The 57671-nt window shown below is 70.7% G+C and carries 46 protein-coding genes (2 of these 46 cut by a window edge); 22 read left to right on the top strand and 24 right to left on the bottom strand.

Features of this window, described 5'->3' with window-relative positions; all coding sequences use genetic code 11:
* On the top strand, positions 1–414 hold the 3' portion of the coding sequence (locus ACFYRY_RS28460) for an ABC transporter permease (RefSeq protein WP_389151538.1). The gene continues 390 nt to the left of window position 1, outside the view; the window shows 414 of its 804 coding nt (coding positions 391–804); the start codon falls outside the window, past its left edge; it ends in the stop codon at positions 412–414.
* Positions 415–419: 5 nt separating this feature from the next.
* Complete coding sequence (locus ACFYRY_RS28455) at positions 420–1220, top strand: ABC transporter permease (protein ID WP_389151665.1); 801 nt, start codon at positions 420–422, stop codon at positions 1218–1220.
* 11 nt (positions 1221–1231) lie between these two features.
* Here ACFYRY_RS28455 and ACFYRY_RS28450 read toward each other — a convergent pair whose 3' ends face one another.
* Together ACFYRY_RS28450 and rox are read right to left on the bottom strand one after the other, a co-directional pair.
* Positions 1232–2518 carry an MFS transporter gene (locus ACFYRY_RS28450; RefSeq protein WP_389151535.1) on the bottom strand — a complete coding sequence of 429 codons (1287 nt, stop codon included), beginning with the start codon at positions 2516–2518 and terminating at the stop codon, positions 1232–1234.
* Positions 2519–2644: 126 nt separating this feature from the next.
* Positions 2645–4078: a rifampin monooxygenase gene (rox, locus tag ACFYRY_RS28445; RefSeq protein WP_389151532.1), complete on the bottom strand. Its 1434-nt coding sequence runs from the start codon at positions 4076–4078 to the stop codon at positions 2645–2647.
* A gap of 183 nt (positions 4079–4261) precedes the next feature.
* On the opposite strand from rox, the gene ACFYRY_RS28440 reads away from it, so the two are divergent.
* Positions 4262–5581, top strand: coding sequence for a jacalin-like lectin (locus ACFYRY_RS28440; protein WP_389151529.1), 1320 nt, complete (start codon positions 4262–4264; stop codon positions 5579–5581).
* Positions 5582–5726: 145 nt separating this feature from the next.
* Here ACFYRY_RS28440 and ACFYRY_RS28435 read toward each other — a convergent pair whose 3' ends face one another.
* Positions 5727–6641 carry a serine/threonine dehydratase gene (locus tag ACFYRY_RS28435; protein ID WP_389151526.1) on the bottom strand — a complete coding sequence of 305 codons (915 nt, stop codon included), beginning with the start codon at positions 6639–6641 and terminating at the stop codon, positions 5727–5729.
* Positions 6642–6722: 81 nt separating this feature from the next.
* Here ACFYRY_RS28435 and ACFYRY_RS28430 point away from each other — a divergent pair, with 81 nt between their 5' ends.
* A complete protein-coding gene (locus tag ACFYRY_RS28430; protein ID WP_389151523.1) occupies positions 6723–7652 on the top strand; it encodes a LysR substrate-binding domain-containing protein in 930 nt (309 codons plus the stop codon).
* Positions 7653–7771: 119 nt separating this feature from the next.
* Complete coding sequence (locus ACFYRY_RS28425) at positions 7772–8356, top strand: TetR/AcrR family transcriptional regulator (RefSeq protein WP_389151520.1); 585 nt, start codon at positions 7772–7774, stop codon at positions 8354–8356.
* Positions 8357–8428: 72 nt separating this feature from the next.
* On the opposite strand, the gene ACFYRY_RS28420 is transcribed toward ACFYRY_RS28425, so the two are convergent.
* On the bottom strand, positions 8429–10441 hold the full coding sequence (locus ACFYRY_RS28420) for a PE-PGRS family protein (RefSeq protein WP_389151517.1): 2013 nt from the start codon (positions 10439–10441) through the stop codon (positions 8429–8431).
* Between the two features lie 4 nt (positions 10442–10445).
* On the bottom strand, positions 10446–12152 hold the full coding sequence (locus ACFYRY_RS28415; RefSeq protein ID WP_389151514.1) for a DUF2264 domain-containing protein: 1707 nt from the start codon (positions 12150–12152) through the stop codon (positions 10446–10448).
* A 152-nt stretch (positions 12153–12304) separates the two neighbouring features.
* Between ACFYRY_RS28415 and ACFYRY_RS28410 the strand changes: the two genes are divergently transcribed.
* A complete protein-coding gene (locus ACFYRY_RS28410; RefSeq protein WP_389151511.1) occupies positions 12305–13531 on the top strand; it encodes a cytochrome P450 in 1227 nt (408 codons plus the stop codon).
* A gap of 87 nt (positions 13532–13618) precedes the next feature.
* Here the strand turns inward: ACFYRY_RS28410 and ACFYRY_RS28405 are convergent, their stop codons facing one another.
* The 6 genes from ACFYRY_RS28405 to ACFYRY_RS28380 form a co-directional block, all read right to left on the bottom strand.
* Positions 13619–14881, bottom strand: a complete 1263-nt coding sequence (locus ACFYRY_RS28405; RefSeq protein ID WP_389151508.1) for a cytochrome P450 — start codon at positions 14879–14881, stop codon at positions 13619–13621.
* Complete coding sequence (locus tag ACFYRY_RS28400) at positions 14878–15495, bottom strand: ATP/GTP-binding protein (protein WP_389151505.1); 618 nt, start codon at positions 15493–15495, stop codon at positions 14878–14880. Before ACFYRY_RS28400 ends, ACFYRY_RS28405 begins: the two co-directional genes overlap by 4 nt.
* The gene (locus tag ACFYRY_RS28395; RefSeq protein WP_389151502.1) at positions 15476–15832 is read right to left on the bottom strand and encodes a DUF742 domain-containing protein; all 357 of its coding nucleotides are present in this window, start codon (positions 15830–15832) and stop codon (positions 15476–15478) included. The genes ACFYRY_RS28400 and ACFYRY_RS28395 overlap by 20 nt, the downstream gene beginning before the upstream one ends.
* Positions 15829–16248, bottom strand: coding sequence for a roadblock/LC7 domain-containing protein (locus tag ACFYRY_RS28390; protein ID WP_389151499.1), 420 nt, complete (start codon positions 16246–16248; stop codon positions 15829–15831). The genes ACFYRY_RS28395 and ACFYRY_RS28390 overlap by 4 nt, the downstream gene beginning before the upstream one ends.
* A gap of 126 nt (positions 16249–16374) precedes the next feature.
* Complete coding sequence (locus ACFYRY_RS28385; RefSeq protein WP_389151496.1) at positions 16375–18204, bottom strand: sensor histidine kinase; 1830 nt, start codon at positions 18202–18204, stop codon at positions 16375–16377.
* Positions 18205–18742: 538 nt separating this feature from the next.
* Entirely contained in the window at positions 18743–19786 is a 1044-nt protein-coding gene (locus tag ACFYRY_RS28380; RefSeq protein ID WP_389151493.1) for a rhamnogalacturonan acetylesterase, read from the bottom strand.
* 203 nt (positions 19787–19989) lie between these two features.
* On the opposite strand from ACFYRY_RS28380, the gene ACFYRY_RS28375 reads away from it, so the two are divergent.
* Positions 19990–21669, top strand: coding sequence for a rhamnogalacturonan lyase B N-terminal domain-containing protein (locus tag ACFYRY_RS28375; protein ID WP_389151490.1), 1680 nt, complete (start codon positions 19990–19992; stop codon positions 21667–21669).
* A 12-nt stretch (positions 21670–21681) separates the two neighbouring features.
* Here ACFYRY_RS28375 and ACFYRY_RS28370 read toward each other — a convergent pair whose 3' ends face one another.
* Positions 21682–23094 carry an RICIN domain-containing protein gene (locus ACFYRY_RS28370; protein WP_389151487.1) on the bottom strand — a complete coding sequence of 471 codons (1413 nt, stop codon included), beginning with the start codon at positions 23092–23094 and terminating at the stop codon, positions 21682–21684.
* A 1-nt stretch (position 23095) separates the two neighbouring features.
* Positions 23096–24238, bottom strand: coding sequence for a family 43 glycosylhydrolase (locus ACFYRY_RS28365; protein ID WP_389151484.1), 1143 nt, complete (start codon positions 24236–24238; stop codon positions 23096–23098).
* Positions 24239–24452: 214 nt separating this feature from the next.
* On the opposite strand from ACFYRY_RS28365, the gene ACFYRY_RS28360 reads away from it, so the two are divergent.
* The gene (locus ACFYRY_RS28360; protein WP_389151481.1) at positions 24453–26615 is read left to right on the top strand and encodes an autotransporter; all 2163 of its coding nucleotides are present in this window, start codon (positions 24453–24455) and stop codon (positions 26613–26615) included.
* A 41-nt stretch (positions 26616–26656) separates the two neighbouring features.
* Here the strand turns inward: ACFYRY_RS28360 and ACFYRY_RS28355 are convergent, their stop codons facing one another.
* The 3 genes from ACFYRY_RS28355 to ACFYRY_RS28345 form a co-directional block, all read right to left on the bottom strand.
* The gene (locus tag ACFYRY_RS28355; RefSeq protein ID WP_389151478.1) at positions 26657–27799 is read right to left on the bottom strand and encodes an aminoglycoside phosphotransferase; all 1143 of its coding nucleotides are present in this window, start codon (positions 27797–27799) and stop codon (positions 26657–26659) included.
* Positions 27800–27882: 83 nt separating this feature from the next.
* A complete protein-coding gene (locus ACFYRY_RS28350) occupies positions 27883–28992 on the bottom strand; it encodes a serine hydrolase domain-containing protein (RefSeq protein WP_389151475.1) in 1110 nt (369 codons plus the stop codon).
* Positions 28993–29266: 274 nt separating this feature from the next.
* Complete coding sequence (locus ACFYRY_RS28345) at positions 29267–30661, bottom strand: APC family permease (RefSeq protein ID WP_389151472.1); 1395 nt, start codon at positions 30659–30661, stop codon at positions 29267–29269.
* 128 nt (positions 30662–30789) lie between these two features.
* Here ACFYRY_RS28345 and mmuM point away from each other — a divergent pair, with 128 nt between their 5' ends.
* The gene (mmuM, locus tag ACFYRY_RS28340; RefSeq protein ID WP_389151469.1) at positions 30790–31716 is read left to right on the top strand and encodes a homocysteine S-methyltransferase; all 927 of its coding nucleotides are present in this window, start codon (positions 30790–30792) and stop codon (positions 31714–31716) included.
* Between the two features lie 145 nt (positions 31717–31861).
* Entirely contained in the window at positions 31862–32917 is a 1056-nt protein-coding gene (locus ACFYRY_RS28335) for a LacI family DNA-binding transcriptional regulator (protein ID WP_389151466.1), read from the top strand.
* A gap of 22 nt (positions 32918–32939) precedes the next feature.
* Here the strand turns inward: ACFYRY_RS28335 and ACFYRY_RS28330 are convergent, their stop codons facing one another.
* From ACFYRY_RS28330 to ACFYRY_RS28300, 7 genes are all read right to left on the bottom strand, one after another.
* Positions 32940–34700, bottom strand: coding sequence for a carboxylesterase/lipase family protein (locus tag ACFYRY_RS28330; protein ID WP_389151463.1), 1761 nt, complete (start codon positions 34698–34700; stop codon positions 32940–32942).
* Between the two features lie 159 nt (positions 34701–34859).
* Complete coding sequence (locus tag ACFYRY_RS28325; protein ID WP_389151460.1) at positions 34860–36104, bottom strand: alginate lyase family protein; 1245 nt, start codon at positions 36102–36104, stop codon at positions 34860–34862.
* 24 nt (positions 36105–36128) lie between these two features.
* Positions 36129–39464: an alginate lyase family protein gene (locus ACFYRY_RS28320; protein WP_389151457.1), complete on the bottom strand. Its 3336-nt coding sequence runs from the start codon at positions 39462–39464 to the stop codon at positions 36129–36131.
* Positions 39461–40990, bottom strand: a complete 1530-nt coding sequence (locus ACFYRY_RS28315; protein ID WP_389151454.1) for a glycosyl hydrolase family 28 protein — start codon at positions 40988–40990, stop codon at positions 39461–39463. The genes ACFYRY_RS28320 and ACFYRY_RS28315 overlap by 4 nt, the downstream gene beginning before the upstream one ends.
* Before the next feature lie 33 nt (positions 40991–41023).
* Complete coding sequence (locus ACFYRY_RS28310; protein WP_389151451.1) at positions 41024–41908, bottom strand: carbohydrate ABC transporter permease; 885 nt, start codon at positions 41906–41908, stop codon at positions 41024–41026.
* Entirely contained in the window at positions 41905–42903 is a 999-nt protein-coding gene (locus tag ACFYRY_RS28305) for a carbohydrate ABC transporter permease (protein ID WP_389151448.1), read from the bottom strand. Before ACFYRY_RS28305 ends, ACFYRY_RS28310 begins: the two co-directional genes overlap by 4 nt.
* A complete protein-coding gene (locus ACFYRY_RS28300) occupies positions 42900–44249 on the bottom strand; it encodes an extracellular solute-binding protein (protein WP_389151445.1) in 1350 nt (449 codons plus the stop codon). Before ACFYRY_RS28300 ends, ACFYRY_RS28305 begins: the two co-directional genes overlap by 4 nt.
* Positions 44250–44785: 536 nt before the next feature.
* Between ACFYRY_RS28300 and ACFYRY_RS28295 the strand changes: the two genes are divergently transcribed.
* The 10 genes from ACFYRY_RS28295 to ACFYRY_RS28250 all read left to right on the top strand — a co-directional run bounded on the left by ACFYRY_RS28295 (position 44786) and on the right by ACFYRY_RS28250 (position 56232).
* Positions 44786–45799, top strand: a complete 1014-nt coding sequence (locus tag ACFYRY_RS28295) for a hydroxyacid dehydrogenase (RefSeq protein WP_389151442.1) — start codon at positions 44786–44788, stop codon at positions 45797–45799.
* Between the two features lie 199 nt (positions 45800–45998).
* The gene (locus ACFYRY_RS28290) at positions 45999–47087 is read left to right on the top strand and encodes a LacI family DNA-binding transcriptional regulator (protein ID WP_389151439.1); all 1089 of its coding nucleotides are present in this window, start codon (positions 45999–46001) and stop codon (positions 47085–47087) included.
* 384 nt (positions 47088–47471) lie between these two features.
* The gene (locus ACFYRY_RS28285) at positions 47472–48806 is read left to right on the top strand and encodes an ABC transporter substrate-binding protein (protein ID WP_389151436.1); all 1335 of its coding nucleotides are present in this window, start codon (positions 47472–47474) and stop codon (positions 48804–48806) included.
* Between the two features lie 11 nt (positions 48807–48817).
* Positions 48818–49702, top strand: a complete 885-nt coding sequence (locus tag ACFYRY_RS28280; RefSeq protein ID WP_389151433.1) for a carbohydrate ABC transporter permease — start codon at positions 48818–48820, stop codon at positions 49700–49702.
* Between the two features lie 5 nt (positions 49703–49707).
* Positions 49708–50613: a carbohydrate ABC transporter permease gene (locus ACFYRY_RS28275; RefSeq protein ID WP_389151662.1), complete on the top strand. Its 906-nt coding sequence runs from the start codon at positions 49708–49710 to the stop codon at positions 50611–50613.
* Positions 50614–50635: 22 nt separating this feature from the next.
* Positions 50636–52345 (top strand): family 43 glycosylhydrolase, encoded by a 1710-nt coding sequence (locus ACFYRY_RS28270; protein ID WP_389151430.1) that lies wholly within the window; start codon positions 50636–50638, stop codon positions 52343–52345.
* Positions 52346–52522: 177 nt separating this feature from the next.
* Complete coding sequence (locus tag ACFYRY_RS28265; RefSeq protein WP_389151427.1) at positions 52523–53665, top strand: LacI family DNA-binding transcriptional regulator; 1143 nt, start codon at positions 52523–52525, stop codon at positions 53663–53665.
* A 134-nt stretch (positions 53666–53799) separates the two neighbouring features.
* Positions 53800–54639, top strand: a complete 840-nt coding sequence (locus ACFYRY_RS28260) for a helix-turn-helix transcriptional regulator (RefSeq protein ID WP_389151424.1) — start codon at positions 53800–53802, stop codon at positions 54637–54639.
* 123 nt (positions 54640–54762) lie between these two features.
* Positions 54763–55710: an NADP-dependent oxidoreductase gene (locus ACFYRY_RS28255; RefSeq protein ID WP_389151421.1), complete on the top strand. Its 948-nt coding sequence runs from the start codon at positions 54763–54765 to the stop codon at positions 55708–55710.
* Positions 55711–55731: 21 nt separating this feature from the next.
* Positions 55732–56232 carry a cupin domain-containing protein gene (locus tag ACFYRY_RS28250; RefSeq protein ID WP_389151418.1) on the top strand — a complete coding sequence of 167 codons (501 nt, stop codon included), beginning with the start codon at positions 55732–55734 and terminating at the stop codon, positions 56230–56232.
* A gap of 18 nt (positions 56233–56250) precedes the next feature.
* Here the strand turns inward: ACFYRY_RS28250 and ACFYRY_RS28245 are convergent, their stop codons facing one another.
* Complete coding sequence (locus tag ACFYRY_RS28245; protein WP_389151415.1) at positions 56251–57159, bottom strand: SMP-30/gluconolactonase/LRE family protein; 909 nt, start codon at positions 57157–57159, stop codon at positions 56251–56253.
* 151 nt (positions 57160–57310) lie between these two features.
* Here ACFYRY_RS28245 and ACFYRY_RS28240 point away from each other — a divergent pair, with 151 nt between their 5' ends.
* The gene (locus tag ACFYRY_RS28240; RefSeq protein WP_389151412.1) at positions 57311–57535 is read left to right on the top strand and encodes a hypothetical protein; all 225 of its coding nucleotides are present in this window, start codon (positions 57311–57313) and stop codon (positions 57533–57535) included.
* 42 nt (positions 57536–57577) lie between these two features.
* Positions 57578–57671, top strand: the start of a protein-coding gene (locus tag ACFYRY_RS28235) for a 4,5-dihydroxyphthalate decarboxylase (protein ID WP_389151409.1). It continues 905 nt past the right edge of the window; the window shows 94 of its 999 coding nt (coding positions 1–94); the start codon lies at positions 57578–57580; the stop codon falls past the right edge of the window.

The following is a 57671-nucleotide window of genomic DNA, read 5'->3' as shown; positions in this document are numbered from 1 at the left end:
CTGGCCGTGGGCGTCGTCGAGCCGCCCGGGTCGGTGGCGGTGGCGGGGGTGTTCGCGCTGAGCCTGCTGCTCGGTCAGTGGGTGCTGTACTACATCATGCTCGCCACGGACCAGTGGTGTTTCTGGGCGCTGCGCAACAACGCCGCGGTGCTGATCCTGATCTTCGCGCAGAACCTGCTGTCCGGGGTGTACGCGCCGTTGTGGTTCTTCCCCGACTGGTTCGTCACCCTGAGCTCGTTCATGCCGTTCCAGGCGACGCTGAGTGTGCCGCTGTCGCTGTACATCGGCCGTATCCCGCTGTCGGACGCGGCCGGCCAGCTGGCGATCCAGGCCGCCTGGGTCGTGCTGCTCGCACTGTTCACCCGGTTCCTGTGGCACCGCGCCGCCCGCCGTGTCATATCCCAGGGAGGCTGATGCCCATGCAGGCCGTCCGCATCGCGTGGCGTGTGACGCGTCTGAACTTCCGTGCGCAACTGGAGTACCGCTCCGAGTTCCTGCTGATGGTCGCGATCGGCGCGATCTGGCAGGTGTCCGTGATCGTCTTCGCGACGGTGCTGCTGTCCCGGTTCACCGGGATGGGCGGCTGGGACAGCTCGGAGGTGCTGCTGATACCTGCGACGCGCATGCTCGCGCACGGATTGTTCGTCCTGGTGCTGGGCCGGATGCACGGCGCCGGCCGGTTGATCCAGGAAGGCATGATCGACGCCTACCTCCTGCGTCCGATGCCGGTGCACCGTCAGGTCCAGCTCTCCTACTTCCCCACCAACGCGATCGGTGACCTGACCGTCGCGGCCGGTCTGATGGCGGGCGCGCTCAGCCGCAGCGAACTGGACTGGACGGCGGGCCGGACCTCGTACCTGATCGCCGCGATCCTCGGCGGCATGCTCCTGGAGGCGGCCCTGTTCACGGCGGTGGCCTGTGCCTCCCTGCGCTTCCCGGCCGCGGACTACTGGGGCCGCTGGCTGGAGGAACTGCTCGGCACCTTCGGCAGCTATCCGCTGAACGTGCTGCCGAAGGCGGTCGGCGGTTTCCTGACGTTCGGTCTTCCGCTGGCGTTCGTCGCGTACTTCCCGGCCGCCGTCCTCACCGGCCACGGCCACGACACCGGCGTCCCGTACTGGCTGGCGGCGGCCTCCCCGCTGCTGGGCGTGCTGGCGTATCTGGGGGCGCGGCTGCTGTGGCGGCGGAGCCTGGCGCACTACGCGGGTGTGAACGGGTGATGGCGGCGGCGTCAGTCCGGGGCCGACCGCCGGATCGGCGTGAACAGGGCGGCCACCGCGATCAGTACGCAGCAGCCGCCGGCGACCAGGCCGACCGGTGCCGTGCCCTGCCGGTCCGCCGCCCAGGTCAGGACGGCCGCGCCGATCGGGGCCGCGGCGTACTGGAGGGTCCAGAAGGCTGAGGTGACGCGGCCCAGGAGCGGTTCCGGGGTCACTTCCTGACGCAGGGACATGGAGCAGGTGCCCGCGACGCCGACGCAGGCGAGGAAGGCCGCGCTCAGGGCGGCGACGGCGGGTACGTCCCGGGCCCAGCCCAGGCCGGCGAAGGCGAGCCCGCTGGCCGCGACCGCGCCGGTCCAGGTCGGGCCGAAGCCGAGCCTGCGGCGGATCCGGGCGACCAGCAGGGCGCCGGTGATGGTGCCGAGGGCGCCGACGGCCATGACGGTGCCGACCGTGCCGTCGTCGTGACCGAGGTCGTGCTTGAGGTGGTAGATGACCAGGTCGTTCAGGCCGAGGGTGAGGAAGCTGAAGACGAACAGCAGGGCGGTGAGGGAGCGCAGCACCGGATGGCCGGCCAGGAACGCGATTCCGGCGCGCAGGTCCTGCCACAGGCTCGTCCGCCGCGCCGGGGTGCCGTCGTCCCCGGAGCGCGCTGCGAACCGTACGAGGAGCAGGCAGGCCGCCGAGACGCCGAAGCTGGCCGCGTCCACTGCCACGGCGGCGGCCGGGCCGGACCAGGCGGCCACCACTCCCGCGCCCACCGGCCCGAGGACGCCGGCCGCCGCGGCGGTCGCGTTCAGCCGGCCGTTGGCCTCCGTGAGCTGTCCGGTGCCGACCAGGCCGCGGACGACGGTGACATAGCCGACGGCGAACAGCATGCCGACGGCCTCGCACAGCGGCAGGACCACGTAGAGCAGCCAGACCCGCGGTCCGAACAGCCACACCAGCGGGATCACCCCGTACAGCACCATGCGCACCAGGTCGCAGGCGATGAGCAGGCGACGGCGGTCGACGCGGTCCACCAGGGTCCCGGCGAACACGGCCGCCAGCACGGACGCCGCTCCGCCGACCGCCGTGAGCAGGCCCATCCGGGCGAGTGAGCCGGTGGCCTGGAGCACCAGCAGGGGCAGGGCGATCAGGGCGAAGGAGTCGCCGAGGACGGACAGGGTCTGCGCGGCCCAGAAGATCCCGAAGTCCCGCTGCCGCCACAGGGGGCGCGGTGTGCCGGGCGGGTTCGGCCGGGTGCCGAGCGGTGTCCGACCGCCGGGTTCCTCGGCGCGCCGTGCCTCGTGTGTCATGCCCCTCCCCGTGTCCACGGCAACCTTATGGCGGACGAGGCGTCACCGGGCCGTCGACGGGCACCTCAACGCCGTTACGGAGCAGGTGAGTTCGTGGTCAGAGGCGGGCGTCGGTCGGTTGCGCGTTCAGTCGGCCGCGGCACCGAACCACCGGGGTAGCAGGCCGAGCAGATCCGCCTGGTCGTCGCCGACCCACGCCACGTGGCCGTCCGGCCGCAGCAGCACCGCGGGCACGTCCAGTTCCGCGCTCACCTCGACGACGTGGTCGACCCGGTCCTCCCAGCCCGCCACCGAGAGCCGGCCGGTCTGGTCGAGCAGGAGTCCGCGGCCGTCGTGCATCAGCTCGTACAGACGCCCCCGCTGCAATCCCACGTCCCGCAGGCGGCGACCGAGCATCTCAGGGCCCTCGCCGAAGTCGTAGCGGACGTCGACCGCGGTGATCATCCCGGTCACGTACCGGTTCACCTCCTCGAAGTCCATCAGCTTCGAGAACAGCTCGCGCAGCGCCTTCGCACCCGGATCGGTCCCCAGCAGCGTGATCTGGGCGCGGGTGTTGTCCAGTACGCGGGCGCCCACCGGGTGCCGTTCGGCGTGGTAGGTGTCCAACAGCCCGTCCGGCGCCCAGCCGTTCACCGCGGCGGCCAGTTTCCAGCCGAGGTTGAACGCGTCCTGCACGCCGAGGTTGAGCCCCTGCCCGCCGGTCGGCGGGTGGATGTGCGCCGCGTCGCCCGCCAGCAGCACCCGGCCGACCCGGTACCGCTCGGCCTGCCGGGTCGCGTCGCCGAACCGGGACAGCCAGCGCTGCGAGTGCACGCCGAAGTCGGTGCCCGCGACCGCCCGCAGCCGCTGCCTGAACTCCTCCAGGGTGGGCGCGGCCGCACGGTCCTCGGCCACACCGTCGGCGGGCACGCCGACCCGCCACACCCCGTCCACGGTGGGGCTGGCACCGAACCGCAGGTGCGTTCTGCGGACGTGCTCGACGACGGCGGCGATCGTCGCCGGGTCCTCGGTCACCTCCATCTCTCCCAGCAGCGTCTCCACCGTGGAGGGCTCACCGGGGAAACCGACACCGAGCAGTTTGCGCACCACGCTGCGGCCGCCGTCGCACCCGACGAGGTAGCGCGAGCGCAGCCGCGTGCCGTCCGCGAGCTCGACGCTCACCTCGGCGCCCTCGTCGTCCTGACTCAGTCCGACCACTTCGCAGCCACGCCGGATCTCGGTGCCGAGTTCGAGGGCGCGCTCACCCAGCAGCCGTTCGGTGACCGGCTGCGGGATGGCGACGCCGTACGGGTGCGCCGTGTCCAGGCTGTCCGGCCACGGCTTTCTGATGCCGCCGAAGAAACCGCCGGCCTGGAACGTCCCACTGACCGCGAGGAACCGGTCCAGCAGGCCCCGCTGGTCCATCATCTCGACGCTGCGCGCGTGCAGTCCCTGCCCGCGGGACTGCCGGGTCGGCTCGCTCAGCTTCTCCAGCACGATCACCCGCACACCGTGCAGCCGCAACTCGCAGGCCAGCATCAGACCGGTCGGTCCACCCCCGGCGATGATCACGTCGATCATCACGACCCCCAACTCGACGAAGGCGTCGGATTCTTGGCAGCCGGTGACGCGTATTCCGGCTTCGACCGCTGATTCTCTCTCACTGTTTCCCCAACTGCCCTTTCCCGTCACACTGTTGGCGGAGAACCTGAATACCGTTCATCTTCCGTCCCCGCTTCCTCCCATCGGAGAGACACCCCCACCATGAGACGACTCCTTGGCACCCTCGCGGCCGCCGCGCTGGCCGTGGCCGGCCTCGCCGCCACCGGCACGACGCCCGCGGCGGCCGCCACCAGCGGCACGTTCAACGTCCTGACGTACAACGTCGCGGGCCTCCCCGAGGGCCTGAGCTCCGGCCACCCGGAGAAGAACACCCCACTGATCTCCCCGCGCCTGGCGAAGTACGACATCGTGAACGTGCAGGAGGACTTCAACTACCACGCGGCCCTCTACGCCGGGGACAACCACCCCTACCGCACCGCGACGAGCGGCGGCGTGCCGTTCGGCGACGGCATCAACACCCTGTCGAACTACGCCTTCGAGGACTTCGAGCGGGTGAAGTGGAACAAGTGCACCGGCACCAACTGCCTGACCCCGAAGGGCTTTTCGCTGGCGCGGGTGCGGCTCGCCGAAGGTGTCTTCGTGGACCTCTACAACGTCCACACCAACGCGGACGACACGGACGACGCGCTGGCCGCCCGCCGGGCCAACGTGGAGCAGCTGTCCTCATTCATCCAGGCCAACTCCGCGGGCAACGCGGTGATCGTCATGGGCGACACGAACACCCGGTACACCCGCGCCGGTGACAACATCCGCACGCTGGCCGACGAGAACGGCCTGACCGACGCGTGGGTGCAGCTGGCGAAGGGCGGCACCCGGCCGACGCAGGGCGCGGACCCTCTGCTGTGCCCGACCACGGCACCGACCAACGGCTGCGAGGTGGTGGACAAGGTCCTCTACCGCGGCAGCAAGCTGTTCTCGCTCTCGGCCACGCGCTACGCCAACGAGTGGGCGTCGTTCCTCGACTCGGCCGGCGGCAACCTGTCGGACCACTTCCCGCACACGGTCGGCTTCTCCTACACCCTCAACTCGTCCCTGACGGCGAGCGACTTCGTCGGCGGACCGCACGGCACGGCGTTCAACGACTCCGACGACCTGCCCGCGGCCCCCTCCCCCCGCACCCTGACCCTGCGCGGCAGTTCCCGCCTCGACGCGCTGTCCCTCACCCTCGACGGCGGTACGGTCCTCTCGCACGGCGGCACGGGCGGCACCGCGACCTCCCTGACCCTCGCCTCCGGCGAACACCTCACCTCGGTGAAGCTGACCCAGGGCCAGAAGGACAGCCGGACCCGGATCTTCTCGGCGGCCTTCACCACCGACAAGGGCCGCTCGCTGACCTCCGGTACGCCGACCACCGACACCAAGACCTTCACGGCTCCGCCGGGCCGGCAGATCGTCGGGTTCACCGGCCGGGCGGGCGACGAGATCGACAAGCTGGGGGTCGTGTACGCGCCCATCGGCTGAGGCCCCTTTCCGGCACCGGGCTCCGCGCCACCCCTCCGGGTCACCCCTCCGGCTTCGCAGCGGGCCCTACCGTCCGGGACGAAGGGCCGGAGGGGTGACGCCTGCCGGCCTGGGTCGACGTCGGCGGGCGTGGCGCGTGGTGCCGTCACTCGGGGGCCCAGTCGGCGTTCGCGCCGCAGACGATCAGGCACGGCAGGTCCCCGGGAACCCGGCCGGCCAGCCACGCGGCGAACGGGAGGGCCGCGGCAGGTTCCACCGCGATCCGGCACTCCTCCCACAGCAGGTCGCGGGCCCGCATGATCTGCTCATCGTCGACCAGCACGGACGACACGTCGTGTGCGGCCAGGACGGCGAAAGGGACCTCACCGACCCGGCTCGCGCCGGTCGCGGAGGCGGCGACGGAGTCCACGGCCGAGTCCACCGGCTCTCCCGCGGCGAGCGCGTCGTGCAGGCAGCGGCAGTGCTCCGGCTCGACGGCGACGACGCGGCGCCCGGCGCTCGCGAGTGCCGTACCGGCCGCCAGCCCGCCACCGCCGACCGCCGCCGCGATCGCGTCGACACCGGGCGCGTCGGCCAGGATCTCGGCCGCCACGGTTCCCTGCCCCGCGACGACGGCCGGATCGTCATAGGGGTGGAGGAACCGATGGCCCGGCCGGGCCGCGGCATCCGATCCCGCCGAGGCAGCCTCGGCGAAGGTGGCGCCGTGCCGGACGAGCCGCGCACCGGCGGCCTCGATGCGGCGTGCCTTCGCCGCCGGAACCGTCCTGGGCACATAGACCGTCGCGGACACGCCGAGCAGCGACGCGGCCGTCGCGACCGCCAGGCCGTGGTTACCGCCGGACGCGGCCACGACATGGTCGTCCAGAGGCCCGGAGAGCATCGCGTTGAGCGCGCCGCGCAGCTTGAACGAGCCACTGCGCTGGAGGTACTCCAGCTTCAGCAGGACGCGCCGGTCGCCGATCTCCAGATCCAGCAGCGGCGTACGACGGGCGTAGGGACGGATCCTGTCGGCTGCCGCGTGCACATCGGTGGCCGAAAACATGTGAGTCGGACTGTTCATGGGGTCCATGCTTCACGTGACATCCCCATTAGCGCCAGCAACGATCGGTAAGCCGCCGTTAGTGATGCTTACGATGGACGCATGGCACGAGAGTTGGACGTCAACCGCCTGCGGGTCCTGATGGAGGTGGCACACGCCGCCTCCATCGCCGAGGCGGCGCGCAATCTGTCGTTCACGCCCTCGGCGCTCTCGCAGCAGCTCTCCAAGCTGGAGACGGAACTCGGCACCCGTCTGCTGGAACGCCACCCGACCGGCGTCACCCTGACCCCGGTCGGCGCCGTCCTGGTGGACCACGCGGAGCGTGTGATCGGAGAGCTCCGGCAGGCACGCGCCGCGGTCGACGCCGCGATGGGGGCCCAACCGCAGCGCCTCGCGCTGGGCTCCTTCGCCACCGCGGCGCAGGTGCTGGTGCCGACGGCGCTGGCCGCGCTCCAACGCAGGTATCCCCGGGCCGAGTTGTCGCTCATCGACATCGAACCGCCCGAAGGCTACGGACTGGTGACGTCGAACGACCTCGACGTGCTGATCACCCACCGCTACCCCGGCGTGGCACCGACACCCCACCCAGGGCTCGACCGACGGACGCTGCTCGACGACCCGCTTCGACTGGTACTGCCTGCCGACCACCGGCTCGCCCAGGGCGCCGGTCACCGCGGCATCAGCCTCAGTCGGCTCAAGAACGAGACGTGGATCTCCGGTGCGCCGGGCATCCCGAACAGGACCTGCCTGGAAACGATCGGCCGCCAGGCAGGTGTCGAGCCCCACGTCGCCTACGCGTCCGCCGACTACCACGTCATCCTGGAACTGGTCGGCGCGGGACTGGGGGTCGCGCTCGTCCCCGAAAGCCTGCTCGCCGGTGCCGACCGCTCCCGGGTCTCGGTCCACGGTCTGCGCGGGCTCGCTCCGGCCCGCGAGATCAGCATCGTGCACCGCCGCCGGCCGACCACCCTCGTCCGGGAACTCACCTCCTTCCTCCACACCGCCGCGGACGCCCTTTCCCGGCACGGGTGACAAAGCAGGTCGGTGACAAGGCAGGTCAAGGAGAACTTCCCTCAGGAAAGGCGCCCGCACAAGGGCCTCCCAGGACGTAACCTAGAGCCCCTAGGAAACCATCCAGTCCCGAGGTACCCATGCCCCGAGCCGGCCTCACCCCCGACCGCGTCACCGCGGCCGCCGCCGAACTCGCCGACGAGGTCGGCTTCGACCACGTCAGTCTCTCCGCCCTCGCCCGGCACTTCGGGGTGAAGGACGCGAGCCTGTACTCGCATGTCAAGAACCTCCAGGATCTGCGCACCCGGCTCGCCCTGCTGGCCGGGGGCGAGATGATCGACCGGATCGCCCTGGCCGTCGCGGGGCGGTCCGGCAAGGAAGCGCTCGTCGCCTTCGCCGGTGCGTACCGGGAGTACGCGCTCGCGCACCCCGGGCGCTACGCGGCCACCCAGATCCGCATCGACCAGTCCCTCGTCGCCGACTCGCCCGCCCTGCGCCGCACCGCCGAGATCACGTACGGCATGCTGCGCGCCTACGGCCTCGACGAGCCCGACCTCACCGACGCCGTACGCCTGCTGCGGGCCACCTTCCACGGCTACTGCGCCCTGGAGTCCACCGGGGGCTTCGGCGCGCCCCGGGACGTCCGGGCGTCCTGGGACAGGGCGATCGACGCGCTGCACATCGCGCTCGAACACTGGCCCGGCGAGTCGAAGAAGCGCGGCTGAGAAACAGCTCCACCGCCTACGACCCCCTCGCCGGGGCCTGCCCGACCTCGACGAGCCCGCGCACGGCCCGCCTCACCCCCTGACCACAGAGGCCGCAGAGCCCCCGGGAGGGCTCATCCGCTCGGTCATCCGGCGTACGACCTCGACGGGCAGCCCCGGATTCTGGGCCACCTCCTCTGCACTGCCCGTCTCCCGCAGCAGCCGGACCAGCACACGAACCGGCAGGTTGGGGTGGCGGGCGGCTGCCCCGCGTATGTGGTCGTGCGGGTCCTCCAGCAGGAGGACCACACACTCGGCGGGCAGTCGCGGGTCGGTCGCGGCGCGGTACCGCACCTCCGCGCTCGGGTCCCGGCTGAGCCGCGCCACCAGTTCGGGCGTCGACTCCGGGTCGTCCGGGGCCAGCCTGCGCATGCGGGGGTTCGGGTCGTCGGCGTACCGCAGCAGGTCGTGGCGGGGGAAGTTCGGGTGGCCGCGCGGGCGGTCGGGGACGGTGAGGCTGCCGTCCCACCACTGCCACACCGCCATGAGCATGTCCGCGGGGGCGTCGTCGCAGGATTCGGCGAGGAAGAGCTGGACGATCCGGTCCTCGTCGCGGGCGAGGAGGGCGACGACGTCCGGCGGCAGTCGCCGGGCCCGGGCGACGCTCCTACGGACGAGGGGGTGGGAGGAGGCGGCCAGACGACGCATGGCCTCGTCGTCATGGTGCAGTTCCTTGACCCACGCCAGGGTGTGGGCGCGCGCGTGCGGTGCGAAGTCGATGGGGATGCGGGCGCGTTGTTCCTCCGTGAGGTCGGCGCGGATCGACACCGCGTATCGGACCCCGGCGTCCGGGTCCGCGGCGAGGAGTTCGACCAGGTCCGGGTCCAGGCGGGGGTTGGCGGCGAGGGAGCGACGCTCGGCCGGTTCACCGTGCCGTGCCAGGTGCGCGGCGAGTTCGCGCGCCAGGCGGCACGTCTCCAGCACGTCCGTCTTGAGGTTCTGCGCTTCGTACACCGAGCGGGGCATGGGGTGTTGCTGGTGGTGCAGCAGCAGGGCCCGCGACCGCACCGTGTCGTGCGGGTCGGTCAGGAGCGCCTCGCGTGCCGGGGCGTCGAGGTGCGGCCAGGCCTGCTCACAGACCGCGGCCCGCACGCCGCCGTCGGGGTCGGCGGCCAGGGTCCGCGCCAGGGACGGGGGCAGACCCTTGAGGCGGGCGGTCTCCGAACGGACGCGGGCGGAGGGATCGGCGGCGAGCTTCCGGTAGGTGTCCTCGGTGAGCTCGGCCCACCGATCCGCGGCCACCATCACGAGGCTCCACCGGCGGCGCTCGTCCCGTTCGCCGAGGATCAGCCGGGCCCACTGGTCGGGGGTGATGTTCGGCTGGGCCTCGGCGGCGAACTCCCGGCGCTTCCAGTCCGGGTCGGCCAGAACCGCGTCCACGACCGCCGTCGGCATCGGGCGGTACATGGCGTGGGGGGACCTGTGCAGCAGTCGGACGCGCAGGTCGTCCGGGGTCACCGAGTTGCGCGAGAACCCGCGAGCCCACGCGTCCAGCAGCTTCTGAGTCGGTCCTGGTGCTTCGAAGAGCGAGCGCCAGGCAGCCGCCCCTTCCTCAGGTGTCTCCCGGGCCGCCGCCCGCGCCGCCGCCTCCTGCCGCTGCTTGATCCGGTCCTCGGCGATCAGCCACACGTCGTACTCCTCGACCGTGGCGGCCACCAGGGCATCACCGTCGAGCGACAGCGTGACGAGCTCCGGCTGCCCGGGCCGCTCGCCCAGCACTCCGGCAAGGTCCCAGTCGGCGGTGAGCCTGACCCGGGTCCAGGTGGCGGGCGTACCGCACGAGCACGTGCCGGCGACGCTGATCAGGAACACGCCGTCCCCGTCGAGGACCCCGGCGTCGGTCGCCAGCCGGTGCCACTCCCGGTTGACGGAGTCGACCAGATCGGGCAGGTCGGTCCGGACGGTCGCGGTCGGCTCGGTCTCGAACCCGATCACCCGCCGGAACGCCATCGACGGCGGTAGTACCTCCTCGGTGCGCCAGTCACCGGCGATCTCCAGCCCGGCCCGTCGCAACAGATCGAACGTCTCGTCTCTCCGACTCGCCACGAGCTCATCCCGCCCGACGGGCCGCGCAGGCCTGGACATGCGCTCCGGAGTCGTCAAGTCGGATCCGCACCTCGTCCCCCTCGCTCCAGCGGACCGTCAACTCGCCCGCGTCGTCCGCCCGTACCGCCACCGTCTCCGCCAGCGGGCGCGGGTCCGGTTCGGCGGTGAGGCGGGCCAGCGCGACGAAGAGCGTGGCGCCGTCCCCCGTGACGCCCGCGAGTTGCTCGTCGAGGCCGACGACGGGCTCCAGATCCGCCCGCACGCCCTCACCGGCCGCCCACCCCGTGAGCCGCACCGGCGTCCCCGGCGCCGCCCCCGCCACCAGGTGCACGCGTACTTCCACGGCCCCTTGCGCCAGCACGACGCTCGTCACCCCCGCTCCCCCACCGGCGGTGTGCCGGGACGCCACCCACCCGTCCCCGACTCCCAGCGGCTCGATCCCGGTTCGGCTCGGATCGTCCCCGAGGAACACGCTGTTGTCGTACGACGGTGCGGGCGTCGTCACCGTCGAGTACGCGAGGCGTGTGTAGTACGGGTCGTAGCGGACGTCCTCGCTGCCGTGGTTGTGCAGGCGGACGAGCCCGTCCGAACGCGTGGACTGCAGCAGCCAGTTGGGCGGTGCGAGGGACGTCACCGCGTCCTCCCGCTCGACCGGGCCCGGTTCCTCGGGGGCCGTCCACACCGGGTGGTCCGGCGGCAGCAGCAGCCCGAGGAAGCCCTTGCTCGCCCAGTACGGGGAGGCGGGGCCCGAGTAGCCCTGCAGCACGGCCGGGTCGGGGCCGTGCCAGCCGAGGGTCAGCAGGCCGCGCTCGTCGACCGCGCCGCGGTCCAGGAAATACTGGAGCGCTCCGGAGGCCAGCCGGCGGGTCTGTCCGGGTGCCAGCGGCGTACGGCCGGTCAGCGCGCCGAGCCACAGCGGGGCCGTCGTCGCGAAGCGGTACGTCAGCGAGCGGCCCTGGTGCATGGGGGCGCCGTCGCCGCCGAACAGGCGGGCGTAGTCGGCGAGATGACGTTCCAGACGGCCGCCGTAGAGGTCGAGCAGCGTGGTGTCGTTCGCGAGCCAGGCGTGCAGCACCGGGTACAGGTGCATGGCCCAGCCGTTGTAGTAGTCGAACTTGCGGCCGTCGCCGTCCGTGTACCAGCCGTCGCCGACGTACCACTGCTCGATGCGTTCCAGGCCCCGGTCGACGGCCTGGCGGGCGGATTCGGGTCGGTGGCCGATCTCCGCGAGGAAGCCGCCGACCGTGACCGGGAACAACTCCCAGTTGCAGGGCCAGGGTTCGGCGGTCAGCGCGTCGCCGAGCCAGGCCGCCGCCCGCTGCCGTACGCCGTCGTCGAGGCGGTCCCACAGCGACTGCCGGGTGAGCCGGAGCGCGAGGGCGATCGACGCGGCCTCGACCAGGGGCTGGGAACGGTCCTCGATGCGGGGCCAGACCCCGGACACCCCGGCCGCGAGTCCGTCGGCGTACCGCTGCAGCGCCGTCTCGTCCCGGCGGAAGGCTGCCAGCAGCAGGGTCCGCGCGTAGCCCTCCAGGCCGTCGGAGAGGGTGCCGGACCAGCTCTCACGGTCCCCGGGGAAGTGGTAGAGGGCGCGGTCCTCGGTGGCGTACGGCTCGACGGCGGCCAGCAGGGCGTCGGCGGCGGACTCCCAGTGGGCGCGCGTGTAGCCGGTGCGCGGGCTGACGGAGCGGTCGTCGGGAGGGAGCTGCATCGTGTCTCTTTCTCAGCGGGCGAGCCGGTCAGCGGATCAGCTTCTCAGAACGTGATCCTTCACCAGAGCCGCACCGGCTGCCACTCCCCTGGCCCGGACATGGATGAAATAGCCTTGCGCGGTAGGCCGGTTGCTGATTTCAGGGAGTTCCCATGTCCACCGCGCAGCAGATCCCCGACATCCTCTCGCAAGAGTTCGCAGCGGATCCGTACCCGGCCTACCGGGTGATGCGCGAGGACGCCCCGCTGATCTGGCACCAGGCCACCGAGAGCTACATCATCTCGCGCTACGCGGACGTGGAGCGCGTCTTCAAGGACAAGGCAGGCGAGTTCACCACCGACAACTACGACTGGCAGCTCGAGCCCGTACACGGCAAGACGATCCTCCAGCTCAGCGGGCGGGAGCACGCCGTGCGACGCGCGCTGGTCGCCCCGGCCTTCCGCGGCAGCGACCTGCAAGAGAAGTTCCTGCCGGTGATCGAGCGCAACTCCCGTGACCTCATCGACGCGTTCCGGCACACCGGGTCCGCCGACCTGGTCACCGACTACGCGACCCGCTTCCCCGTCCATGTGATCGCGGACATGCTGGGCCTCAGCAAGGCCGACCACGCCCGGTTCCACCGCTGGTACACCTCGGTCATCGCCTTCCTCGGCAACCTGTCGGGCGATGCGGAGGTGGCCGCGGCGGGCGAGCGGACCCGGGTGGAGTTCGCCGAGTACATGGTGCCGATCATCCGGGAGCGCCGTGACAGCCTCGGTGACGACCTGCTGTCCACGCTGTGCGCCGCCGAGGTCGACGGTGTGCGGATGAGCGACGAGGACATCAAGGCCTTCTGCAGTCTGCTGCTCGCCGCGGGCGGCGAGACCACCGACAAGGCGATCGCCAGCATCTTCGCGAACCTCCTGGCGCACCCGGAGCAACTGGCGGCCGTTCGGGAGGACCGCGGCCTGATAGCGCGCGCCTTCGCCGAGACGCTGCGCTACACACCGCCCGTCCACATGATCATGCGTCAGTCGGCGAACGAGGTCGCGCTCAGCGGCGGAACCATACCGGCGGGAGCCACCGTCACCTGCCTGATCGGCGCCGCCAACCGGGACGGCGACCGCTACCAGGACCCGGACCGCTTCGACATCTTCCGCGACGACCTGACGACGGCGACCGCCTTCTCGGCCGCCGCCGACCACCTTGCCTTCGCGCTCGGCCGGCACTTCTGCGTGGGGGCCCTGCTCGCCAAGGCCGAGGTCGAGATCGGTGTCGGCCAGCTCCTGGACGCCATGCCCGACCTGCGGTTCGCCGACGGCTTCGACCCCGTGGAACAGGGCGTCTTCACCCGGGGCCCGCAGTCCCTGCCGGTGCGGTTCACGCCCGTCACGGGCTGACCCGCCGCCGGTACGGACGGCGGGCCGCGGTCCACCCGACGCCCGCGGTCCCTGCCAGGGCCCGCCCGCCCTTGGCCGTACGGGGTGCTACTGGACCACCGGCGTGAACCGCACCGGCAGCGCGGTCAGGCCGCGCATCCAGACGGACGGGCGCCAGGCCAGCTCCTCCGGCTCCACCGCGAGGACCAGGTCGGGCAGCCGCTCCAGCAGGGTCTCGACCGCCGTGCGGGCGATGACATCGGCGAGCAGCGGGGCCGGGTAGGGGCAGCGGTGCTCGCCGTTGCTGAACGACAGGTGCGCGGCGTTCTCCGCACCGACATGCCCGTCGGGCCAGATCTGCGGATCGGTGTTGGCCGCGGCGAGCCCCAGCACGAGACAGTCGCCCGCCCTGATCTGCCGTCCGCCGAGCTGGGTGTCGCGCACGGCCCAGCGGCCGATGAAGTTCTGCGTCGGCGTGTCGAGCCACAGCACCTCGTTCAGCGCCTCGCCCACGCTGAGCCGGCCGCCCGAGACGTTCAGCGCGAAACGTTCGTCGGTGAGCAGCAGCCGGAGCGTGTTACAGATCCAGTTGGCCGTCGGCTGCTGTGCCGCGGCGATGACGGAGATCAGGTCCTGGATGACCTCCTCGTCACTCAGCCCGGCCGGATGCCGCAGCATCCGCGAGGTGACGTCCGGTCCGGGGTTCTCCCGCTTCTCCTTCACCAGCTGCTGGATCCGCTCCCCCACCCGCCCGTACGCGGCCACCGGGTCGTCGCCCTCCGCCGCGTCGAGGGAGATCCGCAGGTCGTCCACGAGTTGTTGGGTGTCCGTACCGGTGTGCGGCATCCCGCACATCTGGACCGCGGCCCGCATCGCCAGGGCGTGCGCGTAGGCGCTCATCAGTTCCGCCTCGCCGCTGCCCGCGAACGAGGTGATGAGCCGGTCGGCGATCTGCTGGCACTCCCGGCCCAGTTCGAACTGGTCGACGCCCTCCAGCGCCTCGGTGATCACCCCGGCCCGCCGCTGGTGCTCGGCGCCCTCGGCGAACAGCACCGACGGCTGGTATCCGACGAACGGCATCAGCGGCCAGTCCGGGGGGATGTTCTCCCACTGGTTCCAGCGCCGCGAGTCCCGCGCGAACAGCTCGTCGTGGGCCGTCACATAGCTGACCTCGGAGTAGCCGAGGACGAGCCAGGCGGGGATGTCCCCGTCGAGCAGCACGGGCGACACCGTGCCGTGCTCCCTGCGCAGGGTGCGGTACAGCTGCGACGGTGTCTGCTGGTATTCCAGGCCGCCGAGCCGCACCGCGCCCGCGTGGGCCGGGCAGCCGGGTGCGGCCGCGTCCGGCCAGGGCGCTCCGGTATCGGTCACGGTGTCATCTCCCGGGTCATGGCCAGTTCGTGGAGGTGGTTCACGAGGGTGATCAGAACGTCCTTGCCGGAGGACCTGACCCGCGCGTCGCAGTCGATCAGCGGCACGTGTCCGGGCAGGGCGAGGGCCTGGCGGATCTCCTCCAGGGAGTACCGGGAGGGGTCGTCGTCGAAGCGGTTGACGGCCACCACGAACGGCGTCCGGTGGTGTTCCAGCCGGTCGATCGCGTACCAGGAATCGTCCATCCGGCGCGTGTCGACCAGGACGACCGCTCCGAGGGTTCCGGAGAAGAGCCGGTCCCACAGGAACCAGAAGCGCTCCTGCCCCGGGGCGCCGAAGAGGTAGAGGACCATGCGCTCGTTGAGGCTGATCCGCCCGAAGTCGAAGGCGACCGTGGTGGTGGTCTTCGTCGCCACCGCGTTCGTCTCGTCGACGCCGACACCGGCGTCGGTCATCACCTCTTCGGTGTTGAGCGGGCGGATGTCGCTGACCGAGCGGACCAGGGTCGTCTTGCCCACTCCGAACCCGCCCACGATGACGATCTTCAGTCCGGTTTCGGCGGCGTCGGCCAGGGGCGTCGGACGGGACGGACGCTCAGAGATGGCGGAGCCCATGGAGCACCTCCTGGAGCAGTGCGGAGTCGGGGAGGGATGCGACGGACTTTGCCGCGCGCGGGTGGCGGGCGGTGATGTGGCCCGTGGTGAGGAGGTCGCCGAGCAGGATGCGGACCACCGTGATCGGCAGCTTCATCTCCGCGGCGATCTCGACGACGGCTGTCGGGTGCCGGCACAGGTCGAGGATCCGGGCGTGCTCCGACTGCATCCCGGGGGACGGTTCGCACTCACTGACCACGAGGGTGACCAGATCGAACGGGTCGTCGGCACGGCTGCGTCCGCCCGTGACGGTGTAGAGCCGGTCGGGATCACCGATGTCCACGGGCCTGCGCATCACGACGTGGTGCCTGCCTGAGGCGCCGGGCGGGGCTCGGCCCGCAGGTGCTCGCCGATCTGCTCGACCAGTTCGGTCATCTGGTGGCCCACCACCCCGGGGTCGGCGTTCTCCTCGGCGACGACCGCCAGATGCGCCCCCGCGCCGGCCTCGACGATGAAGAGCAGGCCGCCGTGGAACTCCGTCATGGAGTGCCGGACACCGCCGGTTCCGTCTCCGAACTCCACGGACGCGCCGTGGGCGAGGGCCTGTATTCCCGAGCAGAGCGCCGCCAGCTGGTCGGCCTGGTCCAGCGTCAGGTGTTCGCTCCAGCACAGCTTCAGGCCGTCCCGGGACAGCACCAGCGCGTGTCGCGTGCCGGGGGTGCGCTCCAGAAGGCTGTTGAGGAGCCAGGTGAGGCTGTTGTCTGTGGTCTGCATGGTGGGTGATGGGACGGTAAGGCCCGGCTGTCGGGTTACCGGCCCGTTCCTCCGATCCTCAGGAAGTCGAGCGGGGGGGCGTGGGCGCGCCGGGGCCCCGAGCGCCCTACGGGAGAGGCGTGGGGCCTACGGGCCGGTCGGCGGCTCGGGTGCGTGGTCGGTGTCGGGGCGGGCCCACGATCCGGTGTCGGACTGGCGTCCGCGATGGAAGGCGCCGAAGAGTGAACCCGCGTCGCGCCTCGCCGTACGTCGCTGGGGCAACGTCGGGTCCGCCGGTGTGGGGTCCGGTGTCTGGTCCGGTGCGGCGGCGTCGGCCGTGTCCCTGCGGCGCTGCCGCTCGGTCTCGGCCTGGGCCATGGTCCGGCCGGGGGCTCGCACGGGCAGACCGTTCGGGGTGGAGTCCGCGGGACGGTGGTGCGCCCCCTGCTCGGTGGGGTCCGTCCCGGCAGCGGGCCGCGCGGCAGCGATGGGCGGTGCGACAGGCTGTGCGGCCGCCGCGGGCCGGTCGGTGTCGGCGGGCTCGGGCTGGGCGGCGGGCGCGGGCTGGGCGGCACGTGCGGGCGCCGCGACCGGGGCGGGACGGGGGACGGTCTGCCGCGGCGCGGCGTCGTGCTGCTGGGCGAGCAGCTGCGGGGGAAGGAGTACGACGACGCCGGTTCCGCCGCGTGACGACGGCCGGTAGTTGACGCTGATGCCGTACTTGACGGCCAGCCTCCCGACCACGGCCAGACCGAGCCGGGTGCCCTGCAACGAGGCGAGGTCCGTCATCCGCCCGGCCACCGACTCCTCGGCACGCCGCAAGGCCGCGTCGGACATCTTCAGGCCGCTGTCCTCGATCGTGACGACGATTCCCGCGCTGCGCTCCTCGAGGTACACGTGGACCTCGTCGATCGGCGGCGAGAAGTTGGCGGCGTTGTCCACCAGTTCGGCGATCAGATGCATGGCGCCTTCGGCGGCGTACCCGGAGATCGCGGCGTTCGTCGAGCAGTGCAGCCGTACCCGCCGGTATGCGGCGATCCGGCCGACCGCGCCTCGCAGGATGCTCTCCATCACGATCGGCTTGTTCCACGCGCGGCTGGAACGGCCGCCCATGAGCAGCGCGAGCCGGTCGGTCATCAGGCCCAGCTGCGAGGTGCTGTGATCCAGTTTCAGCAGGTCGCCGAAGACCTCTTCGCCGTGCCGCTCCTGCATCTCGCGCAGGTCGGCGAGCATGCTGACCGCCTTGGCCTGCACCCGGCTCAAGGCCTTCGCCGAGGCGGCCTGCGCGGCGGCCGCCCGCCGTTCGCTGTGGGCGAGTTCGCGAATGAACGATTCCGCTGGACCGCGGAGCAGAGGGATCTGCGGCCAGGCGAGTTCAGCGAGGACGGTGTCGCCGGAGCTGCCTTCCCGAAGGCGGCTGATCGCGGCGGGCAGGGTCTCCTTCGTCAGCCGTTCCGACTCGGCGACGACCTGCGCCAGTTCGTGCCGGGCCTGCCGCCGTTCGTTGTCCAGCGCGGTGGCACTCTTCACGTCCGACTCGACCACGGAGGCGAAGGCATGCATGATCTTCCGCAGCTGTGGATCGGACGGCTGCGTCACGTTGGTCAACGCCTCGCTCGTGCTCGCTCCCTCCCGAAGCCGCTCCGCGACCGCGGGCAGGGTCACGTTCATCAGCTGCGCGAACGCGGCCACCTGCTGCGCCAACTGGCTTCGCAGCACGTCGACTTCGGCTGTCTGCGCGGCGACGGACCGGCGGGAACGACGGAGCAGCGAGGTACTGACGACAACGGTGGCCGCCACGCACAACCAGGCGCCCAGAGCCACGGTCACCGTCCAGGTGCGGGCGTTCGCGGGCGCGGCCGCGACCGCCGCCCCCGCCGCCACGGCGCTCACCACCAGCGCGACCAGGGGCGCGACCGGCGAGGCGTCGGACGCCTTTGCTGACCTGGGGTGGCTGAGCGGTGACGGCACTGACATGCAGCAGTCCTCGGTCCTTTGCGGCAGGAAAACGGAGCGCCCGAACAGCGGCGGCTCGACAGCAGGAGATCGCCGGGGGAAGGTGATCGTCCGATGGCTAGGGCTTCATGCTAGTCATCCGTCCGCGTTTCGAGATCTGGCCGGCCACCGAGTCTGCTACGGACACAACTTCGTCGTGAACCCACCGCCCCGACGACACGATGACGCACGATGTGGTAGCGCCCGCAAACAGCCCTTCCAGGCCCCTGATCGCTGCGAATGCCTGCCGGTACGTCCTTGCTACACGTCAACGAGCAGTACAATTCGGCCATTTCTCCGCGTCGGCAACGGCAGAGGGATTGATTCCGGCCAACTTAGGGACAGTACGCCCGGTGGGACGCGGGACGACAGTACCGCATAAGGGAGTTGCCACTGTCGGCCCGGGGGGACGGGTCCGGTGCGGCGAGAGAGAGCGCGGGCCGGTGCGTCCGGGAAGTGGTGGCCCGTGCCGGAAGGCAGACCTGGGGCGCCCCGGTTCCGGTCGGGGCGCCCCAGGCGCTCATCCCACCCGTACCAGGCGCTTCGGCACCAGGTGGTCCGCGACGAGCGCGTCGCGGACCAGGCCCGCGTAGACCGTGGCGCCCTGGGTGGAGGTGTGCGTGTTGTCCCGTTTCTCGTTGTAGAGGTACAGCGCCTTGGAGCCCTCGACGCCCAGGGACTCCACGACCGCCTTCGTCCGCGCCGTCAGGTCGATCAGCGGCACGTCCTCGGCGGCGGCGACCGAGCGGACCACCTCGGGATGGTTCACGCCGAGGCCGTTGACCAGCAGGGCGGTGTCGTTGTTCAGCGTGCCGTCGGCGTTGAACCAGCGTCGCACGATCGGGGTGACGAGGACGGGCGTGCCGCCCTTCTCCCGTACTCCCGCGACCAGCGTCTCCAGGTTCGCCCGGTAGGTCGCCTCGTCGGTGGTCTTGTCGTTGTGGGCGAGCTGGACGAGGACCAGGTCACCGCGCCGGATCCGGGGTTGGACGGTGGCCCACAACTGGGGGTTCCCCAGATATGTCACCGTACTCTCCCCGGAATCCGCGTAGTTGGCGACGGACAGGCCCTTGCGGAAGTACCGCGGCAGTTGCTGACCCCAGCCGGTGTAGGGCTCGGCGGGCTGGTCGCAGACCGTGGAGTCGCCGACCAGGAAGACCTGGCGGGCGTGCCGGGCCGGGGTGACGCGGATGCCGGCGAGGGCGGGCGCCGAACCGCCGAGCGTGAGGTCGAGGCCGGCCGAGCCCGCCGGGCCGGTCGGCTCGCCCTCGGGGGTGCGGACGTCCACGGTGAAGCTGCGGGCGGCCCGCTCACCGGCGGGCACCGGGGTCTCGGGGAGCAGCGCGCGCCGGGTCTCACCGCTGACGCTCGTGCTCGACCCGGCGGTGCCGCCGAGGAGGACCGTGACGTCGTAGGTGCCGGGTGCCACGTCGAAGTGGCAGGCGGTGGCGGTGCAGTTCTCGATGCCCAGGGGACGCTGACCGGCATGCGCCTGGGCCGGTACGGCGGTCAGGCCGGCGCTCAGTGTCAGCGCCGCCAGTACGGCGAGGTTGAAACGTCTCATACGGCTCCTCCGGCAGTCCCGCGACGGGGCGACTAGGCCTGGCGGCTGGACCGTACCGCTACTGGCAAGCGCTTTCTAGACCTTGAACGGATTTCACAAGATTGCCAACCTCCCACGAGCGAAAGCCCTTTCGCGAAATCGATTCAACTGTCACTCTGACCCATCATCCGCACCCCCCCACCTCCCGAAGGAGGCACCCCCACATGTCCGGATCCGCGAACAGACCGGTCCGACGCCGCGCCTTCGTGCTCGGCTCCGCGGCGGCCGCCGGCTCCGCCGCACTGTCGGGCCCCCTCGCCACCGCCGCGTCCGCCGCGGCCTTCGGCTACACCGACGACGGCTCCAACTACGTCGTCGACACCGGCGCAAACCTCGTCTTCAAGGTCAGCAAGACCAACGGCGACCTGACCTCTCTCGTCTACCGAGGCGTGGAGTACCAGGGCTACGGCGGCATGAACTCGCACATCGAGTCCGGCCTCGGCTCCTCCACCGTGTCGGTCAAGCAGTCCGGCTCGACGATCCTGATCTCCGTCGCGCACGGCACGCTGAAGCACTACTACGCGGCCCGCAGCGGCGAGAACAACATCTACCTGTGGACCAACAAGGCGGACACCTCCGTCTCCGCGACGCGCTACATCGTGCGCGTACGCAAGGGCCTGTTCCTCAACGACGAGCCCGACTCCTACACGTACACGAACTCCACCATCGAGGCCTCGGACGTGTTCGCGAAGTCCGACGGTCAGACCCGCTCCAAGCACTTCTCGAAGCGCCGGGTGACGGACTACGACTACATCGGCTGGGCCGCCGGCGGGGTCGGCCTGTGGATCGTGCGCAGCAACCACGAGAAGGCCTCCGGCGGTCCGTTCTACCGCTCGCTGCTGCGCCACCAGAGCGCGGACGGCGGCGGTCTGTACGAGATCCTGTACTACGGCCAGAACCAGACCGAGGAGCAGCGCTTCGGCCTCCAGGGTCCGTACGTCATCGCCTTCACGGACGGCGGCGCCCCCTCCTCGTCGCTGTTCCCGGGCACCCTGACCACCCCGTGGGCGGACTCTCTCGGCATCTCCGGGTACGTCGGCGCGAGCGGCCGGGGCCGGGTCGCGGGCGTCGGGATCACCGGGCGGAACACGGCGTACCCGTACACGGTGGGGCTCGCCAACTCCGCCGCGCAGTACTGGGGTTCGGCGCGGGCCTCGGACGGCTACTACTCGATCGGGGGCGTCCTGCCGGGGACGTACACGCTGACCGTGTACAAGAGCGAGCTGGCCGTGTACAGCACGCAGGTGACCGTGTCCGCGGGAGCGACCACCACCCTGAACTCGACAACGATCCCGTCGTCGAACGACCCGGGCAACGCGAACGCGATCTGGCGGATCGGCGACTGGACCGGCACCCCGAGCGGCTTCAAGAACGCCGACCTGATGACGTACGCGCATCCGTCGGACTCCCGGGCCGCCGCCTGGACCGGCAACGTGGTGATCGGCGGCGGCAGCGAGACCTCGGCCTTCCCCTGCTACCTCTGGAAGGACGTCAACAGCGGTCTGCTGGTGTACTTCAAGCTCACCGCCGCCCAGGCCGCGGCCGCGCACACCCTGCGGATCGGCGTGACGACGGCCTACGCCAACGGCCGGCCGCAGGTCACCGTCAACGACGCCTGGACGTCGGCCATCCCCTCGCCGCCCACCCAGCCGAGCACCCGGTCGCTGACCAACGGGTCCTACCGGGGGAACAACCACACGTTCACCTACAGCGTTCCGGCGAGTGCCTGGCTCACCGACACCGGCCAGTACAACGTGCTGAAGATCAACGTGGTGAGCGGTTCGGGGACGACCGGCTTCCTCAGCGCGGGGACGGCCGTCGACGCGATCGACCTGCTGGCCTGACCCGATCACCCCTCATGTTCCGCGCGTCCACTGCTGGTTGCTTGCCCCGTTGCACGTGTACGTGATGATCGCGGCGGAGTTGGCGGTGGACGCGCCGTTCACGTCCAGACACTCCCCGGTCGCACGGGACGTGAGGTTCACGTACGAACCGCTGGTGGTCACCGACCACTGCTGGCCGGTCGCCGAGGCGTCGCAGTTCTCCTGGGTGACCGTGCTCGCGTTCTCCTGCACGCACAGGGAGCTGCCCCGCACCACCAGCTGGTAGTAGCCGCCGCCCACGGACTTGAACCAGTACTTCTGGTTGCCGCCGCCGTTGCAGTCGTACTGCTTGACTTGGGCGCCCGGCCACAGCGACTGGCTGGTCACGTCGGCGCACCGGCCGGAGTGCCGGGCGATCAGCGTGTTGTACGTGGCGCTCGTGCCGCTGACGGTGCCCGCGGCCGTGTCGATGGTGACCTCCGGCGACCAGGACATGGACAGGGAGGTGGAACTCGGGAAGCTCAGCGGCAGCCACACGTACCGGGAGTCGTTGACGATCCCGCCGAAGGAGTTGCCCCAGCGGTCGCCCAGGTAGAGGTACGAGGTGCCCGAACTGCCCTGCACCGGAAGGACGTACGCGGTCTGCGAGCCGTACGCCGTCGAGTCGCCGACGTTGGTCATGGCCGACCAGGGACCCGACAGCGAGGTCGCCGTCGCGTACTGCTGCTGGTTGGGGCTCCAGCCGGTCGCGCCCGAGGTGAGCATGAAGTACACGCCGCCCCGCTTGAACAGCGCCGGTGCCTCCCGGTGGCCGCCCGGCCAGGGGTTGGCCACCAGGCTCGCGATGCCGGTGTAGTCGGCGGTGAGCCGGTAGATCTGCAGGTCGTAGTTCTCGCGGGCCGCGGAGACCATGTAGCCGGCGCCGTCGGTGTCCACGAAGACCGTGATGTCACGGGACATGTGCTGGCCGAGCGGGCGGAAGCTGCCCTGCCAGGTGTAGGTGCCGTCGACCGTGTTCGACACGGCGACGGCGGCACGGGCCTCGCTGTAGTCGGTGCCGTTCTCCTTGTGCATCCACATCACGAACTTGCCGGTGGACGCGTTGTACATGACCTTCGGCCGCTCGATGTTGGCGGTGGCCAGCTCGGAGGAGCTCGACTGGGTCAGGACGTGGTTCCTGAACTCCCAGTTCTTCAGGTCGGTGGAGCGGTAGGCGTCCACGTACCGGAAGGTGTTGTCGGCGTTGCGGTTCTCGCCGAACCAGTAGTAGTAGGTCCCGACCTTGATGACCCCGCCGCCGTGGGCGTGCACGGGGTTGCCCGAGGTGTCCTTGAACTGCGTGCCGTTGGCCACCGTCTGGGGCGCGGCCTGGGCCGGTCCGGCGGTGGCGAGGGCGCCGAGCAGCGCCAGGGTTAGGGCGAGCAGGGCTGCGTATGCGCGTCTCATCTCACGCACTCTCCTCGGCCGGGTCGGCGGCGGCTGTCGCGGTGTCCGCCACGGGGATGCCGAAGTCCGGGGTGCCGTCGCTCCTCCAGCCCAGCTTCTGGACCCGGGTGTGGCGGTTGGGGTCGTTCAGCGGGTCGCCGACGATCTCCTTGTACTGGCGGGCGTGGTAGACGAGGACGTCGGTGCGCCCGTCCTCGGCGACCGTGAAGCAGTTGTGGCCGGGGCCGTACTGCTTGGTGGTGTCGTTGCTGGTGAAGACCGGTGTGGGTGACTTGGACCAGCTGGCCGGGTTCATCAGGTCGCTGTCGGCGTCGGCGGTCAGCAGGCCCATGCAGTAGTGCCAGTCGGTGGCGCTGGCGGAGTACGACATGAACAGGCGGCCGTTGCGGGCGATGACCGACGGCCCCTCGTTGACCTTGTAGCCGATGGTCTCCCAGTCGTACTCCGGGGTGGAGAGCCGGATCTGAGGGCCCGTCAGGGTCCAGGGGTTCGCCATCCTGGACAGCCACAGCGCCGTGTTGTTGTCCAGCCCGGGCTCGTGCTGGGCCCAGGCGAGGTAGCGGCTGCCGCGGTGGGTGAAGGTGGTGGCGTCGAGGGAGAAGGTCTCCCAGGCCGTCTTGATCTGCCCGCGCTCCACCCAGGTGCCCCGGAACGGGTCGGGACTGGCGTTCTCCAGGACCCAGATGCGGATGTCCCACACGCTCTCGGCGGGCGCGGAGGCGAAGTAGATGTACCACTTGCCGCCGATGCGGTGGATCTCCGGCGCCCAGATGTGGGCGCCCATGGGGCCGGTCGCGTGCTTGGTCCAGATGACGGACTCGGCCGCGGTCGCCAGGCCGTTCAGGGTGCGGGAGCGGCGCAGGATGATCCGGTCGTACTCGGGAGCGGTGGCCGTGAAGTAGTAGAAGCCGTCGGCGTGTCGGTGGATGTGCGGGTCGGCGCGGTTGCGGACGAGCGGGTTCAGGTAGGGGCCCGCCTTGGGGGTCGGGGCGGCGTGCGCGATACCGGGGGTGGCCGCCGCCAGGGCGCCCGCGGCCAGGGCTCCCTTCAGCAGCAGTCTGCGGCTGGGGGTCTCCGAGGACACGGAGGGATCGGGGATGTCGGCGGTATCGGCTGTACCGGGCAGGTCGTGGTCGCGGCTCATGCGGGCTGCCTCTCGGGGGTGGGGGTGCCGGAGAGCGATGTTCGACACGTCGAACATCATTTGTGATGACGAACGCCGAAAAGGTAAGGGTGTGGAAGGAGGAGGTCAACGGGTTGGACGGGAAAGGGGAAATCGCTTTCTGCCGACCCTCGGGCACCGGAACCTCTTCTTCTGTTTTCTGTTATCGGCCGGGGGCCCGATCCGTCTCCGCTACGTGCACAGCCATACCCACAGGACCACAGCGGCCGTCGGCGCCCTCGCCGCGGTGGCCATGATCATCACCGCTCCCCCGGCGGCAGCGGCCGGCACCCGTGACGTCACCGCCGACGTGCTCGCGGACCGGGACGTGACGCTCACCGGCGACACGGTCGTCACCGTGCCGTCGGGGACGACGACCTACGACGGGGTGTTCCGCGGCGAGGGCACGCTCACCGTGCGCGGCGGCGGGACCCTCGTCCTCACCCGGGACAGCGACTTCACGCTGCCGAAGGCCCGGCAGCGGCAGCGGGTGGCGACGCCGGGCGGCAACCACCCCTACGTCACCGTCGCCGCCCCCGACCCACCGGCGATCACCGTCGAACGCGGCGCGACCCTGCAGTACGGCGACGGCGGGACGGCCGGACTGATCGGCCACTTCCCCTACGACACACCGGCGTTCCGGCTCAACCAGGACAACATCAGGGTCGACGGCACCCTGCGGCTGTCCCTGCGCAGCGCCTACAACCTGGGCACCATCAGCGGCTCCGGGCTGATCACCCAGCCCCGGTTCCTGTGGGGCACCTGGGACCTGTCGGGCACCCACGCCTTCTCCGGGGTGATCGACAACGGCACCCAGGTGAACGCCGGGCGGCCCGAGTTCGCGACGTCACTGCCGAACGTGCGCAAGGTCCTCAACCAGGGCACCTGGACCGTGGACACGCCTCTGGGCCGGACGGTCACCATGGGCATGGACTTCTACCAGCGCGAGTACGGCAGCGACATCAACATCCAGTCCAGGCCGGGCAGCAAGGTCGTGCTGACCGGCCAGTACAGCTGGTCGGACCAGGGCGGCGACACCGACCCCTCGCTGAGCGATCCCGCACTGAACTGGACGCCCGCGCCGAAGAACGTCAACAAGCGCGGCACCAACATCAAGGGCGCGAACGTCCAGTGGGGCGACGGCACCACACACCGGATCTTCATGCCGGGCACCGCCGAGACCGTCTACATCAACCTGCTGGCGGCCCGCTCCCGCTCGAAGCTCACCTTCGACTACGACGGACCGGTGACGCTGGGCGCCCCCATCGGCGGCGGCAGGTTCCACGACACGCTGTCCGCGCCCGGCGCCGGGGACATCGTGATCGCGGGGACCCGCGGGAACGACGTGACCTTCGCGGCCCGGCAGTACTACGACGGCTCGACGACCGTGGAGAAGGGCGCGGTACTGCGGCTCGGGTCGGCACAGGGGGACGGTTCGCTGCTGACGGGCACCGAACGGCGCCGGGTGGTGAACGACGGAACGCTCGTCGTGCACAACGCCCGCACCGCGGTCTCCCTGTCCCATGTCGGCGGCGGCGGGGCGCTGGTCCAGTCGGGGGCGGCCACCACCACCCTGACCGGGAGCGCGGTGACGTACACCGGGACGACGACGGTCACCAAGGGCACGCTCGCCCTGCGGAACGGGGCGACTCTCGCACACAGCCGGGCCATTCGGCTCACCTCCTCCGGAGCGCGCCTGGACACGGGGACGGCGGGACTGCGGGTGGCGACCACACTGACCGGCAAGGGCACGGTGCAGGGGAACGTCTCCAACGAGGGTGCGGTCGCCGGACCGATCACGGTCTCGGGCGGCTACACCCAGCGGCCCGAGGGCGAACTGGTCCTGCGGGACGGGCCGTTGAAGGTCGCCGGAGCGGTACGGCTGAGCGGGGGGCTGGATCTGTCGGCGGCCGGGACGGGTTCCGCGCGTGCTACTTCGGAATCCGCACGTGCGACTTCAGATGCCGCGCGTGCGACTTCGGACCCCGTGCGTGAGATCACGGTGCTCGACCACCAGGGGCGGTCGAAGATCGTGGGGGCGTTTCGTGGGCTGGAAGAGGGGTCGAAGGTCAGGCTCGCCGACACGACGTACCGGATCAGCTACCACGGGGGTGACGGCAACGACGTGGTGCTCAGCGCCGTTGCCGCGACCGCGTCGCCGAGCGGCCGGGCGCGGGTCGCCTCCGGCGGGACCCCTCTCGCCGACCCGCACACCGCGAACACCGCGGGCAGCGGGCTCGGCTGGTGGCCGTACGTGACGGCGTTCGGGCTGCTCATCGGCCTGGTGCTGCCCGCGGCCCTGCGCAGGAGGGCCGGCAGGCGCGGGGGCGGGGGCGGGCGGCACGCGGCGCACGACTGAGTGCCCGTCCGCCATTCCGGCGTCGCGGGCCTCCGTACGCCTCACCGCCCGCTCGGCGCCTCCGGGAAGCCCAGCCGTGGCGCGAGGTCACGCGCCTCGCTCGCCCAGCCCGCGAGGAACGCCAACGTCGACCCGCGCTCCCGGTAACGGAGTTCGGGTGACACCGGACGGTCGCCGCCGTAGTCCACCTGCGCCTCCCCCGCGCGGGCCAGCATCATTCCGGTGAGCCAGTCGTACTTGACGGCGGAGGCACACACCGCGAGGCGCACGAGGTGCTCGTCGCCCTTCCAGCCGCTCTCCCGCAGGCCGTGCAGATAGGCCTCGTAGGCCGCCGCCGCGTACCGGGGCAGGCGGGCGGCCGGGACGAACAGGTCGAAGACCGAGTCGGGGAGGTAGTTCCCGAGGTCCTCACCGAGGGCGCCGTCGCCGGCGAACGCCCAGTCGAACAGGGCGCTGCCGGGGCCGTCGGAGCGGACGTTGGCGGGCCACATGTCGAGGTGGCAGAAGGCGCGCGGCAGCGACTCCATGATCTGCAGGAACCAGTCACGGTCGTGGTGGAGTCGGACCATGTCGTGGCGCAGCCCGGCCGGGAAGTGTTCCCGGACCAGGGGCTGCCGCCATGCCTCGTCGTCGTCGAGGAGTTCCTGACCCGGTGTCATGCCGGCGATGTACTCGCGCAGGAATCTCCGGGACAGCCACGGCCGGTCCGCTGTCTCGCCGACGGCGCCCTGCGCGACGCCGAGGCGACGGAGGTGCTCGACGTGCTGCCGCACCGTCCACCGGGTGCCGGGCCCGCCCCGGACCCGCTCCAGCCACAACGCCACGTCGCCGTCCGGCCGTTCCACACAGGCCAGCAGCCGGGGCGCCCGGATGCCGTACGGCCGCCAGAGCTGGGCGAGCCCCGACACATGGACGTCGGCCTCGCGCCGCCAGTAGTTCCAGTGCCGGGGATCGTCCGAGGCCGCCCAGTGGCCGGTGGTGCCCTTGGACCGGGTGAGCACCTTCAGGACGGCCGCGCGGTCCCCGGCGGTGACGTCCCAGACCCCGTCGGTGACCCCGTTGTTGGGGTTGTGGGTGACGGGCGCCAGGAGGACCGGCCCGTTGAACGGACCTAGCACGTCCACGGCTTCGGCGTAGGCCTCTGCCCCGGCGACTTCGGCCTCGACGCCCTCCGTGTCAGACATGACGCAACTTTAGGGGTCCTTTCAGTTGGTGAGGTCGCGGTGACAAATGAGTGTCGCGGCGATGGCAGTGAAGGCGTCGATACTCAGGCATGTGGGTCGATCTCGGCTGCGGTCAGGTCTGCCAGGCGTTGTGCGGTGTTGAAGTGGGGGGTGAGACGGGTCTTGGTCATCGCGAAGGAGGTGCCGGTGGCGGTGTCTGCATAGACATAGCTGCCGCCGCCACCGACCCAGCCGAACGTGGTGGGTGTCTCGTCCGGCCGCGTACCAATACGGCCGAGCGGATAGCCCAGTGCCAGCCGCGCCGGGTTGCCGAAGACCTGATCGGTTCCCTCGAAGGCCACCGCCGTCAACTCCTCGAGCTGGCGTGAGTCGATGAGCCGACCGTCGAGGACCGCGGCATTCATGGCAGCCATTGCCCGCGCGGTGAAGGTGCCGACCGAAGGGATGTCGGCTTGCAGGATCTCGTGGCTATTGCCCATGGCCGCGGTCGGCTGCATTTCCCAGGGCGCAAGAACGGCATCGCCGTCCGGTGGGGCGACCGGGCCCGGCGCGGCGTCTTCGAGCCGTGCCAACCGGGCCAGGTCGGTTTGGGGCACACCGAAATACAGGTCGCCGTCGATGCCGAGTGGCACGGTGACCCACTCGCGCAAGAGGTGCCGCATCGGTTTGCCTGTGGCCCGGCGTGCGATCTCACCGACCAGGAAGCCGTACGTGAACGAGTGGTACCCCGTCTCGGTACCGGGCCGCCACCGCGGTTCGGCGCCGGCGATCGCGGTGCAGACCCGCGCCCAGTCGGGCAGGTCGGCAGGGCCGATGCCACCAGGCATCGCCGGCACGCCGACCGAGTGTGTCAGCACGTGCCGAACAGTCGCAGTCGCCTTGCCGTGGGCCCCGAACTCCGGCCACACATCGACCACTGGTGTGTCGTATCCGACCGCACCGGTCTTTACGAGCAGGTGGGCGATCAGCGACGTCATGACCTTGCCGGCGGAGAAGCTGAAGAACGGAGTCTCCGGGGTCACCCTGCGCCCGGTCCGGCCGTCAGCGACACCGGCAACGGCGTCGACCACAAGAACGTCCCGGTGGTGAACGGCAACCTGCAAACCGGTCTCGGCTCCGGTATCGACGAGTTCTTCGAGAACGCTTTGGATCTTGTGCTGCAACGAGGGCATCATCGTCACCGGCTCGAACACGTGTAGCGAGTCTGACTGGACGTCGGCAGCTTGCCGAAAGCGAAGCCGACAGTCGGCGCGAGGACCACCAACACCGACGCCCACGGCGTGGCCTCAGCCCCTGGAGACGAGAACGGCCCCAGCTCAGCAACCGGTTCGCTGTCCACCATGTCACATCCTCAATGGGGCATGCTCGGCCAACCGGCACTGGTGAAGCAGCGCCGGCAAACTGACCCGTCATGCCCTCCGGTAGGCGCTACGTGCCGTCTTTGATGACCTGAACCCGCCGAGAAACTCATCGGTCGGCGCGCGCACCCTCGGTCACCCGGCGTCCCCGCATCCACACGTACACCGGGATCCCCGCGAAGAGGAACAGCACGCCCTGGTACACGGCCGCGTAGCCGGCGCCCGCGATCAGCCAGAAGGAGAAGGCGAAGGAGAGGACGGCGACGGTCAGGTCGCGGGCCAGGCCGGCCGGGCGGACCTGTTCGCGGGTGCCCCTGGCCAGCCAGTACAGCTGGGCGGCGGCCGACAGGAGGTAGGGCACGCATCCGGTGAACGTGGTGATCAGGACGAGCACGCGGAACGTGGTGTCCGGGCCCGCCGTGTAGTTGAGGGCGATGAGCAGCGTGCCGAGGACCACGCAGGCCCACACCCCGAAGCCGGGCACCCCGCCCTTGCCGACCTTCGCGAACGGCGCCGGGAAGAGACCGTCGCGGGCGGCGGCGTACGGCATCTGCGCGGCCATCAGGATCCAGCCGTTGAGGCAGCCGGTGATCGAGGCGACGGCGACCAGGGAGATGGCGGTGCCGCCCCAGCTGCCGCCGGTGATGGCGTTCACGGCGTCGGCGAACGGGGCGCCGGAGTCGATCAGCTTGCCGTGCGGGACGAGACCGAAGACGGCGACGATGCCGAGGATGTAGACGAGGGCGGAGCCCAGCGTGCCGAGAACGCTCGCGCGGCCGACGTTGCGTTCGGGGTCGCGCACCTCGCCCGCGCTGACGGCGGCCGACTCGACACCGAGGAAGCTGTAGAGGAGCAGCGCGGCGGAGGCGGCGAGCGCGCCGGGGACGCTGTCGCCGGTGGGGTTGAACGGACCGAAGTTGTCGGTGTCGACGAAGAACAGGCCGACGGTGGCGACCAGCAGCAGCGGCACGAACTTCAGGACCGTGGAGACCACCTGGACCGCGCCGACCCAGCGGGTGCCGGCGAAGTTCGCGGCGGCGGGCAGCCACAGCGCGGCGAGCGCGACCAGCGCCTCCAGGGTGTGGTTGCCGTGCAGGGGTATCAGGACGTCGACGTAGCCGACGACCGCGACCGCGAGGGCGGCGATGCTGACCCAGCACATCGTCCAGTACGACCAGGCCGACAGGAAGCCGGCGAACGGGCCGAAGGCGTCGCGCGGGTACACGTACAGGCCGCCGGTGACCGGGGAGCGCCGGGCCAGCTTGCCGAAGAGCAGCGCGAGCAGTACCGCGCCGACCGACAGGATCACGAAGGCGAGCAGGCTGACTCCGCCGTAGGGGGCGACGGTGGCGGGCAGCGCGAAGATGCCGCCGCCGATGATGTTGCCCATCACGAGGGCGGTGGCGGCGCCCAGTCCGAAGGTACGGCGGCGTGGGGCGGCGGCCGGTCCGGTCGGTTCCGGCTCGCTGGACTCGGTGGCGTCGGTGGTGTTGGGCGCGGTCATGGCTATTCCCGGGGGACGGTGCGGGGAGGGGAGGGCGCGATCGTACCCGGCATTCCACATGCTGGGCGACCTGTTCATCTGTTGGACACAGAAGGCCGGACCGCGGCCCCTTCCATTAGCGTCGTGGCATGACCAGCGACGCCCCTTCCTCTCTCTCCGCCGCCCTCGCCTCCGGGACGGTCGTCCTGGACGGCGGCATGTCCAACCAACTGGAGTCCGCCGGGCACGATCTGAGCGACGAGCTGTGGTCGGCGCGGCTCCTCGCCGAGCAGCCCGACGCGATCACCGAGGCGCACCTCGGGTACTTCCTGGCGGGCGCGGACGTGGCGATCACCGCGAGCTACCAGGCCACCTTCGAGGGCTTCGCGAAGCGCGGCATCGAGCGTGGACGGGCGGCCGAACTCATCGCCCTGAGCGTGGCGGCGGCGCGCGAGGCGGCCGCGCAGGCGAAGGCGCAGGGCGTGGCCCGGCCGCTGTGGGTGGCCGCCTCGGTCGGCCCGTACGGCGCGATGCTCGCCGACGGCTCCGAGTACCGGGGCCGGTACGGGCTGAGCGTCGCCGAACTCGAGGCCTTCCACCGGCCCCGCATGGAGGTGCTGGCCGCCGCCGGTCCCGACGTCCTCGCGCTGGAGACGGTGCCCGACGCCGACGAGGCCGAGGCGCTGCTGCGGGCGGTGCGTGGGCTCGGGGTGCCGGCCTGGCTGTCGTACTCCGTCGCGGGCGGGACCACCCGGGCCGGGCAGCCGCTGGAGGAGGCGTTCGCCGTGGCCGCCGACGCGGACGAGGTGATCGCCGTCGGGGTGAACTGCTGTGCCCCGCAGGACGTGGACCGGGCGGTCGAGATCGCCGCCCGGGTGACCGGCAAACCGGTCGTGGTCTACCCCAACAGCGGCGAGACCTGGGACGCCCAGGCCCGCGCCTGGGCCGGGCGCTCCACCTTCGCCCCCGAGGAGGTCCGGGGCTGGCGGGAGTCTGGCGCCCGGCTGATCGGCGGTTGCTGCCGGGTGGGCCCAGGGGCGATCACGTCGCTCGCGGAGGCGTTGCGGCCCGAGTGAACGCGGGCCCCTCGCCTGACCTGCCCGACGCCCTGCCTCTTCACCCTCCTCGCTGCTAGCCTCCGTCCGGGAACCGGTTTCCATCCATGTTGCCGCTGTTCCCGAGGGGTGGGCGTACACGGCCCGGCGAGAGGGGCGAGGCAGGATGACGAGGAAGAGCGAGGACGCGGGGCGGAGCACCATCCGGGACGTGGCGGTCCGCGCGGGGGTCTCCGCGTCCACCGTGTCGCGGGTGCTCGGCGGGGTGTACCCAGTGAGCTCGACGACCCGCACCCGTGTGATGCGGGCGGTCCGGGACCTGGACTACGTGGCGGACGCGCGCGCCAAGGCGGTGGCGGGCGTCGGCACGCCCACGCTGGCGTTCGTCCTGGAGGACATCACCGGCCCGTCGTTCGCCCTCATGGCGCACGGCGTGGAACGCGAGGCGACCCGGCTCGGGCACCTCTGCCTGGTGTGCAGCACGGAGGGGGACGTCCGGCACGAGCGGGAGTTCGTGGAGATGATGCGCGCCCAGCGAGCCGCCGCCGTGATCCTGGTCGGCGGCGTGGCCGACACCGCCGAGTACCGCGAGCGCACCCGCCGGATGGCCGACTCGCTGGCCTCGGCGGGCTCACGCCTGGTGCTGTGCGGCCGCGGGCCGCTGGGCTCCGGGGCGCCGGTCACGGTCATCGAGTACGACAACGAGGGCGGCGCCTTCGCCCTGGTCGCGCATGTCCTCGCTCAGGGCCACCGGCGGGTGCTGTTCCTCGGCGGCAAGCCCGACCACACCACCGCGCAGGGGCGCGAGCGCGGCTATCTGGCCGCCCACCGCGCCCGCGGCCTGGAACCCGACCCGGCGCTGCTGCTGCACGGCGACTTCACCCGTGACGCGGGACACCGTCTGATGCGCCGGGCCCTGAAGGACGGGCCGGACTTCACGGCCGTGGTCGCCGCCACCGACATGGTCGCGGCCGGCGCGCTGACCGCGCTGCACGAGGCGGGCCTGACCGTGCCGGGCGACATCTCGCTGGCCGGCTACGACGACATCCCGTTCGCCCGGGACCTGCACCCGGCGCTGACCACGGTCCACGTCCCCTACGAGGAACTGGGCCGCCTCGCCGTCCGCACCGCGCTGGGCCGCACCGCCGAGACCCCCGACGAACATCTGCTCCTGGGTACGCACGTGGTGGTACGGGACTCGGTGGCGGCAACCGGTTCCTGAACGGTTGCGCAGCCCCGGAACGTCAGTCCTGGGGCGTCGACGAGCGGCGTACCGACCCGGGCAGTCGCAGTCGCCGTACCGCCGACCGCAGCTCGGCGCTCCGTGCGGCGGCCGTGCTCCGGGCGGCCATCGCCCGCACCGGGGCGAGCCGCGCCGACAGACCCTGCCCGCCGGACGCCACCTCCGGGTCCACCGCCGGGGCCACCGCGGTGTCCAGCACCGCGTCAAGGAGCGGATCCGCCGCCGGGCCGGTCGCCGGGACCGCGCTCGCGTCCGCCATCGGCCCCGTCGACGAGGCCGCCGCCGCCCGGGTCCGCGCGTCCGCCGTCCACACCGCGAGCTCCCGGTCACGTGGGCCGTGGGCCGTGTGCGGCTCGCCGTCGCCGAAGACATGGACCGGGTGGGAGTCGTCCCAGGGCTGCCAGCCCGGGTCGCCGTCCGTGGCGAAGCGCACCCACGCCCCGTGCATGGCGTCGGCCAGGTCGCGCGGGGCACCGGAGCCGGCGAGCTTGGCGGACTCGGGGGTCTCCCCGGTGTCGAAGACGAAGCCCAGCTCCAGGGCGTGGCAGGAGCCGAGGCCGGGCAGCAGGGAGGGCCAGGCGAACTCGTAGACGTACGTGTGGTCGGGGCGGGCGTCGGCCAGGCGGTGCAGCGGAAGGCGCAGCAGATGGTCGGTGACCATCTGGCCGACGATCTCGGCGGGACGGGCCTGCGGGTGCAGTCCCCGGTAGCCGCGAGGCACCTCGGGACCGCAGTGACAGCGGGCCATGGCGCCGCCCAGCGCGACCGCGCCGAGCCTGTCCACGCGCTCCAGGAGCCCGCCCGGGACCAGCCACAGCCGGTACTCCTCGCGGGTCCAGCCCACCATCAGGTCGACGTCCCGCGCCACGTCCCCCTCGACGAGGGCGGCGAGGGGATCGCGCGGCACGAGGTCGCCGTCGACGACGATCCCGAAGGCGGGGCCGCCGACCACCGGACTGCTGAGCCTGCCGACCTCGGCCTGGGTGCGCAGCAGCAGCTCGCGGTCCACCTCGGCGAAGGCGGCGGCGGTGGCGGGGACCCGCAGTCTGGTCGCCATGCGGCGCACCATCCGCCGTACCTTGTCCCGGTCGCTCACCTCGGGCGGCCCGCTCTGCAGGACGGCCCGCCGGAACAGGCCGCCGGCCTGCGGTGCCGCGAGCAGGGCGCCGGCGCTGATCGCCCCGGCGGACTGACCGGCCAGGGTGACCCGGTCGGGGTCGCCGCCGAAGGCCGCGATCGACGCGCGCACCCAGCGCAGCGCGGCGAGCTGGTCGCGCAGGCCGGGGTTGGCGGGGACGTCCGGGAAGAGGCCGTAGCCCTCCACGCCGAGCCGGTAGTTGACCGACACGAGGACGACACCGTCACGGGCGAAGGAGTGCCCGTCGTACACGGGGACGGCCGACGAGCCCCGGGTCAGGGCGCCGCCGTGCAGCCACACCAGCACCGGGAGCCGGGCTCCGGGGCCCGGCTCGGGTGTCCACACGTTCAGGTTGAGGCAGTCGTCGCCCGGCACCACCGGGTCGGACAGGTACTGCGCGAAGGCGTCCGAGTACGGCGGTTTCGGTGCCGTCGGCCCGAAGGCGCCCGCGTCGCGCACGCCGTCCCAGGGCTCGGGCTCCTCCGGCGGCCGGAACCGCCGGGGGCCGAAGGGCGGGGCCGCGTACGGGATGCCCCGGAACACCGCGACGCCGCTCTCGTACCGGCCGCGCACCGCGCCGTACGGCGTCCTGACCACTGGGTCCGTCTGGTCCGCTGCCGTCATTCGCCCACCAGCCTCCCGTGCCGCACTTCTGCACCGTGAACATCAGAGCACCACAGGTGTCCCAGGTATTCCGGCCCGCGAGGGAGGTCGTGCGGCTGTTCGAGGGATATGACTCACGGAGGGTACACGACGTGCGCGGTCGCGTACCCTCCGTGACGGCTACTTCGCGTACATCAGGGTGCCGAATCCGAGCTGGTCGTAGCCGCCGCTGGTGGAGCCGTAGTCCCCGCCGCCGCCCTCCGGGGCGACGGAGAAGCACATCTGGGAGATGTACTTGTCGTCCAGGCCGATGCGCCGGTTGTAGTGGTAGTGGAGCATCGCCCACACCGGGCGGGCCTGGCCGCGCGAGTCGGCGGAGATCACCGTCTGGGACGACTGGGCGCAGCTCTGTCCGGTGCCCCAGGTGTAGGTGGTGAAGGGCACGTCGTTGCCCAGGTTGTACTTGGCGACGTACTGGGCGGCCTTCATGAACCTCCGGCTGTCGTAGGAGTACAGGTCGTCGCCCTGGTTCCAGGCCATCTCGCAGATCGCGCCCATCTGGCCCATGCCCATCATGGTGTGGCCCTGGTCGCGGCCGGACTCCTGCCACTGGCCGAGGTCGTAACCGTCGACGTTGCCGTAGAGGAACGGCACCGCGTGCTGGATGGAGCCGTTGCCCGCGCCGGACTTGAAGTAGGTGACGGCCTGGTCGTACTTGGCGGAGTCCTCGTTGAGGATGCCGATGGCGAGGACCGAGGCCATGTTGCACAGGTCCCAGTTCGCCCAGTAGTTGGTGATGCAGGCGTCGTTGTGGCCGGTGAGGAACTGGTTGTTGAGGGGGTAGAAGACCCTGGCCATCATGTCCTGGAAGCGGGCGAGGTCGAAGCCGCTGTAGCCCCGCATGAGTTCGGCGGCGTTGGCGAACTGCCAGCCGTAGATGCCGGCGGCGAGGAACCGGTCGGCGTTGCCGGTGACGGTCGTCAGGGTCGAGGACCAGGCGTTGAGGATGTTCGCGGCGCACTGCGCGTTCGCCTCGGTGCCGCCGACCTGCCAGCGCAGGGCGTTCTGGTAGGCGGCGGCGATGTCGTTGTAGAGGAGGGTGTAGTTCTCCCCGGTGCCGCCGCGGATGATCGTCGCGGTGGCCCGGGGTGTCCAGGTGGACTGGGAGTGGGGGTTGGCGGTCAGCTTGTTCCAGCCGGACAGCCAGGGGTCGTCGCCCGCGGCGACCCTGACCTTCGCCCGGTTGATGTCGCCCCCGTTGTGCAGCATGCCGGGGTGGGTCCAGGTCGCCGGTGCCGCGTCCGCCGTGGTGGCGGACGCGGCACCCAGGGCGACGGCGGCGGTGAGGCCACCGGCGGTCTTCAGCAGACCGCGGCGGCTCATCCGGGTGTGCGGGAGGTGCTCGTGGGGGGAAGTGCGGCTCATCGTGTGCGTCCAATCCGTGGGGGATCAGGTCGGGGTGATGCTCACCTCGTCGAACTCCGAGGTGCTCAGGGCCGTTTGGTCGCGGGAGCAGACCACCAGGCCCACGTGATAGGGGGCGTCACCGAACAGGGGGACCGAGCCCGCGGCGAGGGAGGTCCAGGTGGCGCCGTCGTCCGATGAGACGGCCGCGGCGAAGGTGGTCCCGGTGCGCTTCAGCCGGAGCAGCAGCGGCAGGGCCACGGTCGCGGTGCCGGAGAAGGCGGAGGCGCCCGCCACGGTGGGCCGCAGCATGAGCTGCGCGGTCGTCCCGCCGGTGACGATCACTCCGGCCGCCTGGTCGAAGGGTGACAGTGACTTGGTCATCAGCAGCCCCACCCGGTCGGCGGTGGCCCCGGTGCGGGAGACCAGCCGTGCGGTGACCGTGCAGTCGCCGGTGACGGGCCGGCGGACGAACTGCCCGGTCATTCCCTGGTTGTTGACGGTGAGGTCGCTTCCGGCGCCCCGGACCACGAACGTTCCGTCCTGGTGGGCGGTGCTGCCCGGGGTGCGGACGGCGACCACCCCGAGCGTCCCGTAGTCCCGGTCGTCGAGGACGACGTCGCCGAGGTCCGAGTACGACCAGGGGGCGGGCGGCGGTGTGCCGACCGTGAGGGTGAGGGTGCCGGTGGTGTCGCCGGCCGCGTTGCCGGTGCCGGTCGTGACGGTGAACTCGCCGCTCGTGGTGGGTGTTCCGGAGATCAGGCCGGTGCGGGTGTCGACGCGCAGCCCGTCGGGCAGGCCGCTCGCGGCGAACCGGATCGGCTCGTGGGTGGCCCGCAGCAACTGCCGGAACGGGACGCCCTGGTTGGCGAACGCCGTGCCGGCGGAGGTGAGTTGGGGCAAAGACGGTGCGGGCATGACGGCCGTCGCGGGTTCCGAGCGCGGGCCGCGTCCGGCGGTGTTGGTCTTCGCGACGGCGTAGTAGTACGTCGTCCCGGGGGTGCCGGTGGCGTCCGCGTACCGGATGCGGGTGCCGAACCCGACCGGGCCGACGCCGGTCGCCAGGGTCCGGTAGGGGCCGTGGGCGTCGGTGGCGCGCAGCACCTGGTAGCGGGCGCAGAGGTCGGGGTCGGTCCAGGTCAGCTCGACGGCGTCGGCCCCGCCGCTCGCCGTCAGGTCGCCGGCCGTGCGGGTGGGTTTCGCCACCGACCAGACCTCGCCGGACGCCGATGTCACGCTGACGTTGTCGAAGGCACCGGTGCCGGTGTCGGCGTACTCCTGGTCGACGCCGAGGCATGAGGTGAGGACCAGACCGGCGTACGCGGTGCTCCCCAACTCGACCTCGCTGGTGCCGACCTCGGTCCAGCGGATGCCGTCCGGGGAGATGGCGCCGGTACAGCGGCGGCCCTTGCGGGTCACCCGTACCCAGTAGGGCGCGCGCAGCCGGTAGCCGTCGCCCGCGCCCTCCACGTACGGCGCCTCGATCGGGGTCGCCGACGCGGGCAGTGCGCCCAGGCTGGAGATCGGGAAGGCGGCGGAGGTGGTGATGGCCTGTTGCTGGGTGGGCGGTACGGGGGTGCTGCCGGTGCCGGAGATCTCCGCTCCGGGGGCGGGCCGTACCGACCACACCCCGCTCCAGGTGTGCAGCGGCAGCCCCTGGACGAGCATGGCGGCGTGCGCGGCGTCCGCGTCGAGGGAGGCGCGGACGGTGACGCCGATCTTGGAGTACTGCGAGCTGAGCGGCCACACGATCCGCGCGGTGACCGTGCCGTCGCCGCGCAGCGGCAGCTGGGCGACGCGGTAGGTGTCGGCGGTGCCGGACGCCTCCAGCACGAACCGCTCACCGTCGAAGACCGCGGATCCGGGGATCCGTACGTCCCCGAGGTCGCGGGTGGACCAGGGCCCCGGGAGCCCGGCGGTCGCGGCGGCGGGGGGAGAATCGCCGCTGCTGCCTTGGGAGTTCACGGCGTTCACCGTGTAGTGGTACGTCTGCCCGGCGCCCGCTCGGCGGTCCGTGTACGTGGGTGTGTCGAGGCCGGTGGCGAGCTGCTCGTACGGTCCCTCGGGGCGGGTGGCCCGGCGGACGGTGTAGGTGCTCGCCCAGGCGGAGGGGAGCCAGGCCACGGTGACGGACGTGCCGTCGCCGGTCGCGGTGACTCCGCTCGGCGGCGTGGGCACGGTCGGCGCGGGCGCCTGGGTGCCGGCGTAGGTGAAGGTGCCCCAGCTGGGCAGGTCGTCGTTGCTGCCCTCGACGAGGCGGGCCCCGCCGGTGCCGCGGAAGACGGCCGCCTTCGTGTACGGGGTGTCGAGGCCGCGTACGCCGGCGTAGTGGGCGTACGCCATCTCGTAGATCGGGGGCAGGGTGCCACGTCCGGTGGCCGAGACGGTCGTCTTGATGTACTTGCCGGTGCGGTCGAGGTCGGGGACGAAGGGGACGTCGCCGCCGAGGTTGTAGCGGGCGGCGTACTCGAAGTTCGCGAGGATCCGCTGGCTGTCGTACCCCCACAGGTCGACGCCCTGGTTCCAGGCGACCTGGGCGATGTCGCCGGTCAGGCCGACCGCGAGCTGCTCGTGGCCCTGGTCGCGGCCGCTCTCCTGTCCCTGGCCCGCGTCGGTGACGATGCGGTGGGCGACGCTGCCGTTGCCGGCTCCGGCGGCGGCGAAGCGCAGGGCGTCCTCGAAGAGGGTGGGCTGCTCGCAGAACACGCCGATGGCGAGGATGGTCTGAAGTGCCGTCAGGTCCCAGTTGCCGTTGGCGTACAGCATGTAGCCGGACACGGCCGGGTACCAGACGTCCAGGAAGGACGCCTCGCAGCGGGCGATGTCCTCGTCCGTCCACCCGTCGTAGTCGCTGTGCCGCAGCAGTTCGGCCGCGTTGACGAACTTGAACGCCTGCAGTCCGGCGCCGAGCGGGCCGTCCGCGCCGGTGACCTTGGTCAGCGAGGCGGACCAGGCGTTGAGGATGTCGCGGGCCTTGTCGGCGTGGGCCCGGTTTCCGTTGGCGCACCACATCAGGGCGTTCTGGTAGGCGGCGGCCGAGTCGGCGACCGCCTGGTTCTGGAAGTTGCTGGGACCACGGCCCCAGGAGGTGATCTGCCCGGTGTTCTGGATCGCGTACGTCGGCTGGGAGCGCGCGTGCGCCGCGAGCGCCAGGTAGCCGTCGTACACCGGGGATTCCTTCGCGGCGACCGCGGCCTTCATCCGGGCGAGGTCGGCGGCGCTGTGCAGCAGGCCGGGGTGGGTGAAGGTGCGGGAGCCGGTGTGCTGTGCGGCGGCGGCCCGGGCGGTGCCGGGCGCGAGCAGTCCGCTCGCGCCCGCCACCAGCAGGAGGGCCGCCGTGCCGCCGAGGAAGCCGCGGCGGCTCGGAGCTGGGGTGATCATGACGCGGCGGCCGCCTCGGCCTCGGCGGTGGTGAGGAACCTCAGGTTCGTCACGTGCTCGTTGGAGAACCACTGGACGGCGTCGGTGGTGTAGTACCAGCTCGGCTTCTTCATCGAGTCCGCGACGACCACGCCGTTGATCACCAGGTTCTCGAAGGTGACGTCGGTGATGGCGTGGTCCGCGTCGTAGCCGAGGAACAGCGACGGGTTGGCGTGGGTGCCGGTGTAGCTGAGGTTCTTGACGTAGACGTCCTCGATGCCGCGGCCCACCGAGGTGTTGTACTTCGGGTTGAACATCACCTTCATGTAGATGACCTGGCCCCAGCGGAAGTCCTCGATGCGGACGTCCTCGATGCGGACGTTCTTGATGAGGTTGGAGTCGCCGGGGTTGAGGGCGATGCAGCCCTGGTAGTTCATCTGGGGCTCACGGTGGTCGAGGACGTCGATGTTCTTGATGACCAGGTTCTCGAGCGTCTCGGGGGCGTCGGTGTTGCCGTGTGTGCCGACGTTGATCGGGTGCGCGACGTCGGCCCACAGAGTGCAGTTCTGGATGGTGATGTCGCGGGTGTCGCCGTAGTAGTCCCAGCGGTGGCAGTAGATCGCGAAGCAGTCGTCGGAGTTGCGCATGAAGCAGCCGTCGAAGACGATCCCGGTCGAGGAGAAGACGTCGAAGCCGTCGCCGTTGCCCTTGGAGCTGAACGACCGTGCCTTCTTGACGTGGACGTTCTCGCTCATGCCGAAGGTGCCCGCGTAGCCGTTCGGGTTCATGATGATGACGTCCTCGACGCGGATGTTCTTGCTGCCCTCGCAGAGGATCCCGCCGGGGCCTGCGGTGAGCATGCCGTGGCCGGTGAGGGCGGCCTTCTCCACGTTCTTGAAGAACACCTGGGCCTTCAGGACCGCGCCGCCCGCCAGGTACACGGTCTTGCCGCTGGGGACGGTGAGGACGTTCCCGGTGACGGTGTGGGTGCCGGGGCCGAAGTAGAGGACGTCCGGGTCGTCGGCGGACGGCGGGTTCGGGTCGATGTGGTTGGTGATGACGTGCAGGCAGTCGAAGATCTCGTCGTTGATCTGCACGACCACGTCACGCGGCTCGTCGAGGGTGAAGCGCAGGGTGTCGCCGAGGAGTTCGGGCTTGATGCCCAGGGCGTCCGGCCGCACCCGGGCCTTGGTGGTGCCGCCCTTGACGTAGGTCACCTCGATCTCGACGGAGCCCTGGAAGTCGAAGTACACCAGCGAGGAGTTGTAGACCTTGCCGGACCCGGTCGTGGGGTTGATCTCCTCCAGCTGGGGCCGCCAGAGGTCCAGGGTCTGCCAGTCCCCGTCGGGGGCGGTGCGCACCCTCACCTTGAAGCTGGTGTTCGTGGGCATGTCCGCCGGTCGCGGGTACGTCACCAGCTTCGGCGCGGCGGGGGCGCCCGCCTCGTCGGCGCGGGCCGTAGAGGCCGTCAGGCCGGTGAGGCCGGCGGCGAGCACGGTGGCGCCCGCCGCCTGGAGGGCGGTACGGCGGGACAGGGGCGTGGTCATACGTGACTCCTTGCAACAGGTCGGTAGAAGGGACTACTTGAGTCCGGTCGTGGACATCCCCGCGACGAAACCGCGCTGGGCGATCAGGAAGATCAGCAGGATCGGGACGACGTACATCACGGACCCGGCGGCCGCCAGGTTGTTGACGGGCAGCCCGCCGTCCGTCACGTAGGAGGTCATGATGGCGACCGAGAGCGTCGTACGGTCGCTGGACAGCAGCAGCATGGGCGCGATGAAGTCGCCCCAGGTCCAGGTGAAGGCGATCACGAAGCTCGCGGCCAGCACCGGCCAGGACTGCGGCAGGAAGATCCGCCAGAAGATCCCGCCGTAGCCGCAGCCGTCGACGATCGCGGCCTCCTCCAGCTCCCGGGGCAGCCCGGCGAAGAACTGCCGGAACAGGAAGACCAGATACGGGGCCGCCGACAGCCCCCACAGCACCCAGGGCCAGTAGGTGTCGACCATGCCGACCTTGGCGAAGATGAGGTACGTCGGGAAGAGAGTGATCATCTGCGGCAGCATCATCGAGCCGAGCAGGACGCCGAACAGCACCTTCTTGCCGGGGGCGTCCAGTCGGGCGAAGCCGAAGCCGACCCAGGCGGAGCTGAGGGTGACGAGGGTGGCGTAGATCAGCGCGATGATGAGGGAGTTGCGGGCGTATCCGAGGAAGTCGATGTCGGTGAAGGCGTCGGCGAAGTTGTGCCACTGGATCCTGTCGGGCAGCCAGTGCACCGGGGAGGCGGCGAGTTCGGGTGTGGTCTTCAGGCCCGTGATGACCAGCCAGCCGAAGGGGCCGACCAGCAGACCGGTGACCGCGACAAGCACGGTGTAGAGGACGAGGCGGGACGCGCGCACCCGCACCCGGAAGGCGGGGGCGAGGTGCTCGGGGGGCACGGTGGCGGTGGCGGTCGTGGCGGTCACTTCTTCGCCTCCGGGTCGACGTTGTAGAACACCACACCGGAGGTGAGCCTGAAGATCAGACCGGTCACGATGAGGATCAGGACGAAGAGCACCCACAGGAGCGCGGAGGCGTAGCCGTAGCGGCCGAGCGCGAAGTACTCCGCGAACACGTGCATCATGTACATGTAGTTGGTCTGCGGGATCGCGGTGACGCCGGCCGGGGTGGGGTTGGGCGCGATCAGCAGCGGCATGATCGTCTGCACCGAGGCGATCATTCCGGTCACGGCCTGGAACAGCAGCACCGGCGACAGCAGTGGCACGGTGATGCTGCGGAAGGTCCGCCAGGCGCTCGCACCGTCGATCCGGGCCGCCTCGTGCAGCTCGCGGGGCACGTCCTGGAGCCCGGCCAGGGAGATGATCATGACGTTTCCGGCACCCCACAGCACCGCCATCAGGATCACGTAGCGGGCGTAGGGGTCGTCCAGCCAGGCGACGGCGTCGATGCCGAAGAGGTTGAGGACGCCGTTGGCGGCACCGGAGTCTCGGTTGAAGAGCGTCTTGAAGACGAGGCCCGCGCCGACCGGCGGCACCACGGCCGGCAGATAGAGCAGGGTGCGCCACAGCCCGCGGGCCCTGATCGGGCGGTTGACCAGGACCGCGAGGCCGAGTCCGGCGACGATCGACAGCGGTACCGAGGTGAGGGCGAACACGCCGGCCCGGCTCAGCGAGTCCCAGGTCACCGGGTCGGACAGCAGTTCACGGTAGTTGTCGAACCCGACGTAGCTCCAGTGCGGGGAGATCCCGTCGAAGGTGGTGAAGCTCAGCCATAGCGCGTACGCCATCGGTCCGACGGTCAGCAGCAGGAAACCGACGATCCAGGGCGAGGTGAACAGATAGAACGCCCGGTGCCGGCGGGCGGTCATGGAGGTCCGGGGCAGCCCTGGGGAGCGGACCGCACCGGTGCGGGTGGCGGGCCGGGGCCGCCGCACGCTCTCCGAGATCTGACTGACCGTCATCCCACCTGCTCCTTACCGCGCTTCAGCTGTTCGTTGACCGACGAGTTGAGGCGTCCCGCGAGGGTGTCGACGGAGATCCGGCCGTTCATCGCGGCCGGCATGACCTGGTTGAGGAGGGCTTCGAGCGCGTCCCACTTGGCGTAGGGAGTGAACGGGGTCACCGAGAAGTGCTTCAACTCGGCCTCCTGCACCCGAAAGACGCGTTTTTGGTACTCCTCCTTCTGCGGCATCAGCGGGCGCAGCGACTTCAGCGTCGGGATCCCCCAGCCGCCCGCCGCGCGGGCCTTGGCCGGTCCCTCGCCGAAGAACCACTCGAAGACCCGCCAGGCGGCGTCCTTGTTCCGTGCCTTCTTCGGCATCCACATGCCCGTGCCCGCCTGGCAGGGACTGAGCCGCGGGCCGCCCTCGAAGACGGGAGCGGGAGCGAGACGGGACACCTCCGCGATCTTGGGCTCGGCGTTGATCATGCCGCCCAGCCAGTAGCCGCTGCCCGACATGGCCATCCGGTTCGCGACGTAGGTGGGCCCGTCCCAGGAATCCGGGTTGGGCTGGATGAGGCTCGGCCCAACTCTGGCCTTGGCGTAGTCCACGTACCAGGTCAGGGCCCTGCGGGCCTCGGGGGTGGTGAAGTCGACCCGGGTGAAGTCCTCGGAGAAGATGTTTCCGCCGGCGGCGGCGACCAGGTTGGTCAGCAGGATGACGATGTTCACGCCGTTGTAGCTGCCGCCGTAGACGGTGGTCTGGCCGTTCTTCCGCTCGACCAGTCGCCCGGCCTTCTCCAGCCATTCCTCGTAGGTGATCGGATCGGTCTCGGCGGGGTAGTCCACGCCCGCCCGGTCGAACTGCGCGGTGTTGTACCAGTACATGGCGTCCTGGGAGAAGTCCTTCGCCATGCCGTAGCGGGGGCCCTTGCCCTGGGCGGCGCCGTCGTACCGCCACAGGTCGTTGACCGGGTCGAGGTCCTCGACCCGGAGAACGGTGGACTTGGCGAAGTACGGGTCCAGGTCCTCGGCGACACCCCTGGCCGCGTAGAACGGCGCGTCCAGGGCGCCGACACCGCGCACCAGGTCCGGCGGGTTGCCGCTGGTGAGCATCGCGATCAGGCGGGTGATGTCGTCCTGCACCACGGTGATCCTGATGCCGAGTTCCTGCTGGGCCTGCTGGATCAGCTCCGGGGCGATGTCGTCGAGCTTGGCCATCACCGTGATGCTCTCCCCGCCGCCGGTCGCGGCGCCGGCCACCTGCAGGGCGCAGCCGCTCAGCGCTGACGCACCGGCCGCGGCACCTCCCGCCGACAGGGCGAGGAATCGGCGGCGGCCCATCGAAGCACCGACACGAGGGCGCATGAACGCACCACCTCTCACTTCCTTGTTCGACATGTCGACCCGAGATCATGTCGACCCGAGATCGAACCGGCACCGCGCTGCGGCGGACAACCGGTTGTCAGGCAGTGGGGCAGAGCTTCTTCCTGTCCGGAAACCGCGTCAAGAGCCTTGACGAACTTTCGAAAAGACTGTGTAACCTCGACGTCTGGCCGAATGGTGGAGCTGAGCCGGTGACCCGCGCTCTGATCTGCGAAGGCAACGGTGACCGAGACAGTGGTCCCGGGTGAAACCATTACGGGAACCGGTTGCCGAGCGGTTGTCGACCGGTTGTCGACCGGTTGTCGAACCGCTTGCCGGTCCGACGCCACCAAGCGCTCCGGGGCACCCACGGATCCCCCGTCAGCGATTTCGCGACATCCGGACCCTGGACGGCCGCCAGCCGGACCAGACCCCGACCGACTCCCCCGCCCATCCTGCCGATTGACCGCCCGTCTCCGCCAGATCTACGGTAGAAGGCGCTTTCAGAAAATGTTTCCACCCCGTGCGTCAGGAGAGACATGCCCAGCCCTCAGCCCCCCAGGGCCGTGTTCGCGATGGATCCGGTGCACCTCCCCCTGCTGTTCCCCCCGCCCCTCATGACCCGGTTGACCAAGGCGGCCGCACTCGATCCCGCGCTCGTCGTGCGGGACTTCGCCGATCCCGCCGCGGCCGACGCCCTGGCCGACGCCGAGGTGCTGATCACCGGCTGGGGCTGTCCCCGCCTGGACACCGGCGTCCTCGCCACGGCGCCCCGCCTTCGCACCGTCCTGCACGCCGCCGGCTCGGTCCGCTCGCTGGTCGGCGAGGCCCTGTGGGCGCGCGGCATCACCGTCTCCAGCGCGGTCACCGGCAACGCCCTGCCGGTCGCCGAGTACACCCTCGCGATGATCCTGCTCGCCGGGAAGGACACCTTCACCCACCGGGAGCGCTTCCGCGCCGACCACACCTACCCGCGGCCCTCCGAGACGGCGGCCATCGGCAACGTCGGCCGCCGGATCGGCGTCATCGGCGCCTCCCGGGTGGGCCGCAGGCTCCTGGAGCTGCTGCGGCCCTTCGACTTCTCGGTCCTGCTGCACGACCCCTACGTCAGCCCCGCCGAGGCCGCCGCCCTGGGCGCCGAACTCCTGCCGCTGGAGGACCTGCTCGCGCAGAGCGACATCGTGAGTCTGCACGCCCCGGACATCCCCGAGACCTACCGCATGCTCGACGCCGGGCGGCTGGCCCTCATCCGGGACGGCGGCGTCCTCGTGAACACCTCCCGGGGCGCCCTGATCGACCCCGACGCCCTCACCGGGGAGCTGGTCTCCGGCCGGCTGCACGCGATCCTCGACGTCACCGAACCCGAGCCGCTGCCCGCCAACTCCCCGCTCTACCGACTGCCCAACGTCTTCCTCACCCCGCACATCGCCGGCTCGCTCGGCAACGAACTGGAGCGCCTCGGCCGCATCGTCGTCGAGGAACTGGAACGCCTGGTCGCGGGCCTGCCACCGGCCCACGAGGTACGCCACGCCGACCTGGCGCGGGTCGCGTGAGGGCGGTGCCGACCGGCCCGCGCACCCGGGGGAAACAACCGGAAACAATGGGATACGGTTTCAGTACCGGCGTGGACCAGCGGACGCCCCGCAGCCTCCGGCAGGGTCCAAGAGGTTCCCCGCACTGCCTGTCCACCCGGTCCACCCGGCACTCCCGCCCCCCCGGCGAGTCGGCCGCAACGGTGAAGGAGCCGCAACGGTGAGTCAGCGCAGGGCGTCCGGCGACGCCGGACGGGCCACCATCCGCGATGTCGCCGAACAGGCGGGCGTCTCGGTCGCGAGCGTGTCGCGCGTCCTGTCGGGCAACTACCCCGTCTCGGAGGACCTGCGCCGCCGGGTGATGAAGGTGGTCGGCGACCTGGACTACGTCACCAACGCGCACGCCCGCTCCCTCGCCGGCGGCGGTACACCGACCGTCGCCATCCTCATCAACAACATCACCGGCGCCGCGTTCGCCCATGTCGCCAAGGGCGTCGAGAGCGCAGCCACCCTGCGCGGCTGGCTCTCCCTGGTAGGCACCACCGGCGACGACCCCGAACGGGAACTCGCGCTGGTGAACCTGATGCGCCAGCAGGGCGTGGCCGCGGTGGTCCTGCTCGGCGGCGCCTACGACTACGACGAGTACCAGTTGCGCATGGCCCGCTTCGCCCGCTCACTGGACGCGGCCGGCTCACACCTGGTGCTGGTAGGACGACCGCCCCTGGAGGGCGACGTGCCCGCGACCACGGTCGACTACGACAACGAGGGCGGCGCCTACGCGATGGCCAGCCATCTCCTGTCGGCCGGCCACCGCAAGGTCCTGGTCCTGCCCGGTCACGCCGAACTCACCACCGCGCAGGGCCGTTTGAGAGGCGCCCGGCGGGCCTTCGAGGCATACGGTGTGCCCTTCGAGCCGGACATGGTGCGGCACGGCCCCTACGACGACGAGCACGGATACCAGGCGGTCGAGGAGAGCCTGCGTGAGGGCCTGGACTTCACGGCGGTACTGGCCGGCACCGACGTGGTCGCCGCGGGCGCGGCCCAGGCGCTGCGCGCGGCGGGCCTGCGGGTGCCCGAGGACGTCTCGATCGTCGGCTACGACGACATCCCGCTGGCCTCCCAGCTGACCCCCCAACTCACCACCGTGCACGTGCCGTACGAGGAGATGGGCCGGGTGGCCCTGCGTGCCGTCGCCGACCGGCGCGAGGGCGGCGGGGGCCGCCGCAAGGGCATCGACGGGGACCATCTGGTGCTGGGCACCCATGTCGTCGTGCGGGACTCCGTCCGGCCGCCCGCCCCGCGTGGGTGACCTGGCGAGCTCCATGCAGATCGTTTCGTAAACGTTTTCCCGAAGTTTTTGACGATGGCCCGGAGACCCTCGGCGCCATCCGGCCCCACGTTGCCGATTCCGAGGTCACACCCCTGACCTGGGAGATCCTCCCGAACGCGGGAACCGGCGACGTGTCTCCGCCGCTCACCCCACGGACAAACCGACGTAACAAAGTTGCCGCGCACCTCTTGCTATGAGCAGGACCGTCGGCCTACCGTCCCAGCAACCGCTTACTACAGCTTCCGCCTGGCCGAACCCCCGCAACCGCGAGCCGATGGATTTTCCGGCCGCCGTTCCCGGCCGGCACAGAGCCGTCACCCCCTCCCCTCCCCTGAGCCCTACTTCCCGAAGGAACACGGTCAGATGAACTTCACCAGCCGCCGGAGAAGGTTCGCCCGCACCGCCGTAGCGGGACTCGCGCTGACAGGTCTGCTCTCCGCGTGCGGCGGAGGATCGGGCTCGGGGGGCTCCGACTCCTCCGGCCCGGTCACCCTCCCCTTCTGGGGCTGGGCCAACGGCCAGGAGGCCGTCGTCAAGGCGTTCAACGCCTCCCACAAGGACGTCCAGCTGAAGTACACGAAGGTCACCGACCAGCTGACCATGCAGAAGCAGCTGACCAACGCGGTGAAGGCCGGCAACGCTCCCTGTCTGGTGCAGAACACGGCCGAGTACGTCACGAGCTGGGTCTCACAGGGCGCGCTCGCCGACATCAGCCAGTACGTCGACGCCGACAAGGACAAGTTCAACGCCGGTTCCTGGGCGAGCGCGCAGGTGCAGGGCAAGACGTACGGGGTGCCGACCAGCTCCGCGCCGAACTTCACGATCTACCGCACCGACATCTTCCAGAAGTACGGCATCAAGGCACCGACGACCTGGGACGAGTTCGTGGCCGCGGGCAAGGAGCTGAAGAAGCACGGAGTGAAGATCACCAACTTCGCGGGTGAGGACCCGAGCACCCTGGAGGTGCTCGCGATGCAGGCCGGGGCGCACTGGTACGCGATCGACGGCAACTCCTGGAAGGTGGACTTCCAGGACGAGGGCACCCTGAAGGCCGCGAAGGTGATCCAGGAGATCATCGACAACGACCTCAACTCCAAGCTGTCCTTCGCGGACTACGCGGCCGTGCAGCGCAACTACGACAACGGCGGCACGGCGACCCGGCAGATATCGACCTGGCAGATGGCCGGCATGGTGCAGAACTTCACCAAGTCCTTCGGCAAGTGGGCCCTCGCGCCCTGGCCGGCGTTCACCGGGGAGGCGGCCAAGACTCCGGCAGGCACCAACCTCACCGGCAGCGTGACCCTGGTGACCAAGGGCTGCGCGCACCAGGAGCAGGCCGCCGAGGCGGCGCTGTGGATGTCCACCGACACCGGCGCGGTCAAGACGATGGCGAGCCCGACCACCGGCAACGGCGTGATGCCGGCGCTGAAGAACAGCGACACGTACGTGGGTGACGCGATCTCCGAGAAACTGCTCGGCAAGAACTACGAGCCGGCCAAGAAGGTCGTCACCGACAGCCTGGGCACGGTGACCACCGACTGGGTCTACGGCCCGGACTGGACCGCGATGTTCACCGAGATGCAGAGCGGCTGGGCGAAGGTCGTCAACAAGGAGGAGAAGGTCACCGACCTCCTGGCGCACATGCAAGAGTGGACGGTCAAGGACCTGAAGTCCCGCGGCATCAGCGTCAAGGGCTGAGGCAGTACACGATGATTCGCTCCCTGCGCTGGAAGGGTGCCGCCTTCACGGTGCCCTTCCAGCTCGGCTTCGTCTTCCTGTATCTGCTGCCGATCGGCTACGCCGTCTACCAGTCGCTGTTCCGGGTCCAGCAGTCCGGGCTCGGTCTCGGCGGTTCCACGGAGAAGTTCTCCGGCCTCGACAACTACCGACAGGGCCTGACCGACTCGGCGTTCATGGGTTCGGTCGGGCGGGTGGTGCTGTTCGCCGTCGTGCAGATCCCGATGATGCTGCTGGTCAGCCTGGTGCTGGCGCTGCTCCTGGACGCCGTCCACGCGCGGCTTGCGAGCCGGTTCCGGATCCTGCTGCTGGTGCCGTACATGATCCCCGGAGTGGTCGCCGCACTCGTGTGGATCAACCTCTACAGCCCCGACGTCGGTCCGCTGACGCCGCTGGGCGAGGTGTTCGGGTTCGACTGGAACTTCTTCGCCCCGTCGATGGTGTGGCCGTCCATCGGCAACCTGCTGACCTGGCACGGCATCGGCTACAACATGGTGATCATCTACGCGGCGCTCCAGGGCGTGCCCCGGGAGCTGTTCGAGGCGGCGCGTCTGGACGGTGCCTCCGAGCAGCGGATCGCGCTGAGCATCAAGATCCCGTATGTGCGGGGCGCGTTGGTGCTGACCGGGATGCTGTCGGTCATCCAGATGCTGCAGATCTTCAACGAGCCCGCGCTGTTCCGGAACGTCACCCCGCAGACCGTCAGCGACAGCTTCACCCCGATCATGATCATCTACAACCAGGCGTTCAACGCCGGCAACTACCACTACGCCGCCGCCCTGTCGGTGCTGCTCGCCCTGATCCTCGGCGTCGCCTCCTTCACGTTCTACCGGCTGACCTCGAAGGAGGTGGACTGATGCTGATGACCGACGACGGCATCAAGCAGCAACCGCGTGCTCTGCGGCGGCTGACCGGCCCGGATCCGGCCGCGCGCGGTCGCGGCGGCCAGCGCTTCCTCCTGGTCGGGCTGATCCTGGCCAGTGTCTACAGCCTGTTCCCGGTGTGGTGGCTGGTCGTCGCCGCCACCAAGGACCGCACGGGGCTCTACCAGTCGAACGGCCTGTGGTTCTCCGGCTGGCACCTCTGGGACAACCTGCATCAGCTGTTCACCTACGAGAACGGTATCTTCCTGCGCTGGACGGCCAACTCGTTCCTGTACGCGGGGGTCGGCTCCCTCGGCGGCACCCTGCTCGCCCTCGCCACCGGCTACGGCCTGGCCCGCTTCGACTTCCCCGGCCGCAACCTGGTCTTCGCGTGCGTGGTCGGCTCCTTCCTCATCCCGATCGCCCTGCTCACTCTCCCCCTGTACCTGCTGTTCTCGGAGATCGGCCTGGTCGACACGCCCTGGGCGATGCTGATCCCCTGCCTGATCAACCCGTTCAGTGTGTACCTCGCCAAGGTGTACACGGAGGCCACCATCCCCTTCGAGCTCCTCGAGGCGGCCCGTATCGACGGCGCCGGGGAGCTGCGGATCTTCTTCAGCATCGTGCTGCGGATGATGACGACCGGTGGCGCGACGGTGTTCCTGCTCGCGTTCGTGAACACCTGGAACGCCTTCTTCCTGCCGTTGACCGTGCTGCGCGGCGAGGAGAACTGGACGCTGAACCTGGGCCTGTACAACTGGTCCGGCAAACGCCTGGAGTCCGGCGTCGACCTGACGAGTCTCGTCCTGACGGGTGCGCTGCTGTCCATCGTGCCGATGGCGATCATGATGGTCGCGATGCGCCGCTACTGGCGGACGGGCGTGACGCTGGGAGCCCTCAAGTGACCACGTCTCAGGGGGCCTTGCTGTGACCCGTCTGCGCAACCCGGTCATCCGGGGCTTCGCCCCCGACCCGTCCCTGATCCGGGTCGGCGACTGGTACTACGTGGCCACGAGTTCCTTCGAGTGGTTCCCCACGATCCCCATCCACCGCTCCCGGGACCTGGCGCACTGGGAGTACGCGGGGCATGTGCGAGGGGCGGCACCCGGCGGCTCACTGGCCGGGGTCCCCGACTCGGGCGGCATCTGGGCGCCGTCGCTGAGCTGGGACGGGGAGCGTTTCTGGGTGACGTACGCGATCGTCCGCTCGGTCGGCACACCGTACTTCGACACGGACACGTATGTCAGTACGGCCACGGACGTGGACGGCGTGTGGAGCGCGCCGCGCCGGGTGCCGAGCCATGGCTTCGACCCCGCGCTCTTCCACGAGGGGGGCAGGGTGTGGCTGCTGAACCTCCAGAACGACCACCGCCCGGACGGCAGGCGCTTCGCCGGCATCGTCCTGACCGAGCTGGACCGGGGGACGCTGAGCCCGGCCGGCGGCACGCACCTGCTGCTCCAGCACGACCGGCTCATCGAGGGGCCGAAGGTGGTCCGGCGCGCGGGCTGGTACTACCTGCTCCTCGCGGAAGGCGGCACCGGGTTCGAGCACGGGGTACGGGTGGCACGGGCACGTGAGCTCACCGGCCCGTACGAGCTCGACGACCGCCCGCTGCTGACGTCCCGGGACGACCCGTCGCTGCCCCTGCAGAAGGCGGGCCACGGTGAGCTGGTGCGAACGCCGGGCGGTGACTGGGTGTTGAGCCACCTCACGGCCCGCCCGGTCGGCACGCCCGACGGTCCGCGCTGCCCACTCGGCCGCGAGACGGCGATCCAGGCGGTGACCTGGGACGCGGAGGGCTGGCCCCGGTTGCGGCACGGGGGGTGGCATCCGGAGGTGGAGGTCGAGGTCGAGGTCGAGGCGCCGGGCACAGTCGATGTACGCGACAGCGTCGACCTACGCCACACCGTCGACGTACGCGACACCGTCGACGCGAGCGAGCCCGTCGACGTACCCGGGGCAAGCGAGGCACCGACTGACTCACTGGCCGCCCTGTCTCAACTGCCGGACTACACCGACCTGTTGGGCTGGCCGTGGAGCTCCCCGCGCACCGCGCCCGACCCCTCCTGGGCGGACGCCGTGACCCGGCCCGGCTGGATCCGGCTGCGCGGCCGGCACGGGCCCGAGTCGCGCTGGGCGCACAGCCTGCTCGCCCAGCGCCTCACCGAGCACCGGGCTGAGGCGGAGGTGACCGTCGAGGCGCGTCCCCGCACGTTCACGCAGGCGGCCGGGCTGATGCTCTGGTACAGCGCCGAGGCGTATCTCGCCCTGGACCTGACCTGGGCGGAGCCGGAGGGCGAGGGGCAGCGGGGACAGCAGTGGCGCGGGCAGGGCCGTACGGTCCTCAGTCTGGTGGCCCGTCAGGAGTCCGGGACCCGACAGGTGGCCCTGGTCGACGTCGCCCCGGAAGGACCGCTGACCCTCGGGGCGACGGTCGATGGAGCCGAGGCGCGGTTCTGGTACGTCCGGAACGGGGTGCGGACACCGGTGGGGCCGTCGCTGGACTTCACCGAACTCTCCGACGACTACGGCTCCAAGCTGCGTTTCACCGGCTCGATGGCCGGCATCCATGCCGTGGACCTCGTCGACGCGGCGTTCTCGGCCGACTTCACCGGGTTTCGGCTCACCTGCCGATAACGCTGCGGCGTGCCACTGCGGCACGTTCGAAGTTTCGAAAGTCCAGGGCCGTGCAGACCTGCGAAGTCCGGCCCCTTCCCGACTTCGCGCGGTGAACCTAGGGTAGGAAGCGCTTACTATTTCCGCCCCTGTCGAAACTTTTCATGGCCCACGGGCGGGCCGGAGAGGTGGTTCCCGATGGTCCGAACGGGGAGTGCGAGCGTGGCGGCCGGGCCGACCCTGGCGGTCGTGGCCCGCGAGGCCGGGGTCTCCGTGCCGACCGCCTCGAAGGTGGTCAACGGCCGTGAGGACGTGGCTCCCGAGACCCGGCGACGGGTCACGGAGGCTCTGGACCGGCTCGGCTACGTCCGCAGACCCAGGTTCGACGCGGCGAAGTCGTCGGGACTGGTCGACCTGGTCGTGCACTCGTTGGACAGTTCCTGGTCGGGGGCGGTGCTGCACGGGGTGGAGGCGGCGGCCCACGACGCGGGCCTGGAGGTGGTCGTGTCGGCCGGCCTGACCCGGACCCGCAGCAGCCGCCCCGAGCGCGGCTGGCTCGACAAGCTCATCGCCCGCGGCTCCTCCGGCGTGCTGTTCAACCTGGCCGAGCTCACCGACTCGCAGTACGCCTGGCTCGACCAGCACAGCATTCCGTACGTACTCATCGACCCGGTACTGGAACCTCCCGCGGGCGTGGTGTCGGTCGGGGCGGCGAACTGGCAGGGCGGCGTGACGGCGACCGAGCATCTGCTGGCCCTCGGCCATGAGCGGATCGCCGTGATCGCGGGCCATCAGCGCAAGATGTGCAGCAGCGCCCGGGTCTCCGGCTACCGCTCGGCGCTCGCGTCCGCCGGGGTCCGGATCCGCCCCGAGTACGTTCGCCACGCCGGCTTCGACGAGAGCGTCGCCCGCCGCCGCATGCTGGAACTCCTCGACCTGCCCGAGCCGCCCACGGCCGTCTTCGTCTGCTCGGACCGTATGGCGCTCGGCGTCTACGCGGCCCTGTCGGAGCGGGGTCTGCGGGTTCCCGAGGACATGAGCGTCGTCGGTTTCGACGACCTCCCCGAGGCCCGCTGGCTCACTCCGGCCCTCACGACGGTCCGGCAGCCACTGTCGGAGATGGCGGCGACGGCGCTACGACTGCTGGTCCGGATCATGGAAGGGGACCGCCCGGAGAGCACCCGCACGGAGCTGTCGACACGGTTGGTGGAGCGGGCGAGTACGGCGGGGGTCGGTACGGCGGGTGTCGGTACGGCGACGATCGGCACGGCGACGGTCGCCGGAATCCCGTCCGGTGTCGCCGCGGTACCCGTTTCCGCACCCGGATCTTCCTACACTTGACGTGTGCCTGGCGCCGAAGCCGAAGCCGAAGCCGGTGGCGACGGCGGCCCGGCACCGGGCAGCACCTTTTCCCATACGGTGGATCTTGCCGACCGGACAGTCCTTCGGCATGCGTCCTGTTCGCGGGGGTTGAGATGGACCGGGCACTGCTGGCCGACTTTCTCCGGGCGCGGCGGGAGGCGCTGCAACCGGAGGACGTCGGGCTTCCCCGCGGTCCGCGGCGTCGTACCGGTGGGCTGCGGCGCGAGGAGGTGGCCGCACTGGCCGGCATGTCGGTCGACTACTACAGCCGGATCGAGCAGCAGCGTGGTCCGATGCCGTCCGAGCAGGTGCTCGCCGGGCTCGCCCGGGGGCTGCACCTCAGCCTGAGCGAACGGGACTACCTTTTCGACCTCGGCGGGCACTCGGCGCCGCGGCGGGTCCTGCGCGACGACCACGTCAGCCCCACCATGATGCGCATCGTCGAACGCCTCGCGGACACACCGGCGTTGGTGATGTCCCGGTTCAATGAGACGCTGCTGCAGACCCGCCCGGCGGTCGCCCTGCTGGGCGACTACACCCGCTTCAGCGGGCTGGCCCGCTACCTGGTCTACCGCTGGTTCACCGACCCGGCGCAACGCGACCTCTACCCCGCCGAGGACCACGAACTACGCGGCAGGGTCTTCACCGCGGAGATCCGGGCGGCGTACACGGCGGACCCTCAGGGAAGGGCCGGGGAGATCGTCGCAGCACTGCTGGAGGTCAGCCCGGAATTCGCCGAGGTCTGGCGGTTGCACGAGGTGGACGTCACCCACCACCACGACCTCAAGCGCTACCGGCACCCCGAGTTGGGCGAACTGGAGCTGTACTGCCAGCGCCTGGTCGACCCCGACCAAGGACAGGAACTGCTGGTCTTCTCCGCCACGCCCGGCACTCCCAGCTACGAAAAGCTGCAACTCCTGCCCGCCGTGAGGGACTTTGCGGACACCCCCTAGGGGCATTCGACGATGCCAGGGACAACTTGTCCGTGGATAAGTACGGCCTTCATCCGAGTTCTGACGCACGCCAGGCTTGATCAAACGAAGCACCTCGCGCGTATCGAAAAACGAGGATTTCCCATGAAGGCAGTGCGTTTCCACGAGTACGGCGACCCGAGCGTCCTGCGTCACGAGGACGTCGAGCAGCCCCTGCCCGGCGCCGGGCAGGTTCTGGTCCGGGTCGCCGCGACCTCGTTCAACGGTGTCGACGGCAACATCCGCGGAGGCTTCATGCAGGGCCCCATCCCGGTGACGTTGCCGCACACTCCCGGCATCGACGTCTCCGGCACGGTCGACGCGCTGGGTGAGGGCGTGGCCGGCCTCGAGATCGGCGATCAGGTCGTCGGCTTCCTGCCGATGGCGGGCGACGGCGCGGCGGCGGAGTACGTGGTGGCTCCGGCCGACATTCTGACGCCTGCGCCCCGGAGCATCCCGCTGCCCGACGCCGCCGCGCTGCCGTTGGTGGGTCTGACTGCCTGGCAGGCCCTGTTCGATCACGCGAAGCTGACGGCGGGGCAGCGCGTGCTCATCAACGGCGCGGGCGGCGCGGTCGGCGGCTACGCCGTGCAGCTGGCGAAGAACGCCGGCGCGTACGTCATCGCCACGGCCGGCCCGCGCAGCAGCGAGCACGTCGAGACGGCGGGCGCCGACGAGGTCGTCGACCACACCGCCACCGAGGTGACCGCGGCGGTGACCGAGCCGGTCGACGTCGTGCTCAACCTCGCGCCGATCGACCCGGCGCGGCTGGCCGCGCTGCTCACCCTGATCCGTTCCGGTGGAGTGCTGGTGAACACCACGGTGTGGATGCCCGCGCCCAGCGACGAACAACGCGGCGTGCACGGCATCGACCTGTTCGTCGACAGCGACGCCGAACAGCTGTCGCGGCTGGTGGCGCTGGTCGACTCCGGCGAACTGCGCGTCGACGTGGCGCAGCGAGTCCCGCTGGCTGAACTGCCGGCAGTCCACATCCAGGCCGCCACGGGCGAGCTGCACGGCAAGGCCGTCATCGTCGCCCCTGCCGCCGACTGACCGTTGAAGGAGACAACCCAGTTGATCCCCGATGACGACCCGTCCCGCTCGCTGACCGTGGCGGACCCCGACGACCCCGGCACGACGTACATCTCCCTGGTCGGCAACACGTACGCCATGCTGGTCACCGGCGAGCAGACCGACGGCCGGTACTGCCTGATCGACATGCGTGTCCCCGACGGCGGAGGCCCGCCGCCGCACCGGCACGACTTCGAGGAGATGTTCACGATCCTCGAGGGCGAGATCGAGTTCACCTTCCGCGGCGAGAAGCACACCGTACGGGCCGGGTCCACGGTCAACATCCCGGCCAACGCGCCGCACAACTTCCGCAACGCTTCAGGTGCGCCGGCCCGCATGCTGTGCATGTGCACCCCCGCCGGCCAGGACGAGTACTTCACGCGCATCGGTGATGTCGTCGCGGGCAAGGACGCGCCGCCGCCACACCTGTCGGAGGACGAACTCGCGGAGCGCCGCCGCCGCGCGGCCGAGTTGGCCTCGACCTACCGGAGCGAGTTCCTTTGACTCGCGGGTCGGGCGAGGCTAGAGACGCGGAGCCCCCGTCGCCGACATCACCAGCGAGTACAGGGACCTGGTCGCGGTGATGAACAGGCGGTTGTTCTTCGGGCCGCCGAAGGTGATGTTGGAGACGCGCTCGGGCACGCGCAGGCGGCCGATGAGGGTTCCGTCGGGGGCGTAGCAGTGGACGCCGTCGTCCAGGGCGGCGGCCCACAGGCGGCCCTCGTCGTCGAAGCGGATGTTGTCGAAGTGGACGTCGCCCCCCGCCTCGGCGAAGACCTTCCGACCGGTGAGCGTGCCGTCCTCGCGGATGTCGAACACGTCGATGCGGGCGGCCCGCGAGTCGGAGACGTACAGCCGTTTCTCGTCGGGCGACAGGATGACGCCGTTGGGTCCGTCGAAGCCGTCGGCGGCGAGGTGCACGTCGCCCGTCGCGGGGTCGATCCGGTACACGTTGCACGCGCCGATCTCGGAGTCGGCGCGATGGCCCTCGTAGTCGCTGAGGATGCCGAAGTCCGGGTCGGAGAACCAGATCACGCTGTCGGAGCGTACGACGGAGTCGTTCGGGCTGTTGAGCTTCTTGCCGGCGTACCGGTCGGCGAGGACGCTCACGCTCCCGTCGGACTCGGTGCGGGTCACCCGGCGGTTTCCCTGCTCGCAGCTGACCAGGCGGCCCTGTCGGTCGAGGGTGTTGCCGTTGCTGTAGCCGGCCGGGGAGCGGAAGACCCCGACGGCGCCGGTGGCCTCGTCCCAGCGCAGGATGCGGTCGTTCGGGATGTCGCTCCAGACCAGTTGGCGCCAGGCAGGAACGTACACCGGGCCCTCGGCCCAGCGGCAACCGTCGTACAGCACCTCCAGCCTGCTGTCGCCGTTCGCCCAGCGTCCGGCGCTGAAGTGGTCGTCCAGGATCTCGTACGGGCCATCGGCGGGCATGGTGTCCTTTCGGAGCGGTGGACCTGTGGTGACCAGGATGCACCGGGCGGGGCGGTTGCCCGGTGAGCGGGCGCGGCACACGAGCGTGTTGCGACGGGCACCTCAAACGGTCCCGAAGAGCACTCCCGCAGGCGCTGTCTACACTCCGACGATGAACAACATACGGTGCACCCAATGTGGTGCGGTGGGGCTGGAGCCGGGCTTCGTCGAGGACTCCGGACAGGGCGCTCGCGGGTTCGCGCGGTGGATCGCGGGCACCCTCGAGAGAGGTCCGCTGGGCAATGCCAGGAGGATGGGCCGGGCGCGCTGGCAGATCGACGCCTTCCGCTGCCCCACCTGCGCACACCTGGAGCTGTTCGCCGCCCAGAGCGACTAGGGGGTGTTCCGCGGGTCGCACCGCCGACGAGGAGGAGTAGTCATGGTCCATCCCGCCCTGACGGTCGGGTGCTTCCCGTACGACACGACGCGGGCGCTGTTCGATGGGACCGTGGGCACCGACGGTTTCGACGCGA

This window comes from Streptomyces sp. NPDC005263, assembly GCF_042872365.1.
GTDB lineage: Bacteria > Actinomycetota > Actinomycetes > Streptomycetales > Streptomycetaceae > Streptomyces.
Note: the sequence above shows the minus strand (reverse complement) of the source record. Positions and strands in the feature narration are given on the sequence as shown.

What these genes read in the sequence shown, in the direction of transcription:
- ACFYRY_RS28455 (WP_389151665.1), top strand. Translation starts at nt 420, where the DNA reads ATGCAGGCCGTCCGCATCGCGTGGCGTGTGACGCGTCTGAACTTCCGT.
- ACFYRY_RS28450 (WP_389151535.1), bottom strand. Translation starts at nt 2,518, where the DNA reads ATGACACACGAGGCACGGCGCGCCGAGGAACCCGGCGGTCGGACACCG.
- rox (WP_389151532.1), bottom strand. Translation starts at nt 4,078, where the DNA reads ATGATCGACGTGATCATCGCCGGGGGTGGACCGACCGGTCTGATGCTG.
- ACFYRY_RS28440 (WP_389151529.1), top strand. Translation starts at nt 4,262, where the DNA reads ATGAGACGACTCCTTGGCACCCTCGCGGCCGCCGCGCTGGCCGTGGCC.
- ACFYRY_RS28435 (WP_389151526.1), bottom strand. Translation starts at nt 6,641, where the DNA reads ATGAACAGTCCGACTCACATGTTTTCGGCCACCGATGTGCACGCGGCA.
- ACFYRY_RS28430 (WP_389151523.1), top strand. Translation starts at nt 6,723, where the DNA reads ATGGCACGAGAGTTGGACGTCAACCGCCTGCGGGTCCTGATGGAGGTG.
- ACFYRY_RS28425 (WP_389151520.1), top strand. Translation starts at nt 7,772, where the DNA reads ATGCCCCGAGCCGGCCTCACCCCCGACCGCGTCACCGCGGCCGCCGCC.
- ACFYRY_RS28415 (WP_389151514.1), bottom strand. Translation starts at nt 12,152, where the DNA reads ATGCAGCTCCCTCCCGACGACCGCTCCGTCAGCCCGCGCACCGGCTAC.
- ACFYRY_RS28410 (WP_389151511.1), top strand. Translation starts at nt 12,305, where the DNA reads ATGTCCACCGCGCAGCAGATCCCCGACATCCTCTCGCAAGAGTTCGCA.
- ACFYRY_RS28400 (WP_389151505.1), bottom strand. Translation starts at nt 15,495, where the DNA reads ATGGGCTCCGCCATCTCTGAGCGTCCGTCCCGTCCGACGCCCCTGGCC.
- ACFYRY_RS28390 (WP_389151499.1), bottom strand. Translation starts at nt 16,248, where the DNA reads ATGCAGACCACAGACAACAGCCTCACCTGGCTCCTCAACAGCCTTCTG.
- ACFYRY_RS28385 (WP_389151496.1), bottom strand. Translation starts at nt 18,204, where the DNA reads ATGTCAGTGCCGTCACCGCTCAGCCACCCCAGGTCAGCAAAGGCGTCC.
- ACFYRY_RS28380 (WP_389151493.1), bottom strand. Translation starts at nt 19,786, where the DNA reads ATGAGACGTTTCAACCTCGCCGTACTGGCGGCGCTGACACTGAGCGCC.
- ACFYRY_RS28375 (WP_389151490.1), top strand. Translation starts at nt 19,990, where the DNA reads ATGTCCGGATCCGCGAACAGACCGGTCCGACGCCGCGCCTTCGTGCTC.
- ACFYRY_RS28370 (WP_389151487.1), bottom strand. Translation starts at nt 23,094, where the DNA reads ATGAGACGCGCATACGCAGCCCTGCTCGCCCTAACCCTGGCGCTGCTC.
- ACFYRY_RS28365 (WP_389151484.1), bottom strand. Translation starts at nt 24,238, where the DNA reads ATGAGCCGCGACCACGACCTGCCCGGTACAGCCGATACCGCCGACATC.
- ACFYRY_RS28355 (WP_389151478.1), bottom strand. Translation starts at nt 27,799, where the DNA reads ATGTCTGACACGGAGGGCGTCGAGGCCGAAGTCGCCGGGGCAGAGGCC.
- ACFYRY_RS28345 (WP_389151472.1), bottom strand. Translation starts at nt 30,661, where the DNA reads ATGACCGCGCCCAACACCACCGACGCCACCGAGTCCAGCGAGCCGGAA.
- mmuM (WP_389151469.1), top strand. Translation starts at nt 30,790, where the DNA reads ATGACCAGCGACGCCCCTTCCTCTCTCTCCGCCGCCCTCGCCTCCGGG.
- ACFYRY_RS28335 (WP_389151466.1), top strand. Translation starts at nt 31,862, where the DNA reads ATGACGAGGAAGAGCGAGGACGCGGGGCGGAGCACCATCCGGGACGTG.
- ACFYRY_RS28330 (WP_389151463.1), bottom strand. Translation starts at nt 34,700, where the DNA reads ATGACGGCAGCGGACCAGACGGACCCAGTGGTCAGGACGCCGTACGGC.
- ACFYRY_RS28325 (WP_389151460.1), bottom strand. Translation starts at nt 36,104, where the DNA reads ATGAGCCGCACTTCCCCCCACGAGCACCTCCCGCACACCCGGATGAGC.
- ACFYRY_RS28320 (WP_389151457.1), bottom strand. Translation starts at nt 39,464, where the DNA reads ATGATCACCCCAGCTCCGAGCCGCCGCGGCTTCCTCGGCGGCACGGCG.
- ACFYRY_RS28315 (WP_389151454.1), bottom strand. Translation starts at nt 40,990, where the DNA reads ATGACCACGCCCCTGTCCCGCCGTACCGCCCTCCAGGCGGCGGGCGCC.
- ACFYRY_RS28305 (WP_389151448.1), bottom strand. Translation starts at nt 42,903, where the DNA reads ATGACGGTCAGTCAGATCTCGGAGAGCGTGCGGCGGCCCCGGCCCGCC.
- ACFYRY_RS28300 (WP_389151445.1), bottom strand. Translation starts at nt 44,249, where the DNA reads ATGCGCCCTCGTGTCGGTGCTTCGATGGGCCGCCGCCGATTCCTCGCC.
- ACFYRY_RS28295 (WP_389151442.1), top strand. Translation starts at nt 44,786, where the DNA reads ATGCCCAGCCCTCAGCCCCCCAGGGCCGTGTTCGCGATGGATCCGGTG.
- ACFYRY_RS28285 (WP_389151436.1), top strand. Translation starts at nt 47,472, where the DNA reads ATGAACTTCACCAGCCGCCGGAGAAGGTTCGCCCGCACCGCCGTAGCG.
- ACFYRY_RS28280 (WP_389151433.1), top strand. Translation starts at nt 48,818, where the DNA reads ATGATTCGCTCCCTGCGCTGGAAGGGTGCCGCCTTCACGGTGCCCTTC.
- ACFYRY_RS28275 (WP_389151662.1), top strand. Translation starts at nt 49,708, where the DNA reads ATGACCGACGACGGCATCAAGCAGCAACCGCGTGCTCTGCGGCGGCTG.
- ACFYRY_RS28265 (WP_389151427.1), top strand. Translation starts at nt 52,523, where the DNA reads ATGGTCCGAACGGGGAGTGCGAGCGTGGCGGCCGGGCCGACCCTGGCG.
- ACFYRY_RS28260 (WP_389151424.1), top strand. Translation starts at nt 53,800, where the DNA reads ATGGACCGGGCACTGCTGGCCGACTTTCTCCGGGCGCGGCGGGAGGCG.
- ACFYRY_RS28255 (WP_389151421.1), top strand. Translation starts at nt 54,763, where the DNA reads ATGAAGGCAGTGCGTTTCCACGAGTACGGCGACCCGAGCGTCCTGCGT.
- ACFYRY_RS28245 (WP_389151415.1), bottom strand. Translation starts at nt 57,159, where the DNA reads ATGCCCGCCGATGGCCCGTACGAGATCCTGGACGACCACTTCAGCGCC.
- ACFYRY_RS28240 (WP_389151412.1), top strand. Translation starts at nt 57,311, where the DNA reads ATGAACAACATACGGTGCACCCAATGTGGTGCGGTGGGGCTGGAGCCG.